Source organism: Listeria farberi, from assembly GCF_014229295.1.
GTDB lineage: Bacteria > Bacillota > Bacilli > Lactobacillales > Listeriaceae > Listeria > Listeria farberi.
This window is the reverse complement of sequence record NZ_JAARZL010000006.1, coordinates 1-57671: the sequence shown is the minus strand read 5'-3', so window position 1 is coordinate 57671 and position 57671 is coordinate 1. Positions and strand designations below refer to the sequence as shown.

The 57671-nt window shown below is 37.8% G+C and carries 60 protein-coding genes, 1 other RNA gene, 1 pseudogene and 1 other annotated feature (1 of these 63 running past the window's edge); of the genes and pseudogenes, 17 read left to right on the top strand and 45 right to left on the bottom strand.

Annotation, left to right across the window (positions count from 1 at the left end):
• The 5 genes from dnaX to HCB38_RS13350 all read right to left on the bottom strand — a co-directional run.
• Positions 1-30: the beginning of a DNA polymerase III subunit gamma/tau gene (gene dnaX, locus HCB38_RS13370; protein WP_185319740.1), read on the bottom strand. Its footprint begins 1710 nt before the window's first position; the window shows 30 of its 1740 coding nt (coding positions 1-30); it begins with the start codon at positions 28-30; the stop codon falls past the left edge of the window.
• Positions 31-503: 473 nt separating this feature from the next.
• Positions 504-968 (bottom strand): DUF3284 domain-containing protein, encoded by a 465-nt coding sequence (locus tag HCB38_RS13365; RefSeq protein WP_185319739.1) that lies wholly within the window; start codon positions 966-968, stop codon positions 504-506.
• A gap of 17 nt (positions 969-985) precedes the next feature.
• Positions 986-1168, bottom strand: coding sequence for a DUF3188 domain-containing protein (locus tag HCB38_RS13360; RefSeq protein WP_003728589.1), 183 nt, complete (start codon positions 1166-1168; stop codon positions 986-988).
• A gap of 2 nt (positions 1169-1170) precedes the next feature.
• Complete coding sequence (locus HCB38_RS13355; RefSeq protein WP_003721028.1) at positions 1171-1392, bottom strand: hypothetical protein; 222 nt, start codon at positions 1390-1392, stop codon at positions 1171-1173.
• A gap of 133 nt (positions 1393-1525) precedes the next feature.
• Positions 1526-2890 (bottom strand): PTS sugar transporter subunit IIC, encoded by a 1365-nt coding sequence (locus HCB38_RS13350; RefSeq protein ID WP_003768594.1) that lies wholly within the window; start codon positions 2888-2890, stop codon positions 1526-1528.
• Positions 2891-3331: 441 nt separating this feature from the next.
• Here HCB38_RS13350 and HCB38_RS13345 point away from each other — a divergent pair, with 441 nt between their 5' ends.
• A complete protein-coding gene (locus HCB38_RS13345) occupies positions 3332-3487 on the top strand; it encodes a hypothetical protein (protein ID WP_185319738.1) in 156 nt (51 codons plus the stop codon).
• Between the two features lie 44 nt (positions 3488-3531).
• On the opposite strand, the gene HCB38_RS13340 is transcribed toward HCB38_RS13345, so the two are convergent.
• From HCB38_RS13340 to tadA, 10 genes are all read right to left on the bottom strand, one after another.
• Positions 3532-4173 (bottom strand): hypothetical protein, encoded by a 642-nt coding sequence (locus HCB38_RS13340; RefSeq protein WP_185319737.1) that lies wholly within the window; start codon positions 4171-4173, stop codon positions 3532-3534.
• A gap of 154 nt (positions 4174-4327) precedes the next feature.
• Positions 4328-4594, bottom strand: an RNA gene (gene ffs, locus HCB38_RS13335) — signal recognition particle sRNA large type.
• Positions 4595-4870: 276 nt separating this feature from the next.
• On the bottom strand, positions 4871-6385 hold the full coding sequence (locus tag HCB38_RS13330) for a gluconokinase (RefSeq protein WP_185319736.1): 1515 nt from the start codon (positions 6383-6385) through the stop codon (positions 4871-4873).
• 114 nt (positions 6386-6499) lie between these two features.
• On the bottom strand, positions 6500-7438 hold the full coding sequence (locus HCB38_RS13325) for a GW domain-containing glycosaminoglycan-binding protein (RefSeq protein ID WP_185319735.1): 939 nt from the start codon (positions 7436-7438) through the stop codon (positions 6500-6502).
• Between the two features lie 42 nt (positions 7439-7480).
• The gene (locus HCB38_RS13320) at positions 7481-8452 is read right to left on the bottom strand and encodes an LPXTG cell wall anchor domain-containing protein (RefSeq protein ID WP_185319734.1); all 972 of its coding nucleotides are present in this window, start codon (positions 8450-8452) and stop codon (positions 7481-7483) included.
• Between the two features lie 142 nt (positions 8453-8594).
• Positions 8595-10334 carry a thiol reductant ABC exporter subunit CydC gene (gene cydC / locus HCB38_RS13315; RefSeq protein ID WP_185638771.1) on the bottom strand — a complete coding sequence of 580 codons (1740 nt, stop codon included), beginning with the start codon at positions 10332-10334 and terminating at the stop codon, positions 8595-8597.
• Entirely contained in the window at positions 10334-12058 is a 1725-nt protein-coding gene (gene cydD / locus HCB38_RS13310) for a thiol reductant ABC exporter subunit CydD (RefSeq protein WP_185638769.1), read from the bottom strand. The genes cydC and cydD overlap by 1 nt, the downstream gene beginning before the upstream one ends.
• Entirely contained in the window at positions 12058-13071 is a 1014-nt protein-coding gene (gene cydB, locus HCB38_RS13305) for a cytochrome d ubiquinol oxidase subunit II (protein ID WP_003727651.1), read from the bottom strand. Before cydB ends, cydD begins: the two co-directional genes overlap by 1 nt.
• Positions 13058-14464, bottom strand: coding sequence for a cytochrome ubiquinol oxidase subunit I (locus tag HCB38_RS13300; protein ID WP_185319731.1), 1407 nt, complete (start codon positions 14462-14464; stop codon positions 13058-13060). The genes cydB and HCB38_RS13300 overlap by 14 nt, the downstream gene beginning before the upstream one ends.
• A 383-nt stretch (positions 14465-14847) precedes the next feature.
• Positions 14848-15318: a tRNA adenosine(34) deaminase TadA gene (gene tadA, locus HCB38_RS13295; protein WP_185319730.1), complete on the bottom strand. Its 471-nt coding sequence runs from the start codon at positions 15316-15318 to the stop codon at positions 14848-14850.
• Positions 15319-15513: 195 nt separating this feature from the next.
• Between tadA and mbcS the strand changes: the two genes are divergently transcribed.
• A complete protein-coding gene (gene mbcS, locus HCB38_RS13290) occupies positions 15514-17091 on the top strand; it encodes an acyl-CoA synthetase MbcS (RefSeq protein WP_185638767.1) in 1578 nt (525 codons plus the stop codon).
• A 45-nt stretch (positions 17092-17136) separates the two neighbouring features.
• On the opposite strand, the gene HCB38_RS13285 is transcribed toward mbcS, so the two are convergent.
• The 8 genes from HCB38_RS13285 to HCB38_RS13250 all read right to left on the bottom strand — a co-directional run bounded on the left by HCB38_RS13285 (position 17137) and on the right by HCB38_RS13250 (position 22670).
• Positions 17137-17355: a hypothetical protein gene (locus tag HCB38_RS13285; RefSeq protein WP_185638765.1), complete on the bottom strand. Its 219-nt coding sequence runs from the start codon at positions 17353-17355 to the stop codon at positions 17137-17139.
• A 386-nt stretch (positions 17356-17741) separates the two neighbouring features.
• A complete protein-coding gene (locus HCB38_RS13280; protein ID WP_185638763.1) occupies positions 17742-17966 on the bottom strand; it encodes a hypothetical protein in 225 nt (74 codons plus the stop codon).
• Positions 17963-18427, bottom strand: coding sequence for a hypothetical protein (locus HCB38_RS15125; RefSeq protein WP_260484478.1), 465 nt, complete (start codon positions 18425-18427; stop codon positions 17963-17965). The genes HCB38_RS13280 and HCB38_RS15125 overlap by 4 nt, the downstream gene beginning before the upstream one ends.
• Before the next feature lie 343 nt (positions 18428-18770).
• Complete coding sequence (locus tag HCB38_RS13270; RefSeq protein ID WP_185638761.1) at positions 18771-19553, bottom strand: hypothetical protein; 783 nt, start codon at positions 19551-19553, stop codon at positions 18771-18773.
• Between the two features lie 41 nt (positions 19554-19594).
• Positions 19595-21202 carry a T7SS effector LXG polymorphic toxin gene (locus tag HCB38_RS13265; RefSeq protein ID WP_221772819.1) on the bottom strand — a complete coding sequence of 536 codons (1608 nt, stop codon included), beginning with the start codon at positions 21200-21202 and terminating at the stop codon, positions 19595-19597.
• A complete protein-coding gene (locus HCB38_RS13260; RefSeq protein WP_260484475.1) occupies positions 21193-21564 on the bottom strand; it encodes a hypothetical protein in 372 nt (123 codons plus the stop codon). The genes HCB38_RS13265 and HCB38_RS13260 overlap by 10 nt, the downstream gene beginning before the upstream one ends.
• 3 nt (positions 21565-21567) lie before the next feature.
• A complete protein-coding gene (locus HCB38_RS13255) occupies positions 21568-21816 on the bottom strand; it encodes a hypothetical protein (RefSeq protein ID WP_221772818.1) in 249 nt (82 codons plus the stop codon).
• Positions 21817-21950: 134 nt separating this feature from the next.
• Positions 21951-22670 (bottom strand): glucosamine-6-phosphate deaminase, encoded by a 720-nt coding sequence (locus tag HCB38_RS13250; protein ID WP_185638757.1) that lies wholly within the window; start codon positions 22668-22670, stop codon positions 21951-21953.
• Between the two features lie 79 nt (positions 22671-22749).
• Between HCB38_RS13250 and HCB38_RS13245 the strand changes: the two genes are divergently transcribed.
• Both HCB38_RS13245 and HCB38_RS13240 read left to right on the top strand, forming a co-directional pair.
• A complete protein-coding gene (locus tag HCB38_RS13245; RefSeq protein WP_185619560.1) occupies positions 22750-23484 on the top strand; it encodes a MerR family transcriptional regulator in 735 nt (244 codons plus the stop codon).
• Positions 23485-23537: 53 nt separating this feature from the next.
• The gene (locus tag HCB38_RS13240; protein WP_185319726.1) at positions 23538-23999 is read left to right on the top strand and encodes a GNAT family N-acetyltransferase; all 462 of its coding nucleotides are present in this window, start codon (positions 23538-23540) and stop codon (positions 23997-23999) included.
• Between the two features lie 20 nt (positions 24000-24019).
• Here HCB38_RS13240 and HCB38_RS13235 read toward each other — a convergent pair whose 3' ends face one another.
• From HCB38_RS13235 to HCB38_RS13225, 3 genes are read right to left on the bottom strand one after another with little or no spacing between them, the layout of a single operon-like run.
• Entirely contained in the window at positions 24020-24463 is a 444-nt protein-coding gene (locus tag HCB38_RS13235; protein ID WP_185619559.1) for a VOC family protein, read from the bottom strand.
• 57 nt (positions 24464-24520) lie between these two features.
• Positions 24521-25873: an MATE family efflux transporter gene (locus HCB38_RS13230; RefSeq protein WP_185319724.1), complete on the bottom strand. Its 1353-nt coding sequence runs from the start codon at positions 25871-25873 to the stop codon at positions 24521-24523.
• Complete coding sequence (locus HCB38_RS13225; protein WP_185319723.1) at positions 25870-26319, bottom strand: MarR family winged helix-turn-helix transcriptional regulator; 450 nt, start codon at positions 26317-26319, stop codon at positions 25870-25872. The genes HCB38_RS13230 and HCB38_RS13225 overlap by 4 nt, the downstream gene beginning before the upstream one ends.
• A 169-nt stretch (positions 26320-26488) precedes the next feature.
• On the opposite strand from HCB38_RS13225, the gene HCB38_RS13220 reads away from it, so the two are divergent.
• The 3 genes from HCB38_RS13220 (at position 26489) to HCB38_RS13210 (ending at position 28314) form a co-directional block, all read left to right on the top strand.
• Positions 26489-27370, top strand: a complete 882-nt coding sequence (locus HCB38_RS13220; protein WP_185638755.1) for a helix-turn-helix domain-containing protein — start codon at positions 26489-26491, stop codon at positions 27368-27370.
• 84 nt (positions 27371-27454) lie between these two features.
• The gene (locus tag HCB38_RS13215) at positions 27455-27910 is read left to right on the top strand and encodes a MerR family transcriptional regulator (RefSeq protein WP_185638753.1); all 456 of its coding nucleotides are present in this window, start codon (positions 27455-27457) and stop codon (positions 27908-27910) included.
• Entirely contained in the window at positions 27910-28314 is a 405-nt protein-coding gene (locus HCB38_RS13210; protein ID WP_185638751.1) for a cupin domain-containing protein, read from the top strand. Before HCB38_RS13215 ends, HCB38_RS13210 begins: the two co-directional genes overlap by 1 nt.
• A 43-nt stretch (positions 28315-28357) precedes the next feature.
• Here the strand turns inward: HCB38_RS13210 and HCB38_RS13205 are convergent, their stop codons facing one another.
• From HCB38_RS13205 to HCB38_RS13195, 3 genes are all read right to left on the bottom strand, one after another.
• Positions 28358-28969, bottom strand: a complete 612-nt coding sequence (locus HCB38_RS13205) for an HAD family hydrolase (protein ID WP_185619553.1) — start codon at positions 28967-28969, stop codon at positions 28358-28360.
• A gap of 13 nt (positions 28970-28982) precedes the next feature.
• Positions 28983-29351 carry an RpiR family transcriptional regulator gene (locus HCB38_RS13200; protein ID WP_185319718.1) on the bottom strand — a complete coding sequence of 123 codons (369 nt, stop codon included), beginning with the start codon at positions 29349-29351 and terminating at the stop codon, positions 28983-28985.
• Positions 29352-29432: 81 nt separating this feature from the next.
• A complete protein-coding gene (locus tag HCB38_RS13195) occupies positions 29433-30185 on the bottom strand; it encodes a MurR/RpiR family transcriptional regulator (protein ID WP_185319717.1) in 753 nt (250 codons plus the stop codon).
• 163 nt (positions 30186-30348) lie between these two features.
• On the opposite strand from HCB38_RS13195, the gene HCB38_RS13190 reads away from it, so the two are divergent.
• From HCB38_RS13190 to HCB38_RS13175, 4 genes are read left to right on the top strand one after another with little or no spacing between them, the layout of a single operon-like run.
• Positions 30349-32307, top strand: coding sequence for a fructose-specific PTS transporter subunit EIIC (locus HCB38_RS13190; protein WP_185638749.1), 1959 nt, complete (start codon positions 30349-30351; stop codon positions 32305-32307).
• Between the two features lie 60 nt (positions 32308-32367).
• Complete coding sequence (locus HCB38_RS13185) at positions 32368-35016, top strand: glycoside hydrolase family 38 N-terminal domain-containing protein (protein ID WP_185638747.1); 2649 nt, start codon at positions 32368-32370, stop codon at positions 35014-35016.
• A gap of 1 nt (position 35017) precedes the next feature.
• Positions 35018-36700: a sugar phosphorylase gene (locus HCB38_RS13180; protein ID WP_185638745.1), complete on the top strand. Its 1683-nt coding sequence runs from the start codon at positions 35018-35020 to the stop codon at positions 36698-36700.
• Entirely contained in the window at positions 36697-37830 is a 1134-nt protein-coding gene (locus HCB38_RS13175) for a glycerate kinase (protein WP_185319713.1), read from the top strand. Before HCB38_RS13180 ends, HCB38_RS13175 begins: the two co-directional genes overlap by 4 nt.
• A gap of 4 nt (positions 37831-37834) precedes the next feature.
• Here HCB38_RS13175 and HCB38_RS13170 read toward each other — a convergent pair whose 3' ends face one another.
• The 8 genes from HCB38_RS13170 to HCB38_RS13135 form a co-directional block, all read right to left on the bottom strand.
• Entirely contained in the window at positions 37835-38791 is a 957-nt protein-coding gene (locus HCB38_RS13170; RefSeq protein ID WP_185319712.1) for a LacI family DNA-binding transcriptional regulator, read from the bottom strand.
• A 66-nt stretch (positions 38792-38857) separates the two neighbouring features.
• On the bottom strand, positions 38858-40192 hold the full coding sequence (locus HCB38_RS13165) for a hemolysin family protein (protein ID WP_185319711.1): 1335 nt from the start codon (positions 40190-40192) through the stop codon (positions 38858-38860).
• Positions 40193-40284: 92 nt separating this feature from the next.
• Positions 40285-40974 (bottom strand): NAD-dependent protein deacylase, encoded by a 690-nt coding sequence (locus HCB38_RS13160; protein ID WP_185619625.1) that lies wholly within the window; start codon positions 40972-40974, stop codon positions 40285-40287.
• Complete coding sequence (locus HCB38_RS13155) at positions 40967-41257, bottom strand: helix-hairpin-helix domain-containing protein (protein WP_185319709.1); 291 nt, start codon at positions 41255-41257, stop codon at positions 40967-40969. The genes HCB38_RS13160 and HCB38_RS13155 overlap by 8 nt, the downstream gene beginning before the upstream one ends.
• On the bottom strand, positions 41247-42455 hold the full coding sequence (gene lde / locus HCB38_RS13150; RefSeq protein WP_185319708.1) for a multidrug efflux MFS transporter Lde: 1209 nt from the start codon (positions 42453-42455) through the stop codon (positions 41247-41249). Before lde ends, HCB38_RS13155 begins: the two co-directional genes overlap by 11 nt.
• A 116-nt stretch (positions 42456-42571) precedes the next feature.
• A complete protein-coding gene (locus HCB38_RS13145) occupies positions 42572-42919 on the bottom strand; it encodes an SH3 domain-containing protein (RefSeq protein WP_185638743.1) in 348 nt (115 codons plus the stop codon).
• A gap of 18 nt (positions 42920-42937) precedes the next feature.
• A complete protein-coding gene (gene fsa, locus HCB38_RS13140; protein ID WP_185638741.1) occupies positions 42938-43582 on the bottom strand; it encodes a fructose-6-phosphate aldolase in 645 nt (214 codons plus the stop codon).
• A gap of 142 nt (positions 43583-43724) precedes the next feature.
• A complete protein-coding gene (locus HCB38_RS13135) occupies positions 43725-44414 on the bottom strand; it encodes a Crp/Fnr family transcriptional regulator (protein WP_185319706.1) in 690 nt (229 codons plus the stop codon).
• 329 nt (positions 44415-44743) lie between these two features.
• Here HCB38_RS13135 and HCB38_RS13130 point away from each other — a divergent pair, with 329 nt between their 5' ends.
• Positions 44744-46471, top strand: a complete 1728-nt coding sequence (locus HCB38_RS13130) for an ABC transporter ATP-binding protein (protein ID WP_185638739.1) — start codon at positions 44744-44746, stop codon at positions 46469-46471.
• A gap of 54 nt (positions 46472-46525) precedes the next feature.
• Here the strand turns inward: HCB38_RS13130 and HCB38_RS13125 are convergent, their stop codons facing one another.
• From HCB38_RS13125 to HCB38_RS13115, 3 genes are all read right to left on the bottom strand, one after another.
• Positions 46526-46777, bottom strand: coding sequence for a TfoX/Sxy family protein (locus HCB38_RS13125; RefSeq protein WP_185319704.1), 252 nt, complete (start codon positions 46775-46777; stop codon positions 46526-46528).
• Between the two features lie 19 nt (positions 46778-46796).
• Positions 46797-48080 carry a serine--tRNA ligase gene (serS, locus tag HCB38_RS13120; protein ID WP_185319703.1) on the bottom strand — a complete coding sequence of 428 codons (1284 nt, stop codon included), beginning with the start codon at positions 48078-48080 and terminating at the stop codon, positions 46797-46799.
• A 60-nt stretch (positions 48081-48140) separates the two neighbouring features.
• Positions 48141-48363 (bottom strand) — a binding site (T-box leader).
• 52 nt (positions 48364-48415) lie between these two features.
• Positions 48416-48835 carry a pyridoxamine 5'-phosphate oxidase family protein gene (locus tag HCB38_RS13115; RefSeq protein ID WP_185607933.1) on the bottom strand — a complete coding sequence of 140 codons (420 nt, stop codon included), beginning with the start codon at positions 48833-48835 and terminating at the stop codon, positions 48416-48418.
• 130 nt (positions 48836-48965) lie between these two features.
• Between HCB38_RS13115 and HCB38_RS13110 the strand changes: the two genes are divergently transcribed.
• The 5 genes from HCB38_RS13110 to HCB38_RS13090 all read left to right on the top strand — a co-directional run bounded on the left by HCB38_RS13110 (position 48966) and on the right by HCB38_RS13090 (position 55291).
• Positions 48966-49538: an anthranilate synthase component II gene (locus HCB38_RS13110; RefSeq protein ID WP_185319701.1), complete on the top strand. Its 573-nt coding sequence runs from the start codon at positions 48966-48968 to the stop codon at positions 49536-49538.
• Positions 49535-51241, top strand: a complete 1707-nt coding sequence (pabB, locus tag HCB38_RS13105) for an aminodeoxychorismate synthase component I (protein ID WP_185638737.1) — start codon at positions 49535-49537, stop codon at positions 51239-51241. Before HCB38_RS13110 ends, pabB begins: the two co-directional genes overlap by 4 nt.
• Positions 51242-51401: 160 nt before the next feature.
• Entirely contained in the window at positions 51402-53123 is a 1722-nt protein-coding gene (locus HCB38_RS13100) for an ABC transporter ATP-binding protein (RefSeq protein WP_185319699.1), read from the top strand.
• The gene (locus HCB38_RS13095; protein WP_185638735.1) at positions 53123-54895 is read left to right on the top strand and encodes an ABC transporter ATP-binding protein; all 1773 of its coding nucleotides are present in this window, start codon (positions 53123-53125) and stop codon (positions 54893-54895) included. The genes HCB38_RS13100 and HCB38_RS13095 overlap by 1 nt, the downstream gene beginning before the upstream one ends.
• A gap of 147 nt (positions 54896-55042) precedes the next feature.
• Positions 55043-55291: a hypothetical protein gene (locus HCB38_RS13090; RefSeq protein WP_070752394.1), complete on the top strand. Its 249-nt coding sequence runs from the start codon at positions 55043-55045 to the stop codon at positions 55289-55291.
• Here the strand turns inward: HCB38_RS13090 and HCB38_RS15190 are convergent.
• The 5 genes and pseudogenes from HCB38_RS15190 to HCB38_RS15040 all read right to left on the bottom strand — a co-directional run.
• Positions 55238-55498, bottom strand: a pseudogene (locus tag HCB38_RS15190) (hypothetical protein); the annotation flags it as partial. The gene HCB38_RS13090 and the pseudogene HCB38_RS15190 overlap by 54 nt on opposite strands.
• Positions 55499-55612: 114 nt before the next feature.
• Complete coding sequence (gene cdiI, locus HCB38_RS13080; protein WP_185620353.1) at positions 55613-56014, bottom strand: ribonuclease toxin immunity protein CdiI; 402 nt, start codon at positions 56012-56014, stop codon at positions 55613-55615.
• A 323-nt stretch (positions 56015-56337) separates the two neighbouring features.
• Positions 56338-56625: a hypothetical protein gene (locus HCB38_RS13075; RefSeq protein ID WP_185620354.1), complete on the bottom strand. Its 288-nt coding sequence runs from the start codon at positions 56623-56625 to the stop codon at positions 56338-56340.
• 15 nt (positions 56626-56640) lie between these two features.
• Entirely contained in the window at positions 56641-56814 is a 174-nt protein-coding gene (locus HCB38_RS13070; protein WP_185620355.1) for a hypothetical protein, read from the bottom strand.
• Positions 56815-57006: 192 nt separating this feature from the next.
• Positions 57007-57671: hypothetical protein (locus HCB38_RS15040; protein WP_260484466.1), on the bottom strand; the 665-nt coding region annotated here is incomplete at its 5' end.

The window sequence follows — 57671 nt, the reverse complement described above, 5'->3', positions numbered from 1 at the left end:
AAAAACCCGATACAAAGCCTGATACGCCATCTGCCACTCTCCTTCACCTAAAACCATTTTAGTAGTTTTATTATAACGTATTGTTGAAGAAGTTTCAAAACGTTGTTTGTTTTGATCTACTTCTTCAATATAAATCTGAGCAAAGCGATGATTTAATCCCTAATAGAAGTTTCAAAACGTTGTTTGTTTTGATTTACTTCTTCAATATAAATCTGAGCAAAGCGATGATTTAATCCCTAATAGAAGTTTCAATACGTTGTTTGTTTTGATTTACTTCTTCAATATAAATCCGAGCAAAGCGATGATTTAATCCTTAATAGAAGTTTCAAAACGTACTTTGTTTTGATCTACTTCTTCAATATAAATCTGAGCAAAGCGATGATTTAATCCCTAATAGAAGTTTCAATACGTTCTGAGTCCGGCTAGCCCAAAAAAACAACTACCCCGTCCAGACAAACCCTCAAAAAAAGAACCAGACTCCCGAAAAAGCCCGATTCCAAACCTTATTGTTCACTTTTAGCAGCTAGTTTCTCCTGCTTTTTCTTACTCTCGTTAATAACCGAAAGCTCTATTGATTTCAGCAAGTTTTTCACACGTTTTTTCCGGAAGAATCCAAACATAAAACCAACAATAATATTATTCATTTTATTCATTGTTTTTTCCGTTTCAATTAATTCGTTATAAGTCACTTCGCAAGTTGTCTCGCTTGTGGACTTTATCGTATAAGTCGTCGTATGTGTGTTTACTCGGCTACTTGTTTCAAATTGATAAAGTTCGTTAGGAGTCACTTTAACAATTTTTGTTGTAGCAAGTGCGCCGTTAGACATTGTTCGTTGGTATTTATATCCTTCTAGTTTGCGCATCTGAAGCGTTTTACCAGTGGCATTTTTCACATCATAAATGGCTGAGCTAACTAGTGTATCAAAGCATTCTTTTTGAGAAATATATAATTTCTGTGTGACATTCACTTTTCAATCGACTCCTTCTAATTCTTTTCTTTCTTATCTTTACGGATTTTTAGCACGATGAAAACACAGCCAATTAAAACAACCGCAAGTCCTGTAACTAGAAGAGGTACACTAGCCATCCCATCTTTTCCATAAGAAGGACTAAACATAATAATAATAAGACCTATACTAATAATAAATAGTGCATTAACAATTTTCATTTTCAACCCACACTAACTTGGAAATAGAGTACAGAGCCTATTTCAGTTGCTTTTATTGTTTCTTTGGCGATTTTTGCTGCTTTTTCTTCATCTTCAATATTTGTTTCAAAAGTAAGTTTCATACCTTGTTCAGCAATTTTTTTAAAAGTTACACCGTCTTTATCGTATGTTTCAAGTAATTCAGTAATATAATCACGTTTCATTGGACAATTAAGAATAATCATTTAAAAAAACCTCCTTTTCTATAGTTTAACGTTATCTTTCGCTTCTTGCAATGAATAAAAATAGCGCAGGATTTCCTACATGATATACTGGCTAGGCACAATTAGCTGCACCTAGCCAGAAACTTATTATTTCCTAAGCTTTCATCTCTTCTTCTGGTACACCAACGCGATTTGCGGTAATAACAAATGGTACCCAAATCAAGAACGCGATGACCATATTTATGAGTGAAATTACTGGCGCCATCCAATCTCCCCCAGTTGCTAAGAAGGAATTCAGAAGTGGCGGCATTACCCAAACTACTGCAATTTTAACTGGACCAACAAGGCCAAGTGTTGTTGCAAAGTAAGCGATTGTTACCATTACCATTGGTGCGATAATGAAAGGTATTAAGTAAATTGTATTTAATACGATCGGTAAACCAAACATGATTGGTTCGTTAATATTAAATATACCTGGTGCAAGAGACAATTTCGCAACTGTTCGTGCATCCGCTCGTTTCGAGAACATTAGTAAAGCGATAATTAGTACAAGTGTACCGCCTGATCCACCCATCCATACGTACGCATCGAAAGAACCACGTACCCATTCGAATGGTAATTTAGCGCCTTCTTGTGCTGCACTAATGTTTTGTAGTTGTGCTGTACCCCAAAGTGATTCTAGAACCGGAGCAAGTACGTTTGGACCATGAATCCCGAAGAACCATAGTAGTTGTACTAAGAAAGTAACTAGTAAAACAGCTCCGTACCCTTGCGAAAGTGATAATAACGGCTCTTGAATTGTTTTGGAAATCCAAGTAATAACGTCCATATTAGTGATTTTGAAGAATGCCCAGTCAATAATACCAACAACATAAAGTGCTACTAGTGCAGGGATAATCGCTGCAAAAGCTTTACTTACTGCCGGTGGAACAGAATCTGGCATTTTGATAATAATATTTCTGCGCATTAATTTCGCATAAATAATAGTTGATATAAAACCGAAAATCATTGCAGTAAACAATCCGGTACCATTTACTTGACTAAGATTAAAGAACCCGTAAATCCCAGCAAATTCTTTTGGTAAAGTATTGACATCAAAATTAGCATTAGAAGCCGCAATAGCAGCTTTTACTGCGTCTAAGCTTACAGTAACAGTTAAGTTCATAACAAAAGCAGCAAGAGAAACTAGCCCCCCAGCTAATCGATCTACTTCATACGCTTTTGATAAATTATAACCTAGTGAAAATGCAAAAATAATTGAAACAATTGCTAACGTCCCATTGTATACATATCCATTAATCTCGATAAGTGGTTGCATTGCTTCCACAAATCCTGTCCATCCCCAGTCAGTTGGAAAATCCCTAAAAAACGCATTTAAAAGTACTGCAATTGACCCAGCCATTGTAATTGGCATTGTAGAAATAAAAGCATCACGTAGCGCCACTAAATGTTTTTGCGAACCAATTTTAGCAGCTACTGGTACAAAATATTTCTCTAAAAATGCTGTCAAACCATTCATATTTTATCCTCCCATTAACCTTTTTTATTTACTGCTCATCTCTTTAAACAAAATATAATTTCTATGTATCTTCCCCTTTAGGTTTATCAACTATATCTGTTTACGTTGTTTTAGCAATCCCTACTGCTAAAACAAATCAGATGGAATCTTTGCATGACCTCGTGAAATTTTGGGAGTCCTCCTCTCCGCTTCATGATAAGGCTTACATTTAGATTCACTTTAATCTATTGCAATTTCCGTGCCAAGTATATAAGAGTAAGAAAATATACGATTATCACTTACAAACGTTATCATTTATACCAATAAATCACTTTACACACATACCTAAAAAACTGTGTAAGTAAGCGTTAACATTACACAGTTTCACTTAATTTCTAGTTTTTTCATTCTGTGTTATAATGAGCATAAGCTAAGTAATACCAACAATTCGAGGTGATAAATATGGCAGTAAAACGAGATATGCCGGAAGAGTCGAAAAATAGTAAAGTTGTGAAAAAAGAGCATTTTTCGATTGTATTTCCAGATGATATAAAAGAACCAAATTCTGTGGAAGAACAAAACAACAAGTCAGCCGAACATAAATCAGACGAGGATTAACTTATTTCAAACAAAAAAAGAGCCCCGCTACCGGGGCTCTTTTTTTAGTTAATAGAAAAGATGACCATTTCTTTATCCTCATCAATTCGAACTTTTACATTCATACCAAGTTTGTCTTTAAACAAGCTTGTAATATCTAAGTAATCATCATAACTACCGATGTCGCTTTTTTCGTAACCTTGTAAAATGGTAGGTTTAATCCGGACGATATAATCATCGTTTGAGGTTTCTTCAGGATTATAGGAATAGATTTTCTTGCCGTTTTTATCAAAAAAATCATACGTTGCATAGGATTCATTATTTGTTATATAGACGTCTTTTTGGGTAACGTAGGCATTATCTGCGACGCTATAATCAATTAGACCCGAATAATATTTATTGGTAGATGGTTCGTTAATTTCATATTGTTTATAAGCTAGTCGGAATAAGTAATCAATATTATAATAACTGTTCACACGAAAATAGAGGTTTTTATCTTTAGATTTTTTATCTACACCAATATCTGTGGCACTAATCGGAAAAACTTCATATAGTTTACCATCTATTTCGTAAGCTACTTCATACTTGTCAAACACTTCTTGGCGTTGGAAAAAGCCAAACATAATTGCTAAGATTACGATAATTCCTACGAAAACTGCGACGATTAAAGCGGGTAGCCATTTCTTTTTAGTTTTTAGTTGTTGCATTATTTTCATCCTTTGTCATGAATTGCTTTGTTAAGTTATATTGTACCAGTTTATGAAGGATTATACATTACTTTTATAAGTTTAGCAGCTAATTTGTAGAAAAAAGACTACTTCGCGATAAGCAAAATAGTCCTTAATATATTTAAAATTAGTGTCGCGCACCTCACATCGACATGCAGTCACCTGCGTTACCTTGATAGTTAGCTCGGGCCAGGCAACCTCGCGGCACATGAGAAGCACTGATTAATGCTGCTTCCTTCCGGACCTGACATGGTTCACAGGTTCCCATTGCGCAAGACCCAACCTTCAACACCACTTGTCAAGGGCAGACCAAACAACTACAATGCCTCAAATGAGGAATTCAACCCCGCTAGAGCGGATTGCGGGTTACAGGGCGCCGCTACCTCCCCGTCTAGCACGACAAATTTGCTACCAATAATTAAGTGCCAAATAAAAAATTATTTAGCGCAAACTCTGAAAAGAGCTCAATTACTAGTGTACCTTTTTAGTGTAAAAAGTGCAAGTAGAAAACAGGGAAATTTTTTTAACGTAAGTAAACACTCATGATTGCTGCGATAATTGTACCCACTACACAAATACCTACTAATGTTAAAGCTATCCATACTATTTTTTTATTCATCGTTTCTCCCCCTCGTTATCACTTTTCTTTTAGTGATTATATCATGAAATGGAAAATTTAGCTGTTAATATCAAACTTCTTTTGCCAACTATTTAATTGGCTGTAGCTAGACATTAACTGAGTGGTAACTTGTTTGAAAATCAGACGTAGTTCAGTGTACTTCAGGACGTCCTCACTTGGATGATATACCGCTTTAATTGGTAGTGTATGTTTTAGATTTAGATCCTTCAAAATCCCTAGTGATCGCATACCAATAATCGCTGCTCCTAAGCTCGAACCTTCTATCGTATGAGGAACACGTATTTCTCGGTTCAAAATATCTGCCAGAAGCTTACACCAAGCATCATGGGCTGATATCCCGCCTGTAACATAAATAATATCATCTGGAGCCGAAACCGCCTCATAAACTTCCGCGAGATTAAAAGCGACACCTTCCAAGATTGCTCGAATAAAATGTGCTTTTGTATGATTAATCGTTAATCCAACAAAACCCCCACGAATATCATTAGTCCAAAAAGGGGCACGCTCGCCTAATAAGTATGGCTGGAATAGAAGACCCGCAGCACCTGGAGGGACTTCCTCTATTTTTGCAATAAAGCTTGCGAAATCACGCCTGCTAATTTCAGCTTCAGAGCCAAATTGTTGCAAACCCCATTCAACTACTTTTCCACCATTATTCACTGCGCCCCCTGCGATAAAGTATCCATCACCAGCTCCATAACAAAACGTCCGGCCACGTGAATCTATTTGGAATTGGTCGGTAAGTTTACGCACTGCCCCACTTGTCCCTACCGTAATCGTAACGTCATTTTGGCCAGTCGCTTGAATACCAATATTAGCAAGCGCGCCGTCACTACCACCTACAATGAAGGGCAAATTTTCTGGAATGCCCATTAATTCAGCGTATTCTCTTCCTACTCCTGTTAATTGATAAGTTTCTGGCACAACTTTCGGTAAGAAATCAGGAGTTAATTTTACAATTTCCATTGCTTCAAATTCCCAGTCGTGCTCCGTAATATTATATAGTCCAGTACCCGATGCTAACGATTCATCCATCACCCAAACACCAAACAAGCGATACAAAATATAAGCTTTAATATCAACAAATTTTTCTGCGCGTTTAAATAGTGTAGGCTCTTCTTCCTTCAACCAACAAATTTTGGCAAAGGGGCTCATAGGGTGTATCGGCGTCCCTGTGGCTTCATACAATTGGAATAAGTAATTATCCCGTTTTACTTTTTCGAGTGTCTCACTGCTTCGTCCGTCCGCCCAAGTGATACATTCAGTCAAAAGCTCTCCATTACTTCCAACCATAATCAAACTATGCATCGCGGAACTAAACGAAATTCCAGCTAACTCCTCTTTATTAACGTTTTTCATGACAGCTTGAATGGAAGTCAGAACGGCGCCAAAAATTTCTGCGGGATTCTCTTCTGCTTTTCCAGTTTCATCAGTTATTAATTCGTAATGCGTCGCCTGCCGGAAAATCACTTCTCCTCGTTGATTAAAAAGTACTGCTTTTGTGCTTGAAGTTCCAATGTCTACGCCCATTATGTATGGTTTGCTCGTCAAACAATTCACCCCGCGTTTTCGTTTCTTTTTATTATACGTCAAATAGAAGAAATTTTGGGGCTGGGCTACTTAGCTTTTTTTCGTCAAACAAAAAAGCTAGAGAAATTCTCTAGCTTAGTTTACACCGTAAAATGTCTTTATGCGGCTTTCTTCGCCTAGCACAATAAGTGTATTTTTATCCGCGAATTTTAGCACTTCTTTTGTATTCGCTTCACTTTGAGCGACGCAACCTAATGTGTAATTGTATTTAGGTGAATCAACATGGTAAAACACAGCCGATCCCTTACCTTTTACACGTTTAGCGTTGTATTTCACTTCCATTCCATATTTGTACTGCGTAATCTTCATTTTTTCATCTGCAGAACTAGAGGAATTGCGTTCTTGCCAAGTGTTATAGGCTTTGTCATTAGAATTAGAAATCCAATAACTTCTATTAGTAATCGCTCTGAATGTCAGCTTCGTACCAGGGTTCCCTTTTTGTCCAAAAGCTATGCCTGTTCGGTAAACGCCAACTGGAGTTCCAGAACTTTTTTCAGAGAATTTTGGGTCAAATCCCCATTTACCAATATGACTAGTAAAATGACGAACTTCATACCAATTTCCCGCACTATTTTTTTGGAAAAAGTAGGTTGTTGCGGTAGTACTTTTTGGCTTAGTGGTGATGATTGCTTTTTTGCTGTTCCAAAGGGCTGGAACGGTATCAGCAATCGTCGGTTTGCCGATATTTGTAAAAGCACGTGAGTCAATCCAGCCGATTGTAGTATTTCCTAGCTTGCAATAATACCATTTTGCTCTAGCTGTTTTTCCTTCGCGAGTAATAATCAATGTCTTCTTGTCGTATTTCTTAGCTGAACCGAGATACTTAACACTGCTACTCGTTTTGTACATTTTGCTATTAATACCATCATTTCGCTTTGACTGATTTACTACCCCTTTTAGATTAACTGCTTTGTCGTAAATGATTTTTTCATACGTTGCTGCTTCGGCGTTAAAGGAGTGACCAAGTAGGCTAACCATTAAAACAATAATTAAACCGCTTAATAACTTCTTCATTATTCGCTCCTTATTTTTGAGTTATTCCCTATAGCAATTAGCTTATTTTTTACGTTTCCTAAGTAATAACACTGCCACTAGAATAACTATAACACCCGCTACAACGAAAATCCATTCTGTACCTTTGTCTCCAGTGCTGGGCAAATCTGTTTTGTCTTCTTTGGTAACTTTTGAAGTATCAGTAGGTTTTGCTGTTGCGCTTTTGACTGCATTTTTTGTTTCGATTTTCTTTACTTTATCTGGGGCTGTTACGACTGCTTTATTTTGTTTTTTGGCTGGAACTTGGTAGGTTACTTCTTCACTATAGTTACCTGATTCATCAAAAGCATATGCAGTAATTTGTTTTGGTGTTGTCGCCCATTCTGCATAAAAATTGCCATCTTTATCCGCAGTGGTTGTTCCTTCTCCAAAGTTTTCATCTGGCGGGGAACTAATGTATACTCTAGCAAATGGTTTTGTTTTACCTGTGAAAATTTTTGTTTCTAAATCGAAATTCATATCTGTAATAGTCAGTTGGGCCGTTTTTTCTTTGACTAAGTAATTGAGTTTGACTGCTGTTGTTTTGCCGTCTTCATTATCTCCAAGTAGCGTGACTTCTTGGATGCCCGTTTCCGCAGTACTTAGTTTAGAGTTGGCTGCTAAGCGATAATTTGTTAGTAACGTATCCGTGTACTCATTTAATGTTGGGGTAAAGTCTTTGAGATCAATCTTGCTGTTTTGTTCGTAGGAGTAGACTTCTTGTGAATCGGTAATATCTATCGTTGTTTTCACTTGGCTTTTTTGCGGTGATGTTACTGTTGGCTTTTTTGTCGGGTCTTTTGCTAGGTCTTTTGTTGGTTCTGCTGGTTCTGTCTTTTCCTCAGTAATTATATTTTTAGTAGTATCCGTTGCTTTTTCTTCAGTAGGTGTTGAGTTGTTACCATTTTCATTTGTTTCAGCATTTGCTGCCAAGGAAAATGGGAGGATTAGACATGTCACTAATGCTGTAAACACTAACGCGTGGAATTTTTTCATAATAAATTCCCCTTTCATTTTGCTTAGTTTAATCATAAGCAGAAATGGAGTGAAAGTCAATTTTAAATTACATTTTTGTTACAAATATTAAAAAATAGATACAAAAAAGGCTTACTAAGTACGTACTTAGCAAGCCTAAAAATTATAGTTCAATCGGTCGATCTAATTGATAAAGTCGTTTATATCGAGGTTCTTCAGCCATTAATTTAGCATGAGGCCCTTCCATTAACGTTTTTCCCTCTTCTAAAAACAAAACACGGTCCATTTTTTCGGCACCAACTAAATGATGCGTTACCCATATGAGCGACTTATCTGTTAACGTTTCAAAGATAGTCGCCAGTAAATCACGTTCTGTAATCGGGTCCAAACCAACTGTTGGTTCATCTAAAATAACAATCGGTGTATTTTGCAATAAAATACGAGCTAAGGCGATACGGCCACGCTCACCACCTGAAAAACGTTCACCCATCTCACTCATTTGTGTATGGTAGCCATCAGGCATACTCATAATAAAATCGTGCAGTTGTACTTTTTTCGCCGCTTCGTATACTTCTTCATCCGATGCATCTTGATTTCCTAGACGGATGTTATTCAAAACAGTCGTACTGAAAAGGTGCGCTTTCTGATTTAGCATGGAGGTTAATTTAGGGATTTGTGGTCGCAAGTTTTCCACCTCAATGCTGTTCATAGTTACTTTTCCAGCAGTCGGAAGTAGCGCTCCTTGAACTAATTTAAGAAAAGTTGATTTCCCTGTTCCACTTCGTCCGATAATCGCTACTTTTTCACCTTGTTGCAACGTGAAGTCAAAACCGTTTAAGATTTTTGGTGACTTTTTATCGTAAGAAAAAGTTAGATTTTCTGCTTTTAAAACCACATGTTCTGCGTTAATTCGCTCCATTTCTTTTGTTTCTTCTTCAAAAGTCGGTAGCGTCGGATCTTCTATTTTATCTAAACGAGCAAGCGAGTCTTGGTACAATGATTTGTCACTGATAGCACTTGAAACTGGTACAAAGGCTTCTGCCAGCGCCATGATTGCTAAAACGAACGCAGCAATCATCGTGCCAGAAAAAGCACCGTCCCGCGACTCTGCTGTACTCCAGTAAACCATCACGATAACCATAAAACCAACGACAAGTTGACTAAAAAAATCACGCCAATTAACAAAATGAAATTGTTTGTTTTCAGTTCGAAGCATGTCTGCCTCGTCTTTTTCATAGTTAGAAATAAATGTTTTTTCACGTCCGCTGAATTTCCAATCACTAATACCAAAAACAGCATCGGTGAATTTTTGATACAAACTATTGCGCCCTTGTTTTAAATAAGCGTTCTTACCGCGAGCATACAGAAGCGATACCCATGGTAAAACAAGTACAAGAAGTCCAATCAAGAGTATAAAGAGCGCAGCAAATGGGATTGAAAATGCTCCAAGCGCGATAACCACTCCAGCGTAAAGCACAAGACTAACTATTGCTGGTAGCATCGTAGTTAAATAGAAATTTTGCAAATGCTCAATGTCACCAGCTAAAAGGCCAAGAATGTCACCAGTTTTATAGCGCGATTTTAGTAGTAACGCTTGCGGCTCAAGTAAACGATACAATCGAACGCGCATCTTTTCCAGAATTCTAAGGACAAGCGAATGGCTCGAAAGTCGTTCCACATAGCGTGAAACGGAGCGCATAATACCAAATGCACGAACACCAACAGTGGAAATGTAAACAGCCATGATAGATTCCGGCATTAAGGACGATTTTGAAATCAAATGACCGGATGTGAACATGAGTGCTCCAGCTGATGCAAAAGTTAATGTTCCAAGGAAGATGACAAGTAAAAACAAGCCGCGGTTTTCTTTGATATATGGGATAATCCAGCTACTTTTCCGCATCATACTTCCTCCAATTGGGCTTTGACTAAATTGTAATAGAAACCTTTACGCGAAAGCAGTTCCTCGTGCGTCCCAGTTTCGACCACAGCCCCGTGATCTAAAACGATAATTCGGTCCATTTCAAGCATCCAGTGCAAACGATGCGTTGCGAAAAAGACTAATCGATTTTCAAATAAATCTAGCATTGGTTTTTTTAATTCGTATTCTGTTTCAATATCTAAGTGCGCTGTTGGCTCATCCATTAACACAACTGGGCGATCCGTTAAGAAAGCTCGAGCAAGCGCCACACGTTGCTCTTGCCCACCACTCAGCATCCGCCCGGACTCTCCAACAAGTGTTTCATAACCAGCCTCTAAACCAGCCACAAGCTTATTTAAACCAGCTGATTCTGCCGCTTTTTTCATTTCCTCATCGGTAGAATTAGGATGATAAAAGCAAATATTTCCAGCGATTGTATCATGAAAAAGGTATGGATGTTGCGGAATGTAAGTGACTTGGGTTTGCCAATCAGTCGAAGCAAGCGCCGCACCAGTTTTTCCATTCCAGCGAAAATCTCCAGAAGTTGGCGTCAAAAAGCCACTTAAAACATCGATCAACGTCGATTTACCAGCGCCCGTCGCACCGATAATCCCAATTTTTTCAAAACCTTTCACTGTAAAACTTGCTTCATGTAGCGATTCAGCATCATCCGCGCCGTGCTTTACAGTGATTTTTTCAAAGGAGAACTCGGTGTTTTCAGCAAATGGTGTTAGCGGTAAAGCGTCCGTTTCTGGCTTATCCGCTTTAGCTTGGTCAATAATCCCTTGTATAACTCGACCCGCTTCCTGCCCGTCAAGTGTGGCGTGGTAATCCGAGCCAACTTCCCGAACTGGCAAAAAGTATTCTGGCGCAAGAATTAAGACACTGAGCGCAATTGGCAAGTTCATATTGCCATCAATGAGGCCAAGACCTAAGAATAACGCAACAAGCGCAATTGAAAGCATGGTAAAGAAATCTAACGCGAAAGATGACATGAATGCCACACGTAATGTTTTCATTGTAGCTTTTCGGTAGCGTGAACTAACCGAAGCGATTTTTCCTTCATGATCATGGCTTAATCCTAAGTACTTCAATGTTTCAAGACCTTTTAATGAATCCACAAAGTGATTCGAAAGCACGCGATATGTTTCAAACTGGGAATCTGCTTGTTTTTTCGCGGCTAATCCTAAAATAATCATAAATACAATTAAAATTGGTAAAGTAATCATTAAAATAAAAGCGGAAGTCCAGTCCTGAAAGGCAATATAAACCCAAATCATTGCTGGAATAATAGCCATATTCATCATTTTAGGTAGAAACAGTTCTAAATAATTCCGGAAGTCTGCTACACCTTCCATAACCATCGTCACAACTTTCCCAGTCCCTTCCGCACGAGCAAAACGCGGTCCAAGCGCGAACAAACTATCAAGCAACTCTTCCCGCATGGTTTTTGCTAAGTTAGCGGCATAACGATAAACGATTTGTTTTTTCCATACATTCAAAAAGTGACGCAAGAAATAGGCCCCCGCGAAGAGACCTATTTGCAATGTGACTGATTGAAATGGATGCTCGTGAAATAAGTCAGTAATCGCACGAGCTAAAGTTATCGCCATCACGATAATCGCAGCACCTTGAACAAGCGTGAAAACTGCGAGAATCGCCATTATTTTTTTAATTCCTTTGTAGTTCCTTAAATCTTTTCCCATTAATACGTCATTTTCTCCTTACTAGAAACGCGCTTACGGAAAACATAGTAGCTCCAAATTTGGTAACCAAGAACAAACGGCAATAGCGTAACGGCAACTATCGTCATCACACTAAGCGAATATTGTCCGGAAGCTGCATTTTCTATAGTTAAATCAAACGCACTGTTGATAGAACTGATCATTACACGTGGGAATAGTGACACGAAAATCGTCGCAATCGTGAAAACAATTCCAAGTCCGCCGAATGTAAATGCTAAAATATCACGGTCTTTCCAGATGAACAAGGCAGATAGTACATACATAACGACTACAATTCCAATCATCAGTGGTACAAGTACAGGTCTAACTTGGAACATATCTGTATTGAAGTAAGCAAGTACAACGAAAATTACTAAAGCTGGCACAGTAATAAACCAAACACGTTTCGCCATGCGACGAGCACGGTCTTGAATATCTTCTTCTGTACGCAAAGTAATAAATAGTAATCCGTGAAGTAGACACATCAGCGTGATTGTTACGCCGCCCCAAACGGAGAACACTGTAATATAATCAAAGAATCCAGCATACATATCCATATCACTATTAATCGGCATACCTTGAATCAAACTAGCAAATAATACACCAAATAAGAATGGCGGTAAAATACTACCGAAGAAAATAACCCAATCCCATGTCTTAATCCAAAGTGGTGAATCTTTTTGACCACGGAACTCAAAAGAAACTCCACGACCAATTAAAGCAAGTAATAAGAATACCAGTGGAATATAATAACCACTAAACATGGTTGCATACCAGTTAGGGAAAGCGGCGAAAATCGCGCCCCCAGCAGTTAGTAACCAAACTTCATTTGCATCCCAGAACGGTCCAATCGTATTGACGAGCACGCGGCGTTCCAGTGCATTTCTAGCCATAAATCGTGTAGACATCCCAACACCAAAGTCAAAACCTTCAAGGAAGAAGAATCCAATGAATAAGATGGCGATTAATAGAAACCATAACTCATTTAGTGACAAAGCTTTCATCCCCCTTATCAAACGGATCTACGGAAATCTCTGCTTTTTCTGGTTTGTGTCCGTCTGGTCCTTTTTTAATTTCACGTATAAATAAGTAAACCAATAGAATCGCTAAAATCGTATAAATTGTTGAGAACGCAATTATCGAGAACAAAATTTGTCCTGATGAAACGTTAGGCGATACAGCATCAGCGGTTTTCATGTAACCGAAAACTACCCAAGGTTGTCGCCCTATCTCTGTCATAATCCAACCCATGGAGTTCGCTAGGAACGGGAAGCCAATCATTGGAATCATGAAACGTAAATACCATTTTGCATTAACAAGTTTTTTCTTCCAAGCAAGGACAATACCAATTAGCGCGAATAAAATCATTAACATACCAGCGCCAACCATGATACGGAAGCTCCAAAAAGCTGTTTTAACTGGTGGGATATAATCACCTTCGCCATATTTTTCTTCATATTGTTTTTGCAGCGTGTTCATACCTTCCACGCTACCAGTTAATGTTCCGTAAGATAAGAAACTTAGCGCATATGGGACATTTACTTCCCATTCATTTTTCTTCTCTTCTGGATTAATTTTGGCAATCATCGTCCATGGGGCTGGGTCTGCTGTATCTTCCCAAACCCCTTCCGTTGCTGCCATTTTCATTGGTTGCGTTTTAACCAAGTATTGCGCTTGCGAGTGACCACTGAAAGCCACACCAAAGCCACCAATTACCGCCATGACCATAGCAATCTGGAATGATCGTTTAAAGAAGGCGACATCTTGTTTTTTGAGCATCTTATACGCACTGACACCGGCAATGAAAAAGGCCCCAGTGGCAAATGCCCCGAATATAACGTGCGGGAATTCCACAAGTAGTTGTCCATTAGTAATGAGTTGCAAGAAGTCATTCATTTCTGCGCGGCCGTTCTTAAATTCAAAACCAACCGGATGTTGCATAAATGAGTTCGCTGCTAAAATCCAAAAACTAGACATAATAGTTCCGATTGAAACAAGCCAAATACAAGCTAAATGAAGCTTTTTGCCAAGTTTGTCCCAACCAAAAATCCAAAGTCCGATAAACGTAGATTCCATAAAGAATGCAAGTAACGCTTCGATTGCAAGTGGTGCTCCGAATACGTCCCCTACAAATCTAGAGTAATCCGACCAGTTCATCCCAAACTGGAATTCTTGAATAATACCGGTTACGACACCGACCGCGAAGTTAATAAGGAATATGTGACCCCAAAACTTCGACATTTTTTTGTAAATTTCTTTCCCCTTCACGACATACAACGTTTCCATAAGAGCAACCATAAATACAAGTCCAATTGAAAGTGGTACAAATAAAAAATGGAAAATCGTTGTTGATGCGAATTGAAAACGGGCTAAAAATAGTTTATCCACCCTTTTCTCCTCCTTTTTATGCTTAAAATTGCTGTTTAGTCCCTTGCTTTTTTTGCTTCCTTCTTAATAACCTTGTGAAAAACCGCCCAAAGTGAAGCGTCCAGTTGCTCTGTAATTCACAAAGCATAATAAAATAATATGTAATCCTTATTTTCCACAGGTTTAGGGACTAGTTAAGAAAGATTTTTACTTTATAATGAGTTCTATCTGGAGTATATTTTATCCTATTTTAAGGTAAAATTATTTAGTACTTTCGATGTTATTTTGTTTTTGCGAGATTGTGATAAGTTTCGCAATTATTAAGTGGCTGTAAATGTTGATAAGACTTATTGCTTTTTATTTCACAATGAAGGATATAAAAGTATAATTTCTCACAATGAGCATTAAGACCTATTCAATTTATTCCGTTTTCGCAGTTCTTGGAAAAAACTTTTTAGCATTTCACTGCTTTCGTCTTCCAATAATCCTGCTTCCACTTCACATGTATGATTAAATCGGTCATCTTGCAGCAAATTCATTAACGATCCCGCGGTTCCTGCTTTTGGATCTTTAGCTCCGTAATAAACCTTTTCAATTCGCGAGAGTAAAATGGCACCGCTACACATTGGACACGGCTCTAAGGTAACATATAGTTCTGCGCCACTGAGCCGCCAAGAATTTTGGTGTTTACACGCATCTTGAATAGCAAGTAATTCCGCATGAGTCACGGCATTTTGACTAGTCTCGCGTAAATTATGCGCACGACCAATAATTTCTCCATCTAAAACAACAACTGCACCAATTGGAACTTCTCCAATTTCTTGTGCTTTCTCCGCTTCTTTAAGCGCCTGTTGCATAAAGAAAGCTCGTTCCATCTATGCACCTCATTTCTAAAAAATCACTCATTGGTATTTTATCATAGCTTGTATTAGATGTAAGAACAATCTGCTCAAACTTTCACAGGAATACTTTTAGTTGCTTTCATGGAACATTTATATTACCATATATTAATACTAGGTACTAAAACAAAATTATCAAAATATACAATCTACTTATAAAGGAGAGTCATTATGAATTCAGAAAATTTAATCGCTCCAGAACTTTATAATATTACTGACGAGATTGCTAAATTTAGTTCTGAAAAAACAGCTTTAATTTGGAAAAATGAGCAGGATGAAACAAAAACTTGGAGTTACCACCATTTGCTTGAACAAGCGAGCAAATTTGCCAATATTGTAAAAGGGGCCGGCATTAAAAAAGGCGATCATGTTATCGTTATGACTCCTAGATTACTCGAAACTTACGCCATTTATATGGGCTTATGGAAAGCTGGTGCCATTATTATCCCGGCATCTGAACTTCTTAAAGCACATGACTTAGAATACCGCATCCGCCACGCTAACGTAAAAGCAATCGTTTCTTACAATGGAATGACCGCTGAATTTGATAAAATCGAAAATATTCCTTCTGTGTCGAAAAAAATTATTGTTGGCGAAAAATTATCCGGCTGGGATCACTACGGAACACTAATGGAAGCTGCATCGACTGAATTTGAACGCGTAGAAACCTCTCGCGATGACGCTTGCCTGCTTGCATTTACTAGTGGAACTACTGGTAATCCTAAAGGTGTTGTACATATTCATGGTTGGGGTTACGCGCATATCCGTATCGCCGCTGATCATTGGCTCGATATTCACGAAGACGATATCGTTTGGGCCACAGCCGGTCCTGGTTGGCAAAAATGGGTTTGGTCTCCATTCCTTTCTGTACTTGGAAAAGGCGCGACTGGCTTCATTTACAACGGTCGCTTTATTCCTGAAAAACAACTTCATTTACTGGAAGAAGAAAAAATCAATGTGCTATGCTGTACACCAACAGAATATCGTTTAATGGCTAAAGTAAATAATTTACGCGAACATGATTTAAGTTCTCTTCGTAGCGCCGTATCAGCAGGAGAACCTTTAAACCGCGAAGTTATTCAAGTTTTCCAAGATAATTTTGATATTAAAGTTCGCGACGGCTACGGCCAAACGGAAAGTACGCTGTTAATTGGGACACTGGTTGATACGCCAATCCGTCCAGGTTCGATGGGTAAACCGATTATGCCAGAATACATGGCAATTATTGACGCTGAAGGAAATCCGGTAGGTGTCGGTGAAATTGGGGACATCGCAATGCGCAGAGACTTCCCAGCACTTTTCAAAGAGTACTATAAGGAACCAGAACGTTTGCAAAAAGCGATTCGCGGTGATTATTTTGTTTCTGGTGACCGGGCTATCCGTGATGAAGACAATTATTACTGGTTCCAAGGTCGGAATGACGATATTATTATTAGCTCTGGCTACACGATTGGACCGTTCGAAGTAGAGGACGCGCTCACACATCACCCAGCCGTAAAAGAAGTCGCTGTTGTCGCAAGCCCTGACGAAATCCGCGGTACGGTCGTAAAAGCATTTATCGTCTTAAAGGATGGTTACGAGGGCACGGAAGATCTTGTGCATGAATTACAAACATTTACGAAAGAACAAACGGCTCCATATAAGTATCCGCGCCGGATTGAGTTTGTTGAGGCATTACCGAAAACTGATTCTGGTAAAATTCGTCGCGTTGAGTTGCGCGATGCGGAGTTTGCTAGTGTGCATGGATGAAATGGTAGAAAAAAAGAAGTTCTCGGTTGAGGACTTCTTTTTTGTTTATTCGCTGTACCACTTCTTTTTAGTGAAATCATGTTCTTTACGAAACGCTTCTGTATATTTTTGAAGCAAGTAACTTTTGACAAAATCTGGGTAAAAAAAGCGCACGGGAAGGGCTACCAATAAGAATACAACAATAGCCACTAACAATATTTGCCCCATCGGAACTAACATTATAGAAATCCACGAGTTGTCATTTAAAAGCCAAAATTTATTCATTCGATAAATCCGCATACCTGCTATAACAATAACAATGCCATAAATTAAAGACTTATCAACAATTTTCCCCATAAAGGTATTTTAATTGTTGGATTAAAGACTGCTAACTCGTTTATTTCAAGGCATTGTAAATATTTATAAATTGCAAAGCTAACTAATATAACACCAACAACCGCACAAATAGTTTGTATAATGATTTGTGTCATATATTCATCTTTTATTCCCGCTGAAAACGCTCCGAAAACAAACCATAATCCAATTGAAAAAATAACCGATATGATACTAAAAATAATAGAACAACAAGAATAAAATCTTGATAAATAATTCTCCGAAAAACTTTTTAAATTTATCTTGAAAAAATAAATGATTGTGACTAAAACAACGGCTCATTCTATTACAGCAAAAACTGGACTACTAACAATCCAACCAGAGAAGGTACTTGCTAATAGGATTTCAATGCTGATGATAATAGCAAAAACAATGTATCTCAGAAGCAACATCTTTTGGTTCATTGTTTTTTCTATTGTTTTTTTGTTAATTATTTGGCTGGCTTGATTAAAGCTGATTTTTTGGATAGTTTCTTTGTTGAATAATAAATTAGTCAGTTTCATTCGCCGTACCACTCTTTTTCTGTAAACTCATATTCTTTTCTAAATTCTTCTGCGTATTTTTTATAAACATATCCATCTACCACAGCTGCTGTATTTATGAGAAGCGTTGGAAGCAAGGTGATGATAACTAAAATTGCTACACCTATGACTATAAGAATTGCTGATAAAATTATTCCCGCCAAGGTTCCATTTAACCCTGAAAGAGCATCGGAATTAGATCCATCAATCCACCATTTATTAACTTGATAAAATTGCATACCTGCAATTACTAGTACTATAAAACCCACTAAAACTGCAGATAATATTTTTACAGCCTTTATTGCCCCTTTTTTCTTACCTAACTTTTCATCATTTGCCAAATACTTTGTTTGAACATGTTCAATCAGCTTTATTTTGATGAAATACAATGATAAACAATACCCAAATAAAATATATAGGAAAACCGCTATCCTATTTGTCATTAAATTATCCGATATTTGAATAGACGTAATATAAAAAACAAGGGTAGTTTGTGCAAATAAATATACAGAAAACGTGTATGCAGCATTCTTGAAATAAAGACTACTTCTGAAATATCCTATGCAAATATCTATAATTATTATGGATGCGAGAATCGGAAACACGTACCAGTTATATCCTGAAAATAAGCATATTAGCAAAGAAATACTAGCGAAACCGAATATTTTTAGCGTTCGGGGAAATAGTTCTTTACCCGTGCCGTTCAGTGTTTCATATATGCGGTGTAGTGAATTTTTTCTAAGGCGCTTTCAAAAGAAATGGAATCTAGTAGTTTGGATAATGTGTTCATCGATTGTTCCTAACATTTTCTCTTTGGAACTCAGCTTTATATTTTTTTAACAAAATACCTTCTGTAATTATTTTTGCATTAAATAACAAAGTTGGGAGTAACGAAAAAACAACAAGTAGTATTATCAATAAAATTCCAACTACTAAAACTACAAACATTCCTATCCATTCATTTTGGATAGAGATACCACCAGCTGAGCTGTCATCTCCAATGAACCACCATTTATTTAACCTATATAATTGGGTTCCCAAACCAATTATCACTAATAAAACAATTGAAAGTCTAAAAAAAACTTTATTCCATACTTTAGATACTGAGGTTCCTTTTAAATTTATACCATTATTTTTTAAATGATTTAGAAGCATTGCTTTGCATCGGAAATAGCTCAGCACAACAACCAAAAATAAATAACATAGAGCCACTAAAACATAGAATTCTCCAAAAGGTCGTGTACCATCAACTCTTATTCCTAGTAATATACTCACCGTAATAGTTTGAAGCATTACATATTTAGCCAATTGCCAACTAAATTCTTCCAAAAGTTTATTGTTAGATTTCGAAATATAATAATACAGAAAACTTATTACTATAGTTATGATTAAGATACTCGTTATAATTATAGAATTTTCCAAAGGTAAAAGTGCCATAAACCCGCAAAACAATGCGAGAATAAATAATTTTATACCTTGTGAGCTTGTATTTTCTTCTGTACTTTTCGCTTCTATATTTACTAATTGATGAGCTTCCTCAAAAGAGATCTTATTTATTATATTTTTCATTTAAAACTCCATTTCTGCCAACAGATTTATTATGATTAAACTTAAATATTCGGATTAAAATTAGGGCTTCCACTATGCGGTTGTACTCCTGTCTTATATGTCTTATCAGTGGTTATACTGTCTTGTTTCCCATACTGCTCATATAATTTTTTAAGCCATTTTTGTTTATTTTTTTCTCGCTTCTCTGAATTACCGCTCAAACCAAAATAAAAATTTTGAGAACTTATATCAATTGTCCCTAAAGGCGTATTTATATTAACATTAGGAGTAGTTATATCCACTCCTTTGATTATTGTATTCACTGTGCCTGCTACAGCTCCAAATGGCCCCCCATATTGTGCCCCTTCCAGCGGTCCAGCATTCCAGAAAAATAAATTTATCCCTCCATACACCGCTTTACTTGCGTCCCCATATGCAGGACTTTCTGGGTTGATGAATTCATCATAAGCATACGCTGTTACACTTAACCCGTCTCCAGCATAACCAATACTTTCTTTTGCAATTGGATGCGCTTTGACAAATTCAGAAACTGGTTTTAATTTTTTAAACAAATCCAAGCCTACTTTAGAACCTGCAATAAGTTTAGCTCCTTCACTAGTTTTGGATAAGATTTTAGTCGTATACCCAATTGGCGCGAGTACACTCCATCCTTTTTCGTTTAATTTTATCAGTCCTTTATAGGCAATTGCCTGTGTTGCCAGTGGTGCATTACTAAGATACGAAGCAAATTTAGAACTATTTAAGACTTTTGTTGCGATGTCTTTCGGTAAGTTATCCCAACTCTCCTGTGCAATAAACATTCCTAAAGCCGCATTTTGAATGCCCTCTGGGAACTTATCCAATGCTCCTATTACATAGCCAAATAAACGATCATTATTTTTAATTTTTTCAATCGCTATTACGGGGTTTTTCTCGAATAATTCATTTAACTCTTTAATAGCGATTTTCTTTTCCTGTTCTTCCATTTCTTGTTGCTGTTTTTCACTTTTCAGTTTTGTAAACCAGCTTTTATCCACGCCAGAAGGTAATTGATATGTCCCATCACTATTCACAGTCGTGTTATTTAAAACCAAGACTCCTTGCATAGCCAGCTTCATTTCATCTAAGCTATTCTCAAAAAGGCCTTTAGTTTGCGCATCGAACTCATATAGAAGTTCTAACTTTTTTTGTAGCTCATAAATATCTTGTTGTAGGCTATCTGACATTTGATTTAATTCTCTTATTGTTTCTGATGCTGAATCGGATAAAGCAGTAATTATACTTGTTTTCATCATCATATCCATAATCATTGTTGTACGGTCTATTGATTTTTGCATGTTCTTTTTAGTTTCGATTTGTTTCTGTATATTATCTTCATCCAAGAAGTCCTCACTCGAAACAATTGATTCTGCACCTTTATATTTATGCAGCTCCTGTTCAAGAGTGTCACAAGCTGAAGTTACCTTTGCGATTAAGGGTAAGATAATGTCCGTGAACAAACCTTTTCCCGCTGTATAAGCCGTTCCAGATAAAATACGCCCATCCACTGCTTGAATAATTTTTTGACTCCCCACTTTTAACTGGCTAGTTACTTCTTTACTACTAGTTAAATTTTTAGACAGAGCTTGCATTAGTTTTTCTGAATCATGTCTTGAATAAATCAATCCCAAGGAATCTCACTCCTTTGTTTGTATAATTCTTCTCGCTCGTCATCGATTCGATGGATTTCTTTTTGAAAAACATGTGAAAACTGTTCTTTGACAACTTGTACTTTTTGTCGAAAACCTCTCTCTAATTCCTCATTTCTTTGCTCTTCTTGAAAAATTCCAGCCTGAACTTCTCTTATATTCTCGTCATTTAACATTCTTAATTGATGAAATCCCCTTCGAAAATCTTCGTCTAATTGATAAAGTGAGTTTTCTACTTCTTTTCGATTCTCTTCCATCTTATCCAATTGACTCTCTTTTTCCATAATTCGTTGATTATAAGCTGCACGTTCTCGATCATTTGTATTCTCTCTCAACTTTTTCATCCCTTAAAATTTAATTTGATTATCTTGCAACTCCAACATTTCAGCTATTTTGGGAAATTTTTGGCTTTGCATTTGGACACAATCTACTAAATTCACCAAATTTTTTAATAATTGATTGTTTATTTTTTCCCCGGATTCCATACTGAGGATGTTACTTTTTTCTAACGAAACTTGTTCGCCTCTATTAACAGAAACTGATTTTATACCAGATACAGCTGACTGAGCCGCGCTTGTACTTGAAGCTACTTTCACTATTATCACTATCCCTCTCTGTTGCTCTATTTGTATGAAATTATTTTAGCACAAAAACACCCGACTTTGCACTTTAAATCACAAACAATTCTGTTTTCACCCACCAAAAAACCAGCAACAAAGCTGGTCATTTTTTAAATATTTAATTCACTCGCCGCTTCCTCATCCAGCACAACTGTAAAATTAGGGTGCAACTGGAAAATCGAGCTTGGAATGTCTTCTGTTACTGGGCCTTGTAGTGCTTTTTTGATGATTGCTGCTTTTTTCTTGCCGTTTGCGAATAGGATAACTTCTTTTGCGTGCATGACGCTTTTTGGTCCCATTGTTACGTAGTATTCTGGGACTTTTTCTGCGTCGCCACCAACTTCTCCTAGCAAAATATCGAACATATCTGGGCGCGATTGGACGGAAACAAGTCGTGTTTCATCGCCGAATTTGGTTACGCCAGGTAGGTTTCCGCAAAAGTGACCATCTTCACCAATCCCGATTAAAATCGCATCCAAGCCACCAACTTCCTTCAAATGCGCTTCATGTTCTGCATAGTTTTTCGTATCTAACATATGAATTTGCTCTTCAGGAATTCCCGCCGGATCAAAGTACATCGCTTTTAAATTGCCAATGGTTACGCCATATTTTTCATCTCCAATTGGAATTTCGTCAAAATTATAATAGCTGACATTCTTCAGTGGTGCTTTCTCCTTCATTTCTTCTACCATCAGTTCATACATTCGCTTCGGTGTCGAGCCTGCTGTGATGGCCAAATGAACCAACTTGTCTTGATACATTTTCCCTAAAAGCAGTTGCATCGTTGTTTTACTCATATTTTCGTAATCTTTTTCCACAATAATTTTCATTTTTTTCACCTCTCGCTTTGAATTACCTTTATGATAAAGTGTATAGTAACTATAGAGTCAAGACGAAAGGGTGATAAATGTGGAACCGCTTTTTTCCATTGGGGAAATGGCAAAGAAAAGCCAACTCTCCATTCAACGATTGCGCTATTATGACAAGATTGGTCTTTTGGTCCCGGCTTTTACCGATCCGACTTCCGGGTATCGCTACTACAAAACGGCTCAAGAAGAACAACTCAACCTTATCCAAGCATTGCAGTATATGGGGTTTTCCTTGCAAGAACTGAAACAATATCTCGACAAAAACACATCAGAAAGCTTGCCCGAGTTGCTTATTAAATATCAGCAAAAACTAACTGAAGAAGAAGCCCGAATTGCTCGTAAAAAGTGGCTTCTTGAGCGTTATCAAGGTTTACTAAAGCGCGATTCTGAAAAGAAGGAACTAGTACTTCCCGCTCGCCTCTTGCTTACAGAACGGCTTCTCACACCTGTTCATTCTAATATTCTAAATGACCCTGCCTTTCATCAAGAAGTTCAGGAAACAGTTAGACGCCTTGGTCTTTCGAAAAGCTATCAGCAGTTTCCAGGTTTTTTTATAATAGACGGGCAGGCTTACCTTTTCATCGAATTGGATCATTCCGTTGGGGCGCCTGGCGAACGACTTTTACTATCTAGTGAGCGGCAATCTTTTATCACTTCACAAACCTCAAAATCATATCCAGAAAATGAAAATTATCTTTTACAAGAAACGGTCGCCTGGATTAATCAAGAGCTGGTTCGTGGTTATTCCTATGAAACAAAATTAACTTTTGAATAGATATTTTAGAAAGATTGGTTATAATAGAAAGAAATAACGTGGAGGTGGGCGCCGTGGAAATCAAGCAAATCAAAGCAAAAGACACGCAAGATATTAGGCACCGGGTTCTTCGCCCAGAACAACCTGAAGAAAACGCAATTTACCCTAATGATGAAATGGAAGGTACGTTTCATTTAGGCGCTTTTGAAAAGGATGTTTTACTTGGAGTTGCGAGTTTTTATCCTGAAAAATCGACTGTTATTATGAATCCTTCCCAGTACCGAATTCGCGGTGTGGCGACAGAACGCCAGATGCGCTTGAAAGGCCTCGGCACAGCATTACTTGCAGAAGGTGAAGCGGAAATTTGGAAGCGCGGCGCAGAAATTATCTGGTGTAATGCGCGAATTGTCGCAGTTGGTTTTTATGAAAAACATGGCTATCGTAAAGTTGGCAAATCGTTTGTCATTCCTGGCATTGGCGAACACTACTTAATGACAAAATTAAATCCTAATAAAAAAGTGGACCAAGATAGCTAATATCTTGGTCCACTTGCTTTTTATAATTTAGAATAAGGTTGCGTATGAATCATCCAGGAAATGCCGTACTCATCAACAAATTGCCCCATTTTCCCACCCCAAAATTGCTCTTCAAAAGGTAATGTCACTGTCACTCTTCCCGATGAACTTACTTTTTCAAAGAAAGCATCCGCATCAGCTACAGCTACTGGATCCTCACTGTTAGAATCGAGCATAATCGAGATTTGGTTGGATGGTTTTACTTCTTTTCCAAATGAATCCGAACAAAATAAATTTGCGCCAAGCACACTAAATCCGCCATGAACGGTAGTGTTTTCCAAGTTTTCTTTTGCCAGTCCGAACATTTCGCTATGTTCCTCGCTTACGGGTAACCGCGAAACATTTGTTGCTCCAAACACTTCTTCATAATATTCTAAAGCCTCTTTTGCATTTTCAAAAGCTAAATACGGGTAAATTTTCGCCATATGAATCGCTCCTTTGTTTTTAAGACACTAGTAAGAAAATACCCAATTCGTTTTTCTCTAAACTATCTCAGGATTTTTAAAAATTCGGCGCCATGTTTTGCTCATAATCACTAGACAGACGGTGAACGCTCCTAAATCTGCTAATGGGAAAGCGTACCAAATACCATCTAAACCGAAGAACTGCGGTAAAATAAGTAAAAGTGGTACTAAACAGATGATTTGACGCATTAAGGAAATGATAAAGGAAATCCTTGCTCGACCAAGCGCTTGATAGAGCCCTCCGCAAACAATTTGGAACCCGATTGTTGGAGCAGCTAGTAGCATAAATCTAACAGCGGTTGTTCCTTGGGCGATTAAATCTGGGTCGTTCGAGAAAATTCGTACGAGCATTCCTGGGAAAATTTCTACCAAGCCCCAAGCAATTAGTGACATGACAGTTGCTGCTATCATTGACACTTTGACAGCTTTCATTACACGTTCGAATTGTCTCGATCCGTAGTTAAATCCTACAATCGGCTGCATCCCTTGTGTTACACCATTGATTGGCATAATTACAAAAGAAGCAATTCGGTTCGCAATCCCGTATACCGCAATCGCCATCGTTCCACCATAAATATTAAGCATCCAGTTTACCGCAACCGTTACGATACTCCCTGCGGACATCATAATAAATGACGGGAACCCGATTGCCATAATCCGGCGAATCAGCGGGAAATCCATTCGGAATGAGAACCCTTTTAAAGATAAAGTACTTTTTCCTGATAAAAAGTAAATCAAGAGCCAAATCGCGCCAACAGCCTGCGCAATGACGGTTGCAAGCGCTGAACCACGAACGCCCATACCGAATCCCATAATGAAAATCGGGTTTAAAATCATATTTAAAATAGCGGAAATAATCATGGTTAACATCGCTGTTTTTGCATTACCTTCTGAACGAACGATATTATTCATCGCCATCGCAAAGGTTTGGAACACTGCGCCTAGTAAAATAAGCGATAAGAAATCACTGGCAATATCATGAATATCCGCTGGTGCTCCAAAAAGCGTAATAAGTGGATCTAAAAAAATAAAAGTTACAATTGCAATAAAAATGCTAGAAATAAGCACTAACCAAATAACTTGATGAAATACTTTATCAGCATGTTTTTGTTCCCCAGCACCGAGCGAGCGGGAAATAATCGAAGCACCACCAATACCAAACATGGCTGCCATCGCCATCAATATCATTTGAACCGGAAAAGCGATTGAAAGCGCCGCAACCCCTGATGGACCAACGCCATATGACACAAAAATCGTATCAACTATATTATACATTCCCATAACAAACATACCGATAAATGCCGGAATCGACAAACGTGCCATGAGTGATGGAATGCTATCTTCACCTAACCGTTTACTCTGTTCTTTCATTCGACCTCTCCTCCTTCAACTGCCATAATCGCATTATCAGAAAGTCGTCCTATCAAATGCATTAAGTCATCTTTTTCTTCTTCGCTAAATCCTGCCGTTAAAAGTGCAGACCATTCAGCTGTAACTTCTTCAATTAAATTGCGCATCTGAAAACCTATTTCTGTGACAAAAATCCGCTGAATACGTCGGTCTTTCATATCCATTTCGCGGCGAATCATACCTAGTTCTTCTAGACGTTTAATGTGACGCGTCACACTCGCTTTATCTACCATAAACCTCTTTGCCATTGATTCTTGAGAAATACCATCTTCTTTATAAAGCGTCCATAAATACCGTAATTGACCTATATTAAGACCAGTTTCATGTAACTTTTTATTTTTAAAAGTGCTTTCCGAACGATGAATAATTGCGATGGCTTTCGCTAAACTTTCCTGTCTATCTGCCATTTATCCGACTCCTCATAAAAAAATCCGCCACATAATTAGTTGCGGCGTCAACCATTATAGTATAGCAGTAATTTGGTTGACTGCGCAACCTTTTTATTTCCCGGGTAATAATTTGACTTCCTATCTTTCTTTTGTAAAAATAAAGAGTAGAGAAGGGGTGCTATCCACTGTGCATATTAAAATATTAAAAAATAGATATCCCAATATAGTCGTTTCAAAAAACCCAATAAAATCAACTACAGATACGTTTTCTTTTTTCGAGGAACCGTATTATTTTACTATTCCTAAAAGTGACCTTTCAGGAGAAGAAGTGGAGTTACTAGATACTTTATTTCCAGAACCATTACCAACATTTACAAAAGAATCTACTCAGTTTTGGTTCGATTTGTTATTTGGAAAAGAAGCAGTCACGATTACGAATGAAAAAGAAACTTACCGGATAACACAGTTTCATATTAAAACCACAACCACCAAAAGCATGTTGCAAGAATGGCAAAAAGCGCTACTCAGTTTCTTTAGTCCAGATGCTGAACTAATTATGTTTTCGGCTAGTTATGGTGTGATTATTGAAAAATCCACCGGTTCACTCCTCGGGGAAGAAGAACTTATTGCCGTTGCCGGTACCCTTGAAAATGATTTTTATATTCCATCTACTTTCTTTATGGGGCTCTTCCACCCGTTAAATGCTAAATTACGTGGCTTATTTGCAGAGGAACGTACCATTTTTGACCATAATAATCGTGAAGTTGTCCAAACCGTCGCTTCCGAAAGTTTAAAAGTCATCGCGCTAAGAATGAAAGAAAGTTTAATTACGAGTGAACTCAACAAGCTTTTCCATCAAGATGATACTTGGATTCCTTTAATTCATACGCTTTTTAAAAACCAAGGAAACATCAGCCTCACTGCCAAAGAACTTTTTATGCACCGGAATACCATTCAATATCGTTTGGACAAATTCTATGAACAGACAAACTTATCACTCCGCAAAATGGATGGGTTGCTCTTAGCTTATCTGTCTACACTTCAAACAAATAGTAGCAATCATGAATAAATTATCATGGTTGCTTTTTCGCTTGACTTAAAGTTAACTCCAAGGAATACAATCATTATAGAAAATCAGTAAAGGAGAATGGCTATGACCAAAAATAAAATTAGCTTTTATGTGGTGGATGCTTCGGAAGACTTAACAATGAATATCAAAGAAGCGAGTGAAAAAAGTGGTGTTTCTGCTGATACAATTCGCTACTACGAACGCATTGGTTTAATTCCACCTATATATCGTAATGAAAATGGGATTCGTAAATTTGGCGCAGAAGACATACGCTGGATTTTGTTTAGTCGCCAAATGCGCCGCGCTGGTTTATCTATTGAAGCATTAATTGATTACTTGGCACTTTCCCGGGAAGGCGAACACACGCTGGAAGCTCGCGCCGAATTGCTGAAAGAACAACGCATTGAGTTGAAAAATCGCATTGATGTTATGCAAGAAGCGCTTGATCGACTTGACTTCAAAATAGATAATTACGATACCCACCTCATTCCGGCTCAAAAAGAACTAAAAGATTTTAATGTCGAAAGGGGGAATTTATAATGAGTACACTAGAAAACAGCGTTATTTTTGATAAAGGTGAGTTGATTACAAATGACTACTTTACCGGTAATGCTTATTTAAAAATGCTTGTCCCTGAAGATACTGTTTACAATTGTCCGATTGGGAACGTTACGTTTGAACCGGGAGCCAGAAACAACTGGCATAAACACGACGGAGGGCAAATCTTGCTTGTAACAGGCGGAACTGGCTACTATCAAGAGGAAGGAAAACCCGCTCAGCTGCTTAAAGAGGGCGACGTGGTAACTATTCCTAAAGACGTAAAACATTGGCACGGAGCTACGAATGATAGTTGGTTTGTCCACTTAGCCATTTCGACAAATGTGGATTTAGGCGGAACTACTTGGTTAGAGCCCGTTTCCGATGAACATTACAATAATTTATAACGAAAAAACCCGCTTGCCTTATTTCAAGGTTGGCGGGTTTTACTCATTTACTTACATAAGCTAAAATATCTTCCGGTCTTTCAAAGACAAGTTCTGCACTTTCAAAGCCATCTGTTGTTTTCGCACCCCAAAGTGCTAAGCCAAAATGAGCTCCGGCCGCATGGGCGCATTTCATATCGTACGAAGAATCACCAACATAAAGCACCTCATGTGGCTCTCTTCCAAGAATTTCTAACCCTTTTAGTAGTGGATCAGGATGAGGTTTATGGTTTTCCGTATCACTCGCACAAACAATTGCTTGAAAATGATCCTGAATATCAAATGGATAAAAACCTTTTTCCATTTCTAATGCATTTTTAGAAGTAACTACGCCGCTTTCTGGGATAGCATGCAGTACTTTATGAATGCCTTCGAAAACCTCTACTTCTTCAATAAAAGTTGCTTCTCGTTCAATCCATTTGTCCAACACTTTCTCTTGGTCTAAAATGTTTAACTGGTCAACCGCAGCTGCTCCAGTAATTCCAAGCACAAATCTTAATTCATCCAGTTCGTAACTTAATCCTTCTTCGGCTAAAACCGCTTGAAGAGAATGCAAAACAGCTCTCTCCGTGTCTAGAATTGTTCCATCTACGTCAAAAATTATTGCTTTATACATATAATTTCCTCCTTCACGATTTAGCGAAGTTGTGATAATGGTGAGTTGTATATCTCGCTTTTTTCTTATTTTCAGCTTTTTTTATATCCGAGCTATTAGTGCCTTTATTTTGAAGCAAATCCCGAAATTCGCGCAAATTAGCATGAGAATTTCCATTTATTTCAAATTCGATATTATCACAGCTAAAAGTGAGCAAGATTTCCTCTTCTTCTCTAACCAACGCAATATGTCCTAATTTCGCAACTGGAAATGTTTGCCGTTTTTTCATACCTAAGCTGAAGTTTTGGTCAAAAACAAGATAGTCTCTATCGATGTAAAACTCTCCGAATTGATATTCCATTCCTAGGGCTGAATTAATCTTGCATACTCCATCTAATTTCATATCATTCGCCTCCTTCATCACCTTATATATTAGTTTTAAATGATGAAATGGGTTTCATGTCAAGCAATTTCATAAAAATTTTTAAATAAGTTTCTTTTGTTGTTCAAAAATATTTAGAATTAAGTCAATGACAATCAAAAGTGGTGCATGGTGATGTTTAAATAACTCTTCATCAAATACCTCGCTAGAAGCATAGATGATTGTCTCTACATACTGTGAAATAGGAGCATTAGGATTATTAACAATAGCGATTACATTCGATAAATTATATTTTAAATGTTCTGCGAGTGAAAGCGTGTTCTCTGTCCCACCGCTTTCAGAAATAATTATTATTAAATCGTCTCTTTCAACAATTTGCGGCAAGATATCAATGATAAACGAGTCATAAGTAAATACGACATTCTTTTTAGAAGTAACTAAACTCTTTGAAAAATATTCTCCTAATGTTTTTGTCATCCCAAGACATGCAATATAAATCTTGGGAGCATATAAGATTCTCGTGGCTACATTCTCTATTTCTTTTTGAGGTAGTTGTTCAATTCCTAATTGTACTGTTTCTAAAAAAGTAGCTGAATAATTTTTGGAAAAAGGTTTTGCTTTTGTTTTATCTGCATGTAGCAAAAACTTAAGTTCAGAAAAGCCCGATAGCTTTAATTTATGGCACATTCTAATAACAGTGGTCGTGCTTACATTCGTCTCCTCTGCTAGCGAAGTGAGCGACATTTTATCAAGATTAGAAATATGATTATCAATATAGAAAAAAACTTGTTTTTCAGCAGGACTTAGAAATTCAATTTGTGGGGCAAATAAACGATAAAGCGAAGTGACCGACATAATAATACCTCCATAGACATCTGAATTAATTTTAGTATACAGAAATAAAAGTGATTCAACAACACTCCGTACAATTGTACGAATTCCGTACATTTTTCAAAAAATAATATGGTATAACTAAAGTAACCTAGGGAAAAGAGTGTTAATAAAGGAGCTGATAGCATTGAATTTAAGCGATATTACATCAGAGGCGCTTATCTTTTTAGATAAAGATTGGTGCACTAAAGAAGAAGTATTTGATGGATTAATCGAGGCTTTACACAATCAAGGAGTTTTGTCAGATAAAAATGAATTTAAAAAAGCTGTCTTAGAGCGCGAAAAAATTTCTGAAACTGGCTTAGAGAAAGGTTTTGCTATTCCGCATGGCAAATCTAAAGCTGTAAAAAAAGCTGCTTTTGCATTTGCTCGTATCAATCAACCAATTAATTCTTGGGGGAGTATTGATCCAACAAATGAAGTAAAATATATCTTTTTATTAGCTATTCCAGAAAATGAAGCTGGATCAACTCATTTAGAACTTTTAGCAACTTTAAGTAAGCGTTTACTCAATCCAACTTTTATAGATAGCATTTCTACCGCTCCGACAGTAAATGAATTTATGCACGTACTAGATTCCGAACAAAACCAAGAGGAAAAAGCAGATTATAGTCGGAAAATCGTAGCTATTACAGCATGTGCAGCGGGTATCGCCCATACATATATGGCAGCTGAAGCCCTTGAACTAGCTGGTAAAGAGCTTGGCATTGAAGTAATTGTTGAAAAACAAGGGGCCAATGGTATTGAAGACCGTATTACTCCCGAAATTCTTAAAGGGGCAGAAGCAGTCATTTTCGCTACTGATATTTCTGCAAAAGATAAAGAACGTTTTGCTGGATTGCCTTTTATTCAAAGACGTGTTGCTGAGCCACTTCGTAGTGGGAAAGAAATGATTGAAACTGTGTTAAGTAAACCAGATGGCTATGTAAAAGCTGATACAGAGGGCTCAGAACAACAATTTGATAATAATAAGAGCAGTGCTTTCTCGCAAATTTATCGTGGTATTTTAACTGGTATTTCTTATATGTTACCTGTTATTGTCGCAGGTGGTTTAATGATTGGTATTGCCCAACTTGGTGCAACTGCCTTTGGTCTTGAAAAAGTTATTGGTAACCCAGAGTATGCGACAAACTCTAATCAGCTTATTGTTATCTTCCATTATCTTGGTTTATACGGAAATATGATTATGAAATTCATGTATCCGGTTTTCGGTGCCTTCCTTGCTTACTCGATTGCTGACCGTCCCGGGCTTGCTCCTGGATTTATTGGTGGTGCTTTCGCAGCCGGGCTACATTACACCTTCTGGGGCGTAGATGGTGGTATACCATCTGGATTCTTTGGTGTACTAATTTTAGGTATTATTGCCGGCTTTGTTGCTAAATTCTTAAATGAAAAAATTAAATTACACAAAAATTTACAAGCTATGAAACCAATGTTTCTAATTCCAGGTATTACTGTTTTAATCTTGTTCTTCGTCAATTACTATGTGGTTGATCCAGTTTTCGGGGGATTAAACGCTTGGTTACAAGAGCTAATTATTCAAAATCAAGATGCAAGTGCTGTACTACTTTCAACTATTATCGCTTGTCTGACTGCATTTGACCTTGGCGGACCAGTTAATAAAGCAGCTGGAGCTATCGCTATTGGACTTGCAGCAGATGAGATTTTCCCGCTAACAGCTCGCGTTCTAGCAATCGTTATCCCTCCAATTGGAATTGGGCTTGCGACTGTCCTAGATAAATATGTTGTTAAACGTCGTGTTTTTGATGAGAACTTACGTGTTGCTGGTACAACGTCTATTTTCCTAGGATTTATCGCTATAGGAGAGGGCGCGATACCATTTATGCTACAAAATCCGCTTATCACGATTCCAATTAATATGATCGGCGCTTCTCTTGGCGCAGTAACTGCAGTATTACTTGGTGCAGTACAATGGCTTCCACTTCCAGCAATTTGGGGCTGGCCGCTCGTTGAAAATTTCTGGGCCTATGCGATTGGATTAATTGTAGGTATCGCCTTTATTACATTCGCAAATATCTTCGTACGTTATGGCTTAATCAAACGTAAAGAAAATAAAATCAAATAAATAAATAAGCTGACAGGTACTCTAGTTAGTACCTGTCACTTAATTTGAGAGGTTTTTAAAATGAAAAAAAATAAAATTGTACATGTTGTTGCACATTCACACTGGGATCACGAATGGTATTTCACCATGGAAGATTCCAATATCTTATTAATTGAGAACTTAGATTATCTTTTAAACGTTTTAGAAACAAAAGATTCTTTTACTAGCTATTCTTTCGATGGTCAAATGTCTGTTATTGAGCGCTACTTAGATATTCGTCCAGAAAATAAAACACGCGTTCAAAAACTTATTCAAGATCGTCGGCTTTTTGTCGGCCCTTGGTATACACAAACCGATAGTCTATTAGTAAAAACGGAAGCTGTTATTCGCAACTTACTTTATGGTTATAAAATGGGCGAAGAATTTGGGCATAGTATGAGTATCGGCTATTCTCCGGATATTTTTGGGCAACATGCTTATCTTCCAGCTATATATAAATCATTTAACATGAAGCATAGCATTTTCCAACGTGGTGTTTATAATGATCAAGTACAAGATGATCTTAACTTCCACTGGACATCTCCTGACAACCAGTCCATCCCAACTAACAATATTTTCTTCGGTTATGGACCAGGTAAATTTTTAAGCAGTGAAAAAAGTTATGTAGAAACGCGTCTTCTGCCAATTTTAGATCGACTTGCTGAAATGAACACACATACAGATGTCCTTCTTTTACCAGCAGGTGGCGACCAAGTTCTTGTTCGTGAAAACTTCCCGGAAATTGTTGCAGAATTAAACGAGATGGACTTAGGTTACACCTTCATTCTTTCTGATTACGAAGCATTTATGAATGACGCTTGGACTTCTACTTTCCCGAACGAGATAACTGGAGAACTGCTTGCTTGTCAGAAATCTCGCATCCACCACACATGTCGCTCAGAACGCTACGATATTAAACGTCTTAATTACTTAGTAGAAAATAGATTAGTCAACATTTTAGAACCACTTGCAACAATAGCAAATAAATTTGGTATCAAATATCCAAAACCTTGGTTAGATATCATTTGGAAAAAATTATTTGATAGCCATGCTCATAACGGTATTGGTGCTTCGAATTCAGATGACGCAAACCACGACATCGTAGTCAGACTAACAAGTGCACTTCGAATGACAGATGGTTTAATTAATCTTTTGAAGAAGCAAATCACAAAGGCTGTTAGTCAGAAAATGGGCGACGAAAATATTGCGCTATTATTCAACACTAATCCTGTGCCGCAAGAAAGAACGGCAAAACTAACATTATTCACTCCTGAAAAAGCGTTCCAACTTCTCTCAGGTGAGGAAGAAGTAACTTTCAGCGTTCTGCATCAAGAAAAACTAGACGGTGGACGAAAAGTTATCGTAACAGCAAAAGGCGAAAAAGAAGTCGCTGTACCAGATTATTACCGTACAGAAATCTGTCTTAAAAGCGGTCTAATCCCTGCACTTGGTTATACGACTCTGCAAGTTAAGCCAATCACTACAGAGATGGATCAATTAATCAGCCTTTCCAAACAAACCATTGAAAATGAAACAATCATCGTTCAATTCGAAAACGGGAAAATCAATCTTTTAAATAAAGAACAACAAAGCATTATAAATGACCTAATTCGCTTCGAGAATGTGGCTGACGCTGGGGATTCCTTTGACTTCTCACCACTTGAAGGCGACCAAACCATCTATATCGAAACAAGCGAATTACTAACCGTTGAAAAAAATCATCTATATAGCAAAATGATGTTAAAACATACCGCTTTAGTTCCGAAAGATTTAGAAGCCCGCGCACAAAAAACAAGTACAGAAACATTTGAAATTTTAACGGAAATCGAACTTTTTGACGGCGAAGAATTTGTTCGTGTTCGTCATATCATTGACAATAAAGTAAAAGACCACCGCATTAGAGCATTGATTAAAACTAATGTGACTGAACCTAAATTTTCTTACGCAGACCAAGGTTATAGCTTCATGAAACGTAGCGTCATAAACCCTTATCTTGCAAATTGGCGTGAGGAAAAATTTGTTGAAGCTCCTGTGCCGATTTTTCCAGTGGAAAATATCGTCGCTGTTTCAGAAGAAAACGCAACACTTGCTTTATTAGTTGGCGGTATCAAAGAATATGAAATCTTACCGAAAACCGCTGAAATCGCATTAACTCTTTTCAGAAGTAATGGTTTGCTTGGAAAAGATGATCTAATGTGGCGTCCAGGCCGCGCTTCCGGTATTAATAACAAAGTCGTTCCTACACCAGACGGTCAAATGCTTGAAGAAATGATTTTTGAATATGCTGTGTATGTACAACCTGAAAAACTAAATGAACAAACGCTCTACGCGCAATCTAACATTTTTGAAGGTCATACAGAAACCTATCACTTACAAAACCTAAATACATTTGAAGAGCGCCTAGAACGTTTTGAAGTGGATTATCCAATCGACCGTCTGCCAGCTCAAAATTCTATCTTTGAACTGGATAACCCGAACGTATTCATGAGCACTTGCAAAAAATCGTGGGATGGTACTGGTACAATTATCCGCCTGTTTAATCCAGCTGATACAGAAGAAACGGTTCGCTGGACAACTAACGCTTCCAGTTTTGAAGTTTCATTAGCTGAGGAGAAAATCGCAAAACTAACAGAAAACACTATCTGTATTCCTAAAAAAGGATTTGCAACTATTTTGTTGGAAGGAGAATAATATGCAAACCGAACTGGTTAATCAAATAGAAGTAAAACTAAGAAAAATTTATCAAGCTGCTTATCAGCCCGCTTATTTGGAAAAAATGCTCGCATGTGCCGAAAACTATTCTAATAATACGCGAAGTCCCATTGATACTATTTCCGAAAAAAACGTCTATCTTATTGCCTATGGTGACAGCATTTATGAAAAAAACAAACATTCATTACAAACCTTGAATGAATTCCTACAAGAATATGCGCAAGATGTTATTACAGATGTCCACTTGTTGCCAATTTTCCCGAGTACGTCAGATGATGGCTTCTCTGTCACAGACTACAAGCAAATTGATGAGCATCTTGGTGACTGGGATGATGTTCAAAAGATGTCTGAGAACTTCCGAGTGATGCTTGATTTCGTAGCCAATCACATGTCGAAATCAAGCGATTGGTTCAAGCGATTCTCCGATAACGAAGCGCCTTACAACCAATTTTTCATTGAAAAGGATAGTCAATTTGATTATAAAAATGTTACTCGTCCGCGGACTTCTCCGCTGTTCCACACATACGAAAACGGTAAAGAACTTTGGACTACTTTTAGCGAAGACCAGTTAGACTTAAATGTCCGGAATATCGATTGCCTTGTGGCCTTAACAGATGTACTGCTGTTCTACGCATCCAAACAGGCCACAAGCATTCGTCTTGATGCCATCGGATTTTTATGGAAAACATCTGGTACTACTTGCATGCACCTACCAGAAACTCATGAGATCATTTCACTTTGGCGGTTACTAATTGACGAACTATATCCGAATCTGCAAATTATCACAGAAACCAACGTCCCTCATGAAGAAAACATTAGCTATTTTGGCGATGGCGGAAACGAAGCAAATATGGTGTATCAGTTCCCGCTACCACCACTTGTGCTCCATACCTTCACTTGTCATGATACAACGAAGCTTTCGAAGTGGGCGAAATCCATTTCACAAGTTTCTAGCACAGCGACTTATTTTAACTTCCTAGCAAGTCATGATGGAATTGGTATGCGCCCTGCGACCGGAATTCTTTCCGACGAAGAAATTAATTCTCTCGTCCAAAAAGCAGTCCAAAACGGCGGACAAGTTTCCTATAAAGATAATGCAGATGGCACGCAGTCTGTGTATGAACTTAATATCAACTACGGTGAAGCCCTGCAAAACCTAGATGAAGACACAACCGAAGAGCTTGTAACGAAAAAAATTATTGCTGCGCATAGTATTTTACTAACACTTCAAGGTGTTCCGGCAATTTACTACCATTCACTATTAGGCTCAAAAAACGACCTTGGTGGTTACGAAGAATCCGGCATCAAACGTCGAATCAACCGGGAAAAACTGGAGAAAAACCAGTTAGCTCATGAACTTGAAGCTAACACTTATCGCCAAACCATCTTTACCTCTCTAAAAAAATTGGTGCAAATCAGACGGAACCACACTGCCTTTTCACCATTTGCAGCACAAGAAATTTTAGATTTAGGATCAGATGTTTTCGCGATAAAACGGGAAAATGAGACAGAATGTATTTACGGAATTATCAATGTCACTTCTCACAATATCAACAAAAAAATCGCTTTCTCTGGAATGAATTTATTAACCAACCAACCCGTTATAAGTACACTTGAATTAACTGCGTATGAAGTTGTCTGGATTAAGAAGGCTGACCAATGAAAATCCTTATCGCACCTGATTCATTCAAAGAGAGCGCCACTGCGGTTGAAGTAGCAAATGCCATAAAAAAAGGCTGGACTAAAGCACGTCCAGCCGATCAAATTAGCCTTGCCCCTGTTTCTGACGGGGGTGAGGGTTTTCTTACTGTTTTAAGCGAGTCCGATGAAGTGCAATTATTTCAAACGGAAGTAACCAACCTCAATGGTCATAAAATAGCTGCTTCCTACGGTATTCTTGCCAGACAAGAAACCGCGATTATCGAGTCTGCTAACGCAATTGGCTTGGATTTAATAGCAGCAGCAGACCGTAATCCAGCCTATGCAACATCTGCTGGCGTTGGTGAGCTAATTTTAGCGTCACTTAACCACAACGTCAAAAAAATCATTATCGGGCTTGGTGGAAGTGGTACAAACGATGGCGGCGCTGGACTAATCCAATCATTGGGCGTAGCACTACTAGATAAAAACAAACAACCTATCCCGCCCGGAGGGATTCATTTACAAGAGATATATTCCATTGACGCTAGTAATCTTAACCCAAAACTGAAAGACATTCAATTCCAAATAGCTTGCGATGTGACGAATCCACTTCTTGGCGAGAACGGTGCTACATTCGTCTTCGGTGCTCAAAAAGGCGCAAATCCAGACACGCTCGTTCAACTAGAGAACGCCATGCAGAATTACGGAGCAAAACTCGACCAATTTTCTTCTCAAAAAATCACTACAAAAAAAGGAGCTGGAGCCGCTGGTGGTATCGCTGCTGGGCTAATGGCCTTCCTAAATGCAGACATGTTAAGCGGTTCAACTCTTGTTATGGGACTTTCTAATATGAAAGATAAAATGAAAGATGCCGATATTGTTATTGTTGGCGAAGGACGAATGGACAAGCAATCCATGATGGGAAAAATCCCTGTTCAAATCGCTCAAGAGGCAAAAAAACAGGGCTGTTTCGTTCTAGCTATCGTCGGCAGTCTGGCACTTGAAAACGACCTAGCCGAGCAACACGGCATTGATGCGTTTTTCCCAAACATCCCTGAAATAACAGATTTACCCACTCTTTTTGAAAATACGACAAAAAATCTCGAACGTACAGCAGAAAACATTGCAAAACTAACTTTATTAGCTAAATAGTTTTTCAGACTGTTTTCCTTCTAATCAATTCATGCTCCACTTTAATTCTTTGTAATTTACCTTGCTCAAAAATAGTAAATGCATTTTCTCCCAATTTTTTTAGGTGATGATCAAGCGTCGTGATTTCTAACGCCTTACCAATTGGGAGATTTTCTTGTCCTAAAATAGCGATGTCTTCTGGCACACGTAATCCAAGTGCTTTCACATGATACATTATGCCAGCCGCAACTTCATCACCATTCGCATAAATCGCATCAGGCCAATCTTTCCCTTTGGCAAAAAAATGTTCGCCTGCCTTCAAACCATCTTCAAGCGTGTAACATTCACTTAAAAAACGATTATCCTTGACTGGACCAAAAACCTGCTCATAGGCATTAATTTTCCCATATGTACTAGTACTTTCTCGTGATTCCCGCCCTGCTGTGAACGCGACTTTATGATAACCTTCATCTTGCAAAAATTGAAATCCTGCTCGGTAAGCCTTCACTCGGTCAATATAAGAACAAGATATATCCTTAGACTCCACGTATTCACAAGCAATAATCGGGCCATATGCTAGGTACGGCAAAATCACATCCCAATTATTGGCACGCGAAGTAATAATTAGCCCATCAACTTGCTTTGTTTTCAAGCGCATTAAAAATTTTTCTTCTTCTTTCGTATCATATCCAGTTGGAAAAAGTGTCACCGAATAACGATTTTTAAAAGCTGCCTCTAAAATACCATTCACTATTTTGTCAAACCACGGATGATCATTATAAGGTATAATCACGCCAACCGTATTTGTCTTACCACGTGCTAAGTCCATAGCACTTCGGTTAGGAGAGTAGTCTAATTCGTCAATGACAGCTTGTACACGAGCTCTTTTCTCCTCTGCAACATATGGATGATTATTGAGCACGCGCGACACTGTCGTTACTGAAACCCCCGCTAATTTGGCTATTTCTTTAATATTTGGCATTTAAAAACCTCATTCCTAAGAAAAAAGTGCGGACAGATTTCTCATACCGCACTCTTATTTTTATCATTAAGCCATCTGTTCTAGTTCGCTTGTTTGGATGTCTTTCTCGACACGAACCGAAACCAGTCTAGCGTCATTCATTTCTTCTACTGTAAAGCGAAGTGCACCATATTCTACTACTACTTTATCATCTTCTTCTGGAATTGTCCCTGTTAAAGTAAGCACAAAACCAGCTACAGTATCTACCCCACGTGCAGGAAGTTCCACGTGAAACATTTTGTTAAAATCATCAAGCGGCATGCGGCCTTCTACGATAAATGTAGTATCGTCAATTCTCTTGACTTCATCAGAGAACACATCATTTTCATCGTCAATTTCGCCGACAATTTCTTCTAATAAGTCTTCTACAGTGACAATACCTGCAACGCCACCATATTCATCCATTAAAATCGCCATTTGGTTTCTAGTTCTTTGCATGTTCTTAAGTAAGTCATCAATAAACATCGTCTCTTGGGCAAAATACGCGGTTTTAACAAGCGATTTCACATCAATGTTTTTAAATCCTGACTTTCTCGCTTCCGCAAAAAAATCTTTCATATGCAGAATACCTAGCACCGAGTCCTGGTCGCCTGTATAGACGGGAACTCTTGAAAAATTCTCACTTAATAATGCGTCACAAAGTGCTTCTGATTCTGTTTCGGCATCAATCATAAACGCATCTGTCCGTGGTACCATTACTTCACGGGCATATTTATTATCCATTTCAAATACACCACGAAGCATTTGTAATTCTTCTACCTCAATTACACCGTCACGTCGACCGGTTTCAATCAATAGCTGCATTTCCTCACGCGTCATTTTTTCATTATCCATATTTTTCTCCATTCTTGTTAATTTCACAAGAATATCTGTTGAAAAAGATAGGAATTTTACAAACGGACGAAGCACAACCCCAACTGCCATAATTGGTCGTACGGAAACACGGGCAATTTTTTCTGATTTTTGAAGCGCTAAACGTTTTGGATAAAGCTCACCGAAAACTAACGTGATATACGATAACACAATAGTTACGACGATAATAGATAACTCTTTCGCAAAACTGCTTCCTCCAAAAACAGATTCAAGCCTAGTCGCAATACTAGTCGCGGCTGATGCACTGGAGAAGAATCCAGCAAGCGTAATACCAACTTGAATTGTAGCTAGAAACTTACTTGGATCATCTACGAGTTTAGCTAGCATAATGGCTTTTTTATCGCCAGTTTCTGCTTGGCTTTTCACGCGATTTTTGTTTAGTGATACAAGGGCCATCTCTGCTGAGGCAAAGAATGCGTTGAGCATTGTCAACACCACAATAAGAATTAACTGCAAGATAATCTGCTGACTCTCGGGGTCAGGGTTCATATGGAACTCTCCACTCCTTATTTTCTCAAAATATTCCGGACAATTTTCCGGTTAAGAAAATTTTATCACGCCACCCCTATTACTGCAAGGTTTCAAATCTCTGCGAAAACTTTTACAGCATCACTTTTCATCATTTCAAAAGGATACGAAAGCAAAATCTGTTCTTGATTCACAGCAAAAATTCGCGCTTTTTTATTTCGATAATCTGTTAAATTACAAAATGGACTCACTCGAAAAGAAGTTCCTACTATGACAATCAAATCAGCTTTCCTAATGGCAGCAAGTGATTGGTCTATCGCCTTTTCTGAAATGGCTTCTTCATAAAGCACCACATCTGGTCGAACTAGTCCGCCACACTCGGCATGAATATCTGATTGTAAATAGTCATTTGCCGAAACACTTCTTCCGCATTTTTGGCAATAGCAGTGATATAAACTACCATGAAAATTAACTACCTTCTTAGAACCCGCTTTTTCATGAAGACCATCAATGTTTTGCGTAATAATAGTGACATCTTTTTCTGCCTCGATTTCAGCCATTTTCGTATGAATTACATTTGGTACTGCGTCTGGATAGTACATATTTTCGGTCACAAATTGATAAAACCTATCTGGCTCACGCACAAGGCAAGTATGGCTCAGCATATATTCTGGACTACTCATCCCGGCGTACAAGCCATTTTTCGAGCGATAATCCGGAATTCCTGAAGGCACAGAAACACCTGCACCAGTAAGAAAAACAATATGTTCTGACTCTTTTATTGCTTCGTTTAATTTATTCATCATTTATGTTCCTTTCATTTATATGTTGTTTATCTTTCCAATTCCACCATTTTCGCAATTCAGCATTTTGCTCTGTTTTATCCGTTTCCGCAACATAGACTGCGCAGCGATACGTATATAACACACAAGGATCCATTCTTTCGCCTCGCTTAACGCAAGTGTTTTCGTATAAATCAAGTGGATTCTTTCCTTTTAAATCAGCAATTTTTTGAATCCCAATTTCATTTAACATTAATACCATTTTTTTACCTATTCCTGGTAATTTTATTAGATCAGTTGGCATGATTTCCCTTCTCTCTATGCATTTTTCGGTTGAAATAAAAACTGATTAGTACATTGATAAAAATAAAGCCAGCTACTACAAGGAATACATCTCCGTAGCCAAAATGTGCTGCCACACTTGATCCAACCAGCGGCCCAATGACATTTCCGATATATTGAAAAGATTGATTATAACCAAAAATCCGACCGGAAATTTCTCGTGGTGTATTTTTAGTTAGCAGTGATTGAACTGCTGGAAGTAAAGCGCCATCTGTCAGACCTAATAAGAAACGCAAAACACCAAGTTGCACCGGATTTTGAGCAAAAGCCATTGGTATTTGCAGTAACATGGATCCGATGAGCGCACCTAGCAGTATTCGCTCTGAGCCAATTCGGTCCCCCCACCTTCCAAGTCGTGGCGCAGCGATAAGCGCGGCAACTCCTGGCACTGAAGCAATCATCCCACTAATAAATGCAATGTTTTGCGCATTTCCCGCTAAATCTCGTACATATAATGTCAAAATCGGGTTCACGGAATTGGATGCGATTTGAATCATCATTGTCGTAATAAACAGCGAGATAATTAATCCGGGATTTTTTAACGATAAGAAAACTTCTTTTCCTGAACGCATTTCCTTTTTTTCTACTGGTGTAAATTTCTCTTTGACAAAGAAAAGTGTTAGGAAAAAACTACCTAGTAAAAGAACGCCTGTAATGTAAAACACTGGTCTAACACCAAATGAGTCAGATAGCGCTCCACCAATTAAGGGACCGATTAATACACCTGATACTGCTGCTGTTGATAGAGCACCGAGCGCCCAACCACTGCGGTGCCGAGGAACTTGAGTAGCAATTAACGCATTAGCCGTGGAAATGTATCCTGAAAATATCCCCATTAATAAACGTAGACCTACAAATTGGTAAACATTGCTGACAAGTCCCATCAAAATCATTGCTATTGCCATTCCAAGCGCAGCACGCAGAAGCATAATGCGCCGCCCTTTTTGATCTGCTAATTTGCCCCAAACCGGCGACATAATTGCTGATACTAAGAATGTTGAACTTAGTGCCACACCAGACCATAAACTTACTTGGTCAGGATTATGTACACCGAGTTCTTCAATATATAATGGTAAAAATGGCATGATTAAATTTAATCCAGTCCCGGTAAGAAAACACCCTACCCAAACAACATACAAATTTTTCTTCCAATTTTCCATAAATCCACCTAGATTCTTCTATTCTTATCCTTAATTATTCCACAAAAAAAGCGAAAGTAAAACTAAACCCTTCGCTTTTTTGCTATATTTACTTAAAATGTTCCACGTGAAACATTTTACGATTCAAGATTTCCTCGTGGTACCCAGCCAGCTTCATTATCTTCTGTTACGCACCAAACCCAACCGTTAAGCTCACGGTTACTTTCTAATTTATACCCAGGCTTTACATTTAATTCGCGTGCAGAATAATCTTCTGTCACGGTTCCACTTTTCCCATCACTACCTAACTGAATGATTTGCTTAGGAATCCAGCCTTCTTTACCTGATGACTTCACTTTACAAAAGATCCAACCAGGGTATTCTGTATCCTCCTCAAACACCCAAATAGACTCATTTTTATTAACAAAAAGTGGGTTTGGATACTTGCTAATATGTTCTTTTTTTACGATAAATGTTTGATTCATAGTTAGAAACCTTCCTCGTTATTTTTTAGCTGCTTCCCAGTCCGCAAGAAATTTCTCAATTCCGCTATCAGTCAACGGATGTCTTAACATTTGTTCAAATACTTTATAAGGCACTGTAGCAATATCTGCTCCTGCCTTAGCACATTCAATTACATGAATCGGATGGCGTACACTTGCTGAAATAATTTCTGTCGGGATACCATGTGTTTCAAAAATCTCTGCTATATCACGAATAAGCACCAAACCATCATCACCAATATCATCTAAACGTCCTAAAAATGGGGATACATATGTCGCTCCTGCTCGCGCTGCCAGTAACGCTTGTGTAGCAGAGAAAACTAGCGTGACATTAGATTTAATTCCTTCTTCCGTCAAAACTTTTACTGCGGCTAAACCTTCACCAGTCATAGGTATTTTAACCACCATATTTGGATGTATTTTGGCAATAACTCGACCTTCCTCAATCATCTCTTCCGCTTTCAAACTCACTACCTCACCGCTAATTGGTCCGTCAACAATGGATGTAATTTCTTGAATAACCTCATTAAAATCGCGGCCCTCTTTGGCAACAAGTGATGGGTTTGTCGTTACTCCAGCAATAAACCCCATTCTGTTAGCCTTTTTAATCTCTTCTACGTTTGCTGTATCGATAAAAAATCTCATTTATACATCCTCCTTTTCTATCAAGCGCTTTCAATTACAGAGCCATTATAACGCAAAAGATAAAAGAATGCTTTTGAAGTGCTTTTCCTACAAAAAAAAGAATGCAATCGAAGCATTCTAAAAAGTTTCACGTGAAACAAACTTATAAACGAGTTTTATCCATCACTAGTAGAGGTTTAGGTCTATTTCTAATTATATCCTCTTTAATTAAATGCATGACTGTGTGAGCCACGTATTCGCGCGATGTATTGGTGTATCTTGCAAGTACTTCTTGCGTAATTTCTCTTGGTAGCAATATCCCGTTATCAGAAAACGTCCCTAAAGTTTGAGCGCATTTGAGAATGGCTTTGCGGATTCGTTCTTCCTTTTTTAAGAAGCTTAGTTTTGCAAATGTGTGGGCTTCGCGTAATTCTTCTGCCATCACTTTAATCATAAAAAAGTTATTCTCATCTTCTTTGTCAAAAATAGAGAACAAGAAATTGCTATCTACTTCCATAACTTCTCCGTGACCTAAGCTCTGCATCGAAACGTGCGGGCTCCATTCATCATAAAAAAGATGATATAGTCCAAAACTATCTCCTTTTTGTAAGAAACGAACAATGCATTCTTTACAGCTTTCTTCTTCCATTTCTGCATCTTTCTCTACAATCATCCCGTATATGCCACTTAGAACAAAATATACTTTTGTTCCAGCCGGACTTAAACTTTCTAGAACCTCACCCTTCTTGGTGCCGATAACCGAGCAGTAGTCTTTGTAATTTGGATGTTCAAAGCACAACTCCATTAATTTGCTAACCGTTAGATTGGATTCAAGCTCTTTTAAGAATAGCATATTCTCTCCTTTGCTATATTATATTGAAAAAACTCAACGTAATTATATCATAAAGGTTATATCTCAAATCCTATTCCTAGCTAGTCATAAAATACCAAAAAGGAAATTAAAGATAAATATATTACAACTTTTCTTTAAATACTTAATTTATATATCTTTTTAACTGAGAATTTTGACGTAAATTCGAATTTTTTGTTACTTTTACTAAATATTCAAATTCAGATATTAATCTAATAATTACCACTTTAGACTGGTTTATTATCTAGTAAATTGATTATACTTAAAAAGTAAGCATTATATGGTTGGGGAAATTAGGAAGGGTGAAATAAATGAATCAAAAAAAATATAGTTGGCGGAATTTTTTCCAGTTACTTATTAGTGCAAAACCCGCCAATTGGATAATATTCTGCGCTTTAATAGCCAGTGTAATAACTACAATTGCTGGGCTTGTAGTCCCACTTTTTACAAAAAACTTAATTGATGGTTTTGCGGTAACCTCATTAGATGTAAAAATGGTCGCTTTAATTGTTCTTGCATTCATTTTGCAAGCTATCACAAACGGTTTCTCGATTTTCTTACTTAATTATATGGGTCAGAAAGTTGTAGCTACGATTCGCGAACGTTTATGGAGAAAAATTGTTCACTTGCCCGTTTCTTATTTTGATAATACAAAAACGGGTGAAATGGTCAGCCGCATGGTAAACGATACAGTCGTAGTCAAGGAGCTAATTGCCGATCATTTACCACAATTTGTAACAGGGATTATTTCTGTGGTTGGTGCGGTTATTATCTTATTCTTTATGGACTGGAAAATGACACTAATTATCTTAGTAGCTGTTCCAATTACAGCGCTAGTCGTTGCGCCGCTTGGTCAGAAAATGTTTAAAATCTCTAAAGGTCTTCAAAATGAAACAGCTGACTTCACTGGCTCCATTAGTCAAACCCTTTCTGAAGCACGGCTCGTAAAGGCATCTAATGCGGAAACACGTGAAACAGAAGCTGGTCATAAGGGAATCAATCGTCTATTCGGATTCGGTATTCGTGAGGCGAAAGTTGTCGCTGTACTTGGACCTTTAATTTTCTTTGTTGTAATGGGAGTTATTGTTGGTATCATTGGTTACGGCGGGATTCGCGTTTCAGCCGGGACTATGACTACTGGTACATTAATCGCGTTCTTGCTATATCTATTCCAAATTATCGTTCCAGTAACCTCTTTTGCGACTTTTTTCGCGCAACTTCAAAAAGCAAAAGGTGCGACCGAACGCATTGCGGATATTTTAAATGAAACTGAAGAAGATTTCGATGCTGGTAAAAAAGTGGACGTGAGCGGAAAAACGATTCGCGTCACAGATATTTCCTTCTCTTACAATGAAGGTGAACCGATTTTAAAAGATGTTTCTTTTGATACAAAACCAGGGGAAGTTATCGCATTCGCTGGTCCAAGTGGTGGCGGTAAATCTACCTTGTTTGCGATTTTAGAGCGTTTCTATCAACCAAAAGCGGGAGAAATTTTAGTGGGTGATATTCCTCTTTCTGAGATTTCCATTAACTCATGGCGTACGCAAATTGGTTACGTCTCCCAAGAAAGTGCGATGCTCTCTGGCACAATTCGCGATAATCTTTGTTATGGTTTGGACCGAGAAATTACCGAAGACGAGCTTTGGAATGTAGCAAAACTTGCTTATGCAGATGGCTTTATTTCTGAACTACCTGACAAAATGGCAACCGAAGTCGGCGAACGTGGTGTGAAGCTCTCAGGGGGGCAAAGACAGCGGATTGCCATTGCACGAGCTTTCTTACGCAACCCGAATATTCTCATGTTAGACGAAGCGACAGCAAGCTTAGATAGTCAATCCGAACAAATAGTTCAACAAGCTTTAGCCAACTTGATGGAAGGTCGTACTACTTTTGTTATCGCTCATCGTCTATCCACAATTGTTAATGCCGACCAAATTCTCTTTATTGAACACGGAGAAATTACTGGCCGAGGCACACATAGTGAATTAGTCGCTTCTCATCCCCTTTATGCTTCTTTTGCAGAACAACAATTAAAATAACTATTTCCCGGGAAATAACAAAAACGACGATGCATGTTCGCATCGTCGTTTTTGTTATAAGGATTGATGAAACTTTTTGAGTTCGGTTTTCTTTGCTTCGTTTAAATCATGCCACCTGATACCTTGTACCGCTCCTTCAAGCGCACATAATTCACTTAAACAAACGCTTGAATCATTTTCCCAAATACGTAAAAAGGCTTCTTTGCTTCCAACATCTTTTAGCTCAGCTGGGGTTTTTATCCCGGCTTTTATTAAGTCCTGCTCCAGTACTTTGCCAATGTTTGGTAATTCGCTAAGTGTCGCCATTACAGTTCCTTCTTCCTTTTTATTTTGGTAATTCGATTTTTTCCATACCGCCCATGTAACCTTGTAGTACTTTCGGAATGCGTACAGATCCGTCTGCCTCTTGGTAGTTTTCCAAAATAGCAGCGACCGTACGACCTAGTGCTAATCCGGAACCATTTAATGTGTGCACATATTCTGGCTTGCTTCCTGGCTCACGGCGGAAACGAATGTTGGCACGTCTTGCTTGGAAACTTTCAAAATTACTGCAAGAAGAAATCTCACGGTAAGAATCATAACTTGGAATCCAAACTTCTAAATCATATTTTTTAGCAGCAGTGAAGCCCAAATCAGCAGTACACATGCTTAGTACACGATAGGGTAATTCTAGTCGGCGCAATACTTCTTCTGCGTTACCAGTTAATTTTTCTAGTGCCACGTAAGAGTCTTCTGGTTTAACAAATTGAACCAATTCCACTTTGTTAAATTGATGCTGGCGAATTAAGCCACGCGTATCACGACCAGCAGACCCCGCTTCAGAACGGAAGCATGCGCTAAATGCTGTATATTTTCTTGGTAAATCTTCTGCTTTTAAAATATCTTCGCGGTGGTAGTTTGTTACTGGTACTTCTGCTGTTGGAATCAGGAAATAATCTTCTGCTTCAATTAAGAATGCGTCTTCTTCAAATTTTGGCAATTGACCAGTTCCTGTCATGCTCGCACGGTTCACCATGTACGGTGGAAGCATTTCTTCATAGCCATGTTCATTCGAATGCAAGTCCATCATAAAGTTAATTAGCGCTCGTTCAAGTCTTGCACCTAATTTTTTATAAAAAACGAAGCGGCTTCCAGTTACTTTTGCAGCATTCTCGAAATCCAAAATATCTAGGTCAGTTCCTAAGTCCCAATGAGCTTTTGGTTCAAAATCAAATTCGCGTACTTCGCCCCATTTGCGGATTTCTACGTTATCATCTTCTGATTCACCGACCGGAGTAGACTCATGTGGAATATTTGGAATCGACATTAAAATCATATCTAACTTCTCGTCAATTTCTCTTAACTCGATGTCTAAAGTTTTAATACGATCACCAACAACACGCATTTCTTCAATTTTAGCATCAGCATCTTGTTTTTCGCGTTTTAGTTTAGCGATTTCTTGAGACACTTCATTACGCTGGCTTTTTAGCGCTTCTGTTTCAACAATCAGTGTACGACGACGTTTATCTAACTCGCCAAATTTCTCGAATTCACCCAGGTCTTCTCCTCGATTTTGTAATTTCTGCTTTACTTCTTCAAAATTATTACGTAACAACTTAACATCTAACATGCTAACTCCTCCTTTATTTTTTTCCATATAAAAAACTCCCGTACTTTCCCGAATTAACAGGAAAGGGACGAGAGTTAACCGCGTTGCCACCCTTATTGGGATCTAAAAAAATCCCCAGCTTCATTTAGGTTTAACGGACCCAGCCGGAATGATTTACTCGCAATACTATGCTTTCCATCACTCACTCCAAGATGGATTCATAAGGAAACTTCACCAGTTCACACCAACCACTGGCTCTCTTTAGAAATTCTACCTCATTACTACTTCTTGTCTTCGCTTTTCGTATTAATTTAAAGTTATTCTATCGCATATCTGCTTAAATTACAAGCAAATCTTTAACCGATTAAATCAAGTGTGTCTGGACCGTCATCATCTGAATTCAGTATTCTAATTTGTTCCGGAACAATTTTTATAACGACAAAGGATGGTGAATCTTCGCCTTGAAACCAGTCTTTAGAGATGTTTTCCCAAATACGTTCTTTGATAGCTTCATCTTCTTCCAGTGAAGCTAAACCATTAATTTCTAAAAACGCAGATCCAGGGCTATCATAGCCAATTAAAACGCATACGTGCGGATTTCTACGGACTTCCTCTGTTTTCGGTAGTTCTTTTCCAGATGGTGTGTAAAGTGTTAAGCCATCATGCAGAAACGTCATATACCTAGCGTGCGGAAAATCGCCTTGTACAGAGGTTAATACCCCCACTTGATGTTGTTCTAAAATGGCGAGAATTTTATCTTCTAGTTCATTTTCCATCTAAAACACCTTCCTTTGGTTATTTAGTGTACATTTCCACTTGTTTTCAGGCTTCAAACATTTCAGGCTTGTTATCTCCGTAGCTATTTGCTATAAAAGAGTATAACCGTTTTAACTAGGGGGATTTGAAGTGATTTTATTAATCGATCATAATGACTCATTTACATATAATTTATACCAATATTTTTTAGAGCTTAAGGAAGATGTGCGGGTAGTTTCTGCTAGAGATTTTTCGCTTCAAACATTCGACCAATTAGCACCTGAAATGGTTATTCTTTCACCCGGGCCTGGTTCTCCAAATGATTTTCCAGCAAGTTTAGCTCTACTAGACAAAATTCACGTTCCCATTCTCGGAATTTGCCTTGGCCATCAAATGATTGGTCATTTTTTCGGGGCAAAAGTTGTACAGGCGGATGTTCCTGTTCACGGAAAAACTAGCATTATCTCGCATCATGGTAAAGGATTATTTGCCGGACTTGATTCGAGATTCTCAGTTGCCCGCTATCATTCTTTAGTCATTGACCCAAATACGGTGCCAGCTGATTTGAAAGTGACCGCTGTAACGGATGATGGGGTTTTGATGGGGTTAGAGCATCTGACAAAAACGATTTACAGTGTCCAATTTCACCCTGAAGCAATTCTATCTGAAAACGGACACGCGATTTTAGAAAACTTTGTACGACTGGGGAGAGCTGCCAAATGAGTTTATTACGTTTTGATTTTGAAGGTTTGGTAAAGATTTTTGAAAATCCAATTCGCGAACTGGTGGCGCGCGATTTATCGGAAGTACTTCCTATTATGAAAGCTGCCGAAGAAGCCCAAAAATCCGGAAAATACGTTGCTGGTTTTGTTAGTTATGAGGCCGCTCCTGCTTTTCGTAGTAATTTAAAAACCAAACAACCTTCCAAGAACATGCCGCTTATCTGGTTTGGTGTATACGACAATTTCACGACTGCACCTACCGAAAACTCAGACATAGCACCACTTTCTTTTAAAATGGATACAGATTATCCGAATTATGCAGAAAAAATAGCAAAGATTAAAGCGGAAATTGCTGCTGGAAACACGTACCAAATCAACTACACTGTTCGGCTCCAAAGTGATGTACCGAGTGATTTTTCTGCCCAAGCTTCTTTTGAATCATTGCAGCAAGTTGGAAAGGCAAATTATACAGCGTTACTTGATACGGATGAATTTCAGATTATCTCAGCTTCACCCGAGCTATTTTTTAAATGGAAGGAAAATATCTTAACGACACGTCCAATGAAAGGCACCATTCGTCGCGGAAGTACGGAACAAGCTGACTTAGAAGCACATGATTGGTTAAAAAATGATCCTAAAAATCGTGCCGAAAATGTGATGATTGTTGATTTACTACGAAATGACCTTGGGATGATTGCAGTGCCCGGTAGCGTAAAAGTGCCTAAATTAATGACTTTAGAACCTTACCCAACAGTGTGGCAAATGACGTCTACCGTTACTGCAGAAACACCTCCTGATACTAGCTTAGCCGCAGTTTTCGAGGCGCTTTTCCCTTGTGGTTCAATAACTGGCGCCCCAAAAGCGCGGACAATGGGAATTATTTCAGAGCTAGAAGATTCCCCACGAGGCGTATACTGCGGCGCGATTGGATTCCTAGAACCTAATGGGAATGCGATTTTCAATGTGCCAATCCGAACTATTTCTATTAGTGATAATAAAGCAACTTATGGTGTTGGCGGCGGTATTGTTTGGGATTCTGATGCCGAAAGTGAATTTTCCGAAATTCATGCAAAATCAGCCATTTTAGAAAAAGCAACTAAGTTTTCTTTAATTGAATGTTTACGTCTTGAAAACGGAACACTTTCCCGGATAGACTTTCATCTAAAACGGCTTCAAACAAGCGCAGAATTTTTCGGTTTTCCTTTTGACGGTGGAAAAATTGGGGAATTATGGCAAGAAACAGCGCGAAACAATCCAGCTGGAACATATAAATTAAGATTTTTACTTCATCCAAATGGCACGCACCTTTTAGAATTAACCGAAATAAGTACGCAAAATCAGCAAATAACCGCGCAACTGGCAAAAAGTCCAGTCTCAACTGATGATTTATTCCTTTATCATAAAACCACTAATCGATCTGTTTATGAAGACATGAAAAGCACTGAAACCGGGGAAACATTGCTTTGGAATGAGCGAGGCGAGCTGACAGAATTTACTACCGGGAATATAGTTCTAGGCACAAAAGGCTATTTTTTCACACCACCAGTGAGTTCTGGTCTTCTCCCAGGTACCATGAGAGCAGATTTATTAGCAAAAAACAAAATTTCCGAAAAAACACTAACAAAAAAAGACCTTTTTGAGGCTGACATTGTGTGGTTAATAAATAGTGTAAGGGGATTTGTAGAAGTAGGTATCAAACAATGAGCAATCGTTTTTTCACAATTAAAAAACGATTTCCCACGGTATATTTGCCATATTTTCGCCATATTTAGAATTCGCGAAAAAATCACTTGCAAATTTTCACAATCTATATTAGAATATGTGTTCGCACGTCTTTATTTCCGTTTTCCAAGGGAGGAAAATCATGAAAGTATTGTTTCACCATCTTAAAAATTACAAGCTACAAGCAACATTATCTACTTTGTTTGTAGTAGTCATGGTTATCTCACAACTATGGCAACCAAAATTACTTCAGCAAGTCCTAGACGCCATTATGAAAGACAATATGGATGAAATTTCTTCCATAGGCGCACTTCTAATCGGTATTGCCGCAGTTGGCCTTATCGCTGGGATTCTAAACACGATTCTTTCTGCCAAAGTCGCTCAAGGCGTCGGCGCAGATATTCGTGAATCTAGTTTCCGTAAAATCCAAACATTTTCATTTAGTAACATTGAAAAACTTTCGACAGGTAATCTAGTTGTTCGACAAACAAACGACATTACCCAAGTACAAAATTTAGTGATGCTTTCCTTACAATCGCTAACAAGAATTCCGATTATGTTTATTGGGGCATTTATTTTAGCGATGTTTACTCTACCTGAATTATGGTGGGTAATTATTGTACTTGTCGTACTCGTTGTGCTAATTGTTGTCTTCACATTCGGCTCTATGGGTAAGCATTTCGCGATTATTCAAACGTTAATTGACCGCGTAAATTCTATCGCAAAAGAAAACCTTGCCGGAATGCGTGTTGTTAAATCTTTTGTTCAAGAAGATAACGAAATCGGACGTTTCACAACTGTCAGTGACAAACTAACTCGTCACACTATCATTGTAGGAACTCTTTTTTCTGTCATGATTCCTGCATTTATGCTCGTTTCTAACTTAGCAATTGTTGTTTCTATTTTCTTTGTAGGTGACATGGCTGCTGAAAACCCAGAAGTTATCGGGGCTATCGCATCATTTATGAATTACTTGATGCAAATCATGATGGCAATTATTATCGGCGGTATGCTGATGATGATGGCCTCTCGTGCGCTTATTTCCTTGAAACGTATTACTGAAGTTCTCGAAACAGAACCAGATATTACTTACAATGAAAATGCGCCAGAACAAGATTTAGAAGGTACTGTTGAGTTCCGTAACGTTAGTTTCAAATATGATGGTGACGATACACCTGCTCTTAAAGATATTTCTTTTAAAGCGAATGTTGGTGAAATGGTTGGTATTGTCGGCGCCACAGGTTCTGGTAAATCCACTCTTGCCCAGCTAATCCCACGTCTTTACGACCCAACTGAAGGTGAAGTTATTATTGGTGGTACAAACCTAAAAGACATCAATAAGAAAACACTTCGTAGCACCGTTTCCTTCGTGCTCCAACGCGCAATCCTTTTCTCAGGAACAATCGCAGACAATTTACGTCATGGTAAAAAAGACGCGACAACTGATGAAATGGAGCATGCAAGTAAAATAGCACAAGCGAAAGAATTTATTGATAAACAAGCAAAACTTTATGAAGCTCCTGTTTCTGAGCGCGGCAATAACTTCTCTGGTGGACAAAAACAACGTCTATCCATTACACGTGGAGTTATCGGTTCGCCAAAAGTACTAATTCTTGATGACAGCACAAGTGCCCTTGATGCAAAATCCGAGAAATTAGTCAAAGAAGCACTTAATAAAGAGCTAGACGATACAACTACTTTCATCATTGCACAAAAAATCTCTTCTGTTATTCAAGCAGATAAAATTCTCGTGCTCGATCAAGGTAAACTCGTTGGCGTTGGTTCCCACAAAGAACTTCTTAAAGAAAATGAAACTTACCGTGAAATTTACGACACTCAAAAAGGCAAGGAGGTAACCGCATAATGAAAGAGTTTAAACAAATTAGCCGCTTTTTCTGGCACTATCTGCGGGGTTATAAACCTCAACTTTTTGTCATTTTAATTGCTGTAATTTTTGCGACATACCTTCAAGTAAAAGCACCACAGTATATTGGTAATGCTGTTCAAGAGCTTGGTGATTATGTTGTTCGTTTAATGCGAACAGGTGTTGATGACAAGAGTGACTTCATCCATATCATTTGGATGCTGATTCTCTGCTACGTACTGCTCGCTGCTGCCACTTTTATCCAAAGTATCATTATGACAGGGGTAGCTGGTAAATCGACGAACAGAATGCGTATAGGGCTTTTCCGCAAGATGGAAAAACTATCGATTCGTTTCTTTGATAGTCGCAATGACGGCGAAATGCTTAGTCGTTTTACTAGTGACTTGGATAACATTTCTAACACACTTAACCAAGCTTTGATTCAAGTACTATCAAACATTGCGTTAATGATTGGTGTTATTATCATGATGTTCCAACAAAATGTGGAACTAGCACTCGTTACCTTAATATCTGCACCATTTGCAGTAATTATTGCCACAGTGATTATTCGAAAAGCTCGTAAATATGTTGATGTTCAACAAGATGAACTGGGTGTATTAAACGGCTACATTGACGAAAAAATCTCTGGTCAAAAAATCATTATCACAAACGGTTTAGAAGAAGAAACTATTGAAGGCTTTGTTAAGCAAAATAATGTTGTTAAAAACGCAACTTACAAAGGTCAAGTCTACTCCGGTTTACTTTTCCCAATGATGCAAGGTATTTCACTATTAAATACAGCTATCGTTATCTTCTTCGGTGGATGGTTAGCTCTAAATGGCGACCTTGAACGCACAGCCGCTCTTGGTTTAATCGTTATGTTCGTTCAATATTCACAACAATTTTATATGCCACTTACACAAATTTCGTCCCAGTACAGCTTGCTACAACTAGCAATCACTGGTGCGCGCCGTGTTAGTGAAGTATTTGCAGAGGAAGAAGAAGTTGAACGCGAGAACTTACAAACAATTGATGGTATTAATAAAGGTGTTAAACTAGATCATGTTGATTTCGCTTATGACCCTGAAAAACCAGTTCTAAAAGACGTTTCCATTGATGTAAGTAAAGGTAAAATGGTGGCGCTTGTTGGACCAACTGGTTCTGGTAAGACAACTGTTATGAACCTGCTTAACCGCTTCTACAATGTCGACGGTGGTTCCATTCGTTTTGACGATATTGATATTCGTGATATTAGACTAGATTCCTTGCGTAAACAAGTCGGTATCGTGTTGCAAGATTCCGTTCTATTTACGGGAACTATTCGCGATAACATTGTTTTCGGTAAACCGGAAGCAAGCGATGAGGAAGTGATTAACGCTGCGAAACAAGCTAACATCCATGACTTCATTATGAACCTCGAAAAAGGTTATGAAACAGAAATCAGTGATGAAAACAATATTTTCAGTGTTGGTCAAAAGCAGCTTATGAGTATTGCGAGAACTATTATTACGAACCCTTCTCTACTAATTCTAGATGAAGCGACAAGTAATGTAGATACCGTAACCGAAAGCCGCATCCAAAAAGCTATGGACAACGTAATCTCCGGTAGAACTAGTTTCGTCATCGCCCACCGTTTAAAAACTATCCTTGATGCCGACCATATCGTCGTGCTACATCAAGGCGAAGTGATTGAACAGGGTAACCATGATGAGCTGATGAAGGCGGAAGGATTTTATTCTGAGCTTTATCATAATCAGTTTGTTATTGAGTAGATAGACGCTTTTTATGGTCTGAAATAAATAGAAAAAAGGAAGTTCTCAAATGTTAAATATTGAGAACTTCTTTTTTTATTTTCATCTCAGCAATTTTATGTTAACGTAATTTAGAACAGAAAAATAAAAGCAGAGGTGAACATACATATGAATTTTAATCTTTTTGTTAGAAGTGGTTTTATTGGTCTTATTTTACTTTTTGTTATCCAGGTACTAGGGGTTGTTAGAGGATTGTTGATTCAATCTGGTTTTATGGATGGGAGCATCAATCAGAGTTTACTGGGCACAAAGCTTATTATAGTGCCAATTATATTTTTTACTATTAGTATTGTTTTTTTCTTATTATGGTTTTATAGAGACTATCAAACCAATAAAAAAAGTCGATTTCCTAGTTAAGGAAATCGATTTTTTTATGTTAATTAAACCAACATTTTACGCCAGCAGTTAGAACTTTAATATTTTCTGTTTGTTTTCCATCAATATAACCTAATTTGCCGCCATCTTTTATGGATACTTCCATTTCGCCAACTTCCGTATTCTTTTTAACTGGTGCTTCTAAGATTTTTCTTTAAATTTAACTTTAGTTCTTAATCTAGGTTCATTGATGTAAGTAAAGGCAAAATGGTGGCGCGATTCTCTTCGGAAGCAAGCGACGAAGTGATTAACGCTACGAAACAAGTTAACATCCATGATTTTATTGTTATAGAAGTGCATTATTTATTTTATAAAACTATATTTCCAAACTACTTTTAACTTTTTTAGCAGTTCTATAAGCTCTCTTCCTTCTAGATTTCTTTCCGCCTCTTTTTTTACATTTTCATCTAAATAATCATAAAATGTTTTAAAATCTAAATACGCTATTTGGTCAAACTTGACAGCAGGGGATCCTAATTCAACTAAAATATGTTTATCAGCTAACAGTCTTGGCAATTGCGCCATGTCGTAGTCATCTAAGTCATTTTTAAAGGAAACAAAAACTATTTCTTTCCCGTATCCTTCTTTTTCTTTAAAAGCAGACAAAGCCTTTTTCAAATATCTTCCACTTATTATTGAAAAATACGTTAACATGAGTTGATCTATACTTTTCTTGTCTTTTAAAAGTTGAAATTCATTTTGCATGATATCACTATCCAATCATTCGCGTCTTGGAAACAGTTGACTCTGCTTAATGCTTGAAAATAAAACTAATAGTCAACTGTTGAAAGATAATAAAAAAGAAAATCCACAATGTCGTTAATATTCAAAGTGGATTCATATATAATCATTCATCCGATTGCAAAAGCCGTTTCCTAATTGAACGAGCCTCCACCCTCTTAAACTCCCACAAGTATACTCCACAGGGAAAATTCACCCTATAGGGTACACTTATGAAAGTTTATCTAAGAGAATCTCTCTTTTCAATGAGGCTACATTTTCGAACTGTAATCATTTCTTAATAACTACTAATTTACATCAATTACTTGTATTCCTTTAACCTGAGCACAGTCATTAATCTCTTTGATTAAATTGTTTCTATAAACTGATCTTGCTCCATGTATTTCTCTTTCACCATATGTATCTATATATTCCGGAAATAAAATAAAATTGGTTTGATCCATTTTTTTTATTATATATTCATTTCCTTCAAATTCTCCACATCTGATATGATATGAAGTTATAAAAGACATTATATCTTCATATAATTCCTGTGTATTAATTTCTGCCTGCAAAAATCCTTCTAAAACATCCATAATAATCTCACCTTTCTATTTTACTGGATAAGATGATAACATACCTCCATCTTCTGATAATACAACTTTAATTAAGTTTTCTCCCTTGGTTCCTATAGTTTTTCTAGCGTCAACTATTACTGAATAACTCTGTTGTCCCATTTTAGTTAATCCATTATCTGTTATTGACTGGACTGTCCCATTTTTCATTGCATCCTTCAAAATCACTTCAGCTTCAGCTTTAGAATCTCCTAAAAATTTAGCTCCATTACCTTTAGTTGTTGATAAATGCTTTGGTTTGACATATGCGTCATCAATATTAAATTTATCAACTACCTTTTTGCCTTGTTTAAAAATATCATCGGCTACACTGGCTCCCTTAGCTCCAAACTTAGTCGCTCCCTAAGAAGTTATTTTCGAACCAATCTTCCCTCCAACTTTAACTACAATTGTGCCTGCAACCTTACCTAATACTATTTCTAGTGGTCCTGGAATAAATCCAACTGCAATAGAGCTCCAAAAGCCCATTTTTTCAGCAAGTTCTGCGCTTTTTTCCTTATCAATATTTCCGTTCGCATCAAAAGCCCATACTTCATCTGGTTTTGGATAGCCCGCTTTGTAGTCGTAGGTTGGATCGCTATAGCCTTTCTTTTGACTTTCTAAGAATTCTTGGTTTTTACATAAGGCTTCTTTGGCTGCGGCTTTTCGATCAGCTTTTTCTTTTTTTACTTTAGCTGCGGCTTCTTTACTTGCGGCTATTTTTGCATTGGCTTTTTTGCCGACTGTTTTGATTTTGCTGGTAGCTTTATTTATTACTTTGGTTCCGGCTTTTTTGACTGTTTTAACAACTTTTTTAGTAGTTTTCTTGATTTTATTTACTTTTTTCACGACAGTCTGTTTGGCTTTTTTATAGACCTTCTTGACTGTTTTTCGAGCTTGTTTAATCGACTTCTTAGCTGCCTTCTTAAATTTCGTCACTGTTTTTTGGACTTTTTTGGTTACTTTTTTGACGGCGCGCTTGATTTTTCTGGTGGTTTTCTTGATGGCTTTTTTGACTTTTTTCACGG

Bases quoted from the DNA above. Each gene is read 5' to 3' on its own strand.
- HCB38_RS13340 (WP_185319737.1), bottom strand. From the start codon at position 4,173: ATGCAACAACTAAAAACTAAAAAGAAATGGCTACCCGCTTTAATCGTC.
- HCB38_RS13070 (WP_185620355.1), bottom strand. From the start codon at position 56,814: ATGAAAAATGGGACAGTCCAGTCAATAACAGATAATGGATTAACTAAA.
- HCB38_RS13095 (WP_185638735.1), top strand. From the start codon at position 53,123: ATGAAAGAGTTTAAACAAATTAGCCGCTTTTTCTGGCACTATCTGCGG.
- HCB38_RS13125 (WP_185319704.1), bottom strand. From the start codon at position 46,777: ATGGCGACACTTAGCGAATTACCAAACATTGGCAAAGTACTGGAGCAG.
- serS (WP_185319703.1), bottom strand. From the start codon at position 48,080: ATGTTAGATGTTAAGTTGTTACGTAATAATTTTGAAGAAGTAAAGCAG.
- HCB38_RS13090 (WP_070752394.1), top strand. From the start codon at position 55,043: ATGAATTTTAATCTTTTTGTTAGAAGTGGTTTTATTGGTCTTATTTTA.
- HCB38_RS13250 (WP_185638757.1), bottom strand. From the start codon at position 22,670: ATGAAAATTATTGTGGAAAAAGATTACGAAAATATGAGTAAAACAACG.
- HCB38_RS13235 (WP_185619559.1), bottom strand. From the start codon at position 24,463: ATGGCGAAAATTTACCCGTATTTAGCTTTTGAAAATGCAAAAGAGGCT.
- HCB38_RS13215 (WP_185638753.1), top strand. From the start codon at position 27,455: ATGACCAAAAATAAAATTAGCTTTTATGTGGTGGATGCTTCGGAAGAC.
- HCB38_RS13230 (WP_185319724.1), bottom strand. From the start codon at position 25,873: ATGAAAGAACAGAGTAAACGGTTAGGTGAAGATAGCATTCCATCACTC.
- cydC (WP_185638771.1), bottom strand. From the start codon at position 10,334: ATGCGGAAAAGTAGCTGGATTATCCCATATATCAAAGAAAACCGCGGC.
- HCB38_RS13170 (WP_185319712.1), bottom strand. From the start codon at position 38,791: ATGCCAAATATTAAAGAAATAGCCAAATTAGCGGGGGTTTCAGTAACG.
- HCB38_RS13225 (WP_185319723.1), bottom strand. From the start codon at position 26,319: ATGGCAGATAGACAGGAAAGTTTAGCGAAAGCCATCGCAATTATTCAT.
- HCB38_RS13345 (WP_185319738.1), top strand. From the start codon at position 3,332: ATGGCAGTAAAACGAGATATGCCGGAAGAGTCGAAAAATAGTAAAGTT.
- HCB38_RS13075 (WP_185620354.1), bottom strand. From the start codon at position 56,625: ATGGATGTTTTAGAAGGATTTTTGCAGGCAGAAATTAATACACAGGAA.
- HCB38_RS13155 (WP_185319709.1), bottom strand. From the start codon at position 41,257: ATGCCAACTGATCTAATAAAATTACCAGGAATAGGTAAAAAAATGGTA.
- cdiI (WP_185620353.1), bottom strand. From the start codon at position 56,014: ATGCAAAATGAATTTCAACTTTTAAAAGACAAGAAAAGTATAGATCAA.
- HCB38_RS13195 (WP_185319717.1), bottom strand. From the start codon at position 30,185: ATGTCGGTCACTTCGCTTTATCGTTTATTTGCCCCACAAATTGAATTT.
- HCB38_RS13145 (WP_185638743.1), bottom strand. From the start codon at position 42,919: ATGAATCAAACATTTATCGTAAAAAAAGAACATATTAGCAAGTATCCA.
- HCB38_RS13285 (WP_185638765.1), bottom strand. From the start codon at position 17,355: ATGAATAAATTTTGGCTTTTAAATGACAACTCGTGGATTTCTATAATG.
- HCB38_RS13360 (WP_003728589.1), bottom strand. From the start codon at position 1,168: ATGAAAATTGTTAATGCACTATTTATTATTAGTATAGGTCTTATTATT.
- HCB38_RS13185 (WP_185638747.1), top strand. From the start codon at position 32,368: ATGAAAAAAAATAAAATTGTACATGTTGTTGCACATTCACACTGGGAT.
- HCB38_RS13130 (WP_185638739.1), top strand. From the start codon at position 44,744: ATGAATCAAAAAAAATATAGTTGGCGGAATTTTTTCCAGTTACTTATT.
- HCB38_RS13115 (WP_185607933.1), bottom strand. From the start codon at position 48,835: ATGGAAAATGAACTAGAAGATAAAATTCTCGCCATTTTAGAACAACAT.
- HCB38_RS13325 (WP_185319735.1), bottom strand. From the start codon at position 7,438: ATGAAGAAGTTATTAAGCGGTTTAATTATTGTTTTAATGGTTAGCCTA.
- tadA (WP_185319730.1), bottom strand. From the start codon at position 15,318: ATGGAACGAGCTTTCTTTATGCAACAGGCGCTTAAAGAAGCGGAGAAA.
- HCB38_RS13260 (WP_260484475.1), bottom strand. From the start codon at position 21,564: ATGAAAAAGTTGAGAGAGAATACAAATGATCGAGAACGTGCAGCTTAT.
- HCB38_RS13350 (WP_003768594.1), bottom strand. From the start codon at position 2,890: ATGAATGGTTTGACAGCATTTTTAGAGAAATATTTTGTACCAGTAGCT.
- cydD (WP_185638769.1), bottom strand. From the start codon at position 12,058: ATGGGAAAAGATTTAAGGAACTACAAAGGAATTAAAAAAATAATGGCG.
- fsa (WP_185638741.1), bottom strand. From the start codon at position 43,582: ATGAGATTTTTTATCGATACAGCAAACGTAGAAGAGATTAAAAAGGCT.
- HCB38_RS13180 (WP_185638745.1), top strand. From the start codon at position 35,018: ATGCAAACCGAACTGGTTAATCAAATAGAAGTAAAACTAAGAAAAATT.
- HCB38_RS15125 (WP_260484478.1), bottom strand. From the start codon at position 18,427: ATGACAAATAGGATAGCGGTTTTCCTATATATTTTATTTGGGTATTGT.
- HCB38_RS13320 (WP_185319734.1), bottom strand. From the start codon at position 8,452: ATGAAAAAATTCCACGCGTTAGTGTTTACAGCATTAGTGACATGTCTA.
- HCB38_RS13200 (WP_185319718.1), bottom strand. From the start codon at position 29,351: ATGAAATTAGATGGAGTATGCAAGATTAATTCAGCCCTAGGAATGGAA.
- pabB (WP_185638737.1), top strand. From the start codon at position 49,535: ATGAGTTTATTACGTTTTGATTTTGAAGGTTTGGTAAAGATTTTTGAA.
- HCB38_RS13160 (WP_185619625.1), bottom strand. From the start codon at position 40,974: ATGAATAAATTAAACGAAGCAATAAAAGAGTCAGAACATATTGTTTTT.
- HCB38_RS13205 (WP_185619553.1), bottom strand. From the start codon at position 28,969: ATGTATAAAGCAATAATTTTTGACGTAGATGGAACAATTCTAGACACG.
- HCB38_RS13175 (WP_185319713.1), top strand. From the start codon at position 36,697: ATGAAAATCCTTATCGCACCTGATTCATTCAAAGAGAGCGCCACTGCG.
- HCB38_RS13355 (WP_003721028.1), bottom strand. From the start codon at position 1,392: ATGATTATTCTTAATTGTCCAATGAAACGTGATTATATTACTGAATTA.
- lde (WP_185319708.1), bottom strand. From the start codon at position 42,455: ATGGAAAATTGGAAGAAAAATTTGTATGTTGTTTGGGTAGGGTGTTTT.
- HCB38_RS13210 (WP_185638751.1), top strand. From the start codon at position 27,910: ATGAGTACACTAGAAAACAGCGTTATTTTTGATAAAGGTGAGTTGATT.
- mbcS (WP_185638767.1), top strand. From the start codon at position 15,514: ATGAATTCAGAAAATTTAATCGCTCCAGAACTTTATAATATTACTGAC.
- HCB38_RS13100 (WP_185319699.1), top strand. From the start codon at position 51,402: ATGAAAGTATTGTTTCACCATCTTAAAAATTACAAGCTACAAGCAACA.
- HCB38_RS13280 (WP_185638763.1), bottom strand. From the start codon at position 17,966: ATGAAACTGACTAATTTATTATTCAACAAAGAAACTATCCAAAAAATC.
- HCB38_RS13135 (WP_185319706.1), bottom strand. From the start codon at position 44,414: ATGCTATTCTTAAAAGAGCTTGAATCCAATCTAACGGTTAGCAAATTA.
- HCB38_RS13165 (WP_185319711.1), bottom strand. From the start codon at position 40,192: ATGAACCCTGACCCCGAGAGTCAGCAGATTATCTTGCAGTTAATTCTT.
- HCB38_RS13270 (WP_185638761.1), bottom strand. From the start codon at position 19,553: ATGAAAAATATAATAAATAAGATCTCTTTTGAGGAAGCTCATCAATTA.